This window comes from Rhizobium sp. ZX09 (genome assembly GCF_017357485.1).
GTDB lineage: Bacteria > Pseudomonadota > Alphaproteobacteria > Rhizobiales > Rhizobiaceae > Agrobacterium > Agrobacterium pusense.
In genome coordinates this window covers 2,740,001-2,797,671 of the sequence record NZ_CP031363.1, presented here as the reverse complement: position 1 = coordinate 2,797,671, position 57,671 = coordinate 2,740,001, and the positions used below count along the sequence as shown (strand labels likewise).

The 57,671-nt window shown below is 58.6% G+C and carries 46 protein-coding genes, 1 tRNA gene, 2 rRNA genes, 1 other RNA gene, 1 pseudogene and 1 riboswitch (1 of these 52 cut by a window edge); of the genes and pseudogenes, 25 read left to right on the top strand and 26 right to left on the bottom strand.

The window, feature by feature from the left end; all coding sequences use genetic code 11:
* Together BTN45_RS13635 and polA are read right to left on the bottom strand one after the other, a co-directional pair.
* A protein-coding gene (locus tag BTN45_RS13635) for a DUF1868 domain-containing protein (protein ID WP_207588285.1) crosses the window boundary here: on the bottom strand, nt 1-124 show its beginning. Its footprint begins 596 nt before the window's first position; only the first 124 of its 720 coding nucleotides appear in the window; it begins with the start codon at nt 122-124; its stop codon lies off the left edge, out of view.
* A gap of 75 nt (nt 125-199) precedes the next feature.
* A complete protein-coding gene (gene polA / locus BTN45_RS13630) occupies nt 200-3,196 on the bottom strand; it encodes a DNA polymerase I (RefSeq protein WP_207588283.1) in 2,997 nt (998 codons plus the stop codon).
* 416 nt (nt 3,197-3,612) lie between these two features.
* Here polA and BTN45_RS13625 point away from each other — a divergent pair, with 416 nt between their 5' ends.
* Complete coding sequence (locus BTN45_RS13625; protein WP_022555354.1) at nt 3,613-4,047, top strand: MarR family transcriptional regulator; 435 nt, start codon at nt 3,613-3,615, stop codon at nt 4,045-4,047.
* A gap of 164 nt (nt 4,048-4,211) precedes the next feature.
* Nucleotides 4,212-5,603 carry a dipeptidase gene (locus BTN45_RS13620; protein WP_207588281.1) on the top strand — a complete coding sequence of 464 codons (1,392 nt, stop codon included), beginning with the start codon at nt 4,212-4,214 and terminating at the stop codon, nt 5,601-5,603.
* A 386-nt stretch (nt 5,604-5,989) separates the two neighbouring features.
* Here the strand turns inward: BTN45_RS13620 and BTN45_RS13615 are convergent, their stop codons facing one another.
* Nucleotides 5,990-6,199 (bottom strand): cold shock domain-containing protein, encoded by a 210-nt coding sequence (locus tag BTN45_RS13615; protein WP_003492998.1) that lies wholly within the window; start codon nt 6,197-6,199, stop codon nt 5,990-5,992.
* A 471-nt stretch (nt 6,200-6,670) separates the two neighbouring features.
* On the opposite strand from BTN45_RS13615, the gene BTN45_RS13610 reads away from it, so the two are divergent.
* From BTN45_RS13610 to BTN45_RS13600, 3 genes are all read left to right on the top strand, one after another.
* Complete coding sequence (locus BTN45_RS13610) at nt 6,671-7,129, top strand: YbaK/EbsC family protein (RefSeq protein ID WP_207588279.1); 459 nt, start codon at nt 6,671-6,673, stop codon at nt 7,127-7,129.
* A 143-nt stretch (nt 7,130-7,272) separates the two neighbouring features.
* Nucleotides 7,273-9,582 carry a transglycosylase domain-containing protein gene (locus BTN45_RS13605; protein WP_207588278.1) on the top strand — a complete coding sequence of 770 codons (2,310 nt, stop codon included), beginning with the start codon at nt 7,273-7,275 and terminating at the stop codon, nt 9,580-9,582.
* Nucleotides 9,583-9,869: 287 nt separating this feature from the next.
* Nucleotides 9,870-10,598 (top strand): sugar transferase, encoded by a 729-nt coding sequence (locus tag BTN45_RS13600; protein ID WP_072493781.1) that lies wholly within the window; start codon nt 9,870-9,872, stop codon nt 10,596-10,598.
* A 79-nt stretch (nt 10,599-10,677) separates the two neighbouring features.
* Here the strand turns inward: BTN45_RS13600 and BTN45_RS13595 are convergent, their stop codons facing one another.
* Nucleotides 10,678-11,253: a cytochrome c family protein gene (locus BTN45_RS13595; protein ID WP_142182101.1), complete on the bottom strand. Its 576-nt coding sequence runs from the start codon at nt 11,251-11,253 to the stop codon at nt 10,678-10,680.
* A 149-nt stretch (nt 11,254-11,402) separates the two neighbouring features.
* On the opposite strand from BTN45_RS13595, the gene BTN45_RS13590 reads away from it, so the two are divergent.
* Both BTN45_RS13590 and BTN45_RS13585 read left to right on the top strand, forming a co-directional pair.
* Nucleotides 11,403-12,158, top strand: a complete 756-nt coding sequence (locus BTN45_RS13590; RefSeq protein WP_004439098.1) for a 3-deoxy-manno-octulosonate cytidylyltransferase — start codon at nt 11,403-11,405, stop codon at nt 12,156-12,158.
* Between the two features lie 11 nt (nt 12,159-12,169).
* Nucleotides 12,170-13,033 carry a prephenate dehydratase gene (locus tag BTN45_RS13585; protein WP_004439096.1) on the top strand — a complete coding sequence of 288 codons (864 nt, stop codon included), beginning with the start codon at nt 12,170-12,172 and terminating at the stop codon, nt 13,031-13,033.
* Between the two features lie 15 nt (nt 13,034-13,048).
* Here the strand turns inward: BTN45_RS13585 and nudC are convergent, their stop codons facing one another.
* Both nudC and BTN45_RS13575 read right to left on the bottom strand, forming a co-directional pair.
* The gene (nudC, locus tag BTN45_RS13580; protein WP_207588277.1) at nt 13,049-14,011 is read right to left on the bottom strand and encodes an NAD(+) diphosphatase; all 963 of its coding nucleotides are present in this window, start codon (nt 14,009-14,011) and stop codon (nt 13,049-13,051) included.
* Complete coding sequence (locus BTN45_RS13575) at nt 14,011-14,439, bottom strand: HIT family protein (protein ID WP_006699828.1); 429 nt, start codon at nt 14,437-14,439, stop codon at nt 14,011-14,013. The genes nudC and BTN45_RS13575 overlap by 1 nt, the downstream gene beginning before the upstream one ends.
* A 65-nt stretch (nt 14,440-14,504) precedes the next feature.
* Here BTN45_RS13575 and ffs point away from each other — a divergent pair.
* From ffs to BTN45_RS13560, 3 genes are all read left to right on the top strand, one after another.
* An RNA gene (gene ffs / locus BTN45_RS13570) (signal recognition particle sRNA small type) lies at nt 14,505-14,601 on the top strand.
* Between the two features lie 78 nt (nt 14,602-14,679).
* A complete protein-coding gene (locus BTN45_RS13565; protein WP_207588271.1) occupies nt 14,680-16,554 on the top strand; it encodes a DNA polymerase III subunit gamma/tau in 1,875 nt (624 codons plus the stop codon).
* A gap of 24 nt (nt 16,555-16,578) precedes the next feature.
* Nucleotides 16,579-16,902 (top strand): YbaB/EbfC family nucleoid-associated protein, encoded by a 324-nt coding sequence (locus BTN45_RS13560; protein WP_004439084.1) that lies wholly within the window; start codon nt 16,579-16,581, stop codon nt 16,900-16,902.
* 61 nt (nt 16,903-16,963) lie between these two features.
* On the opposite strand, the gene BTN45_RS13555 is transcribed toward BTN45_RS13560, so the two are convergent.
* Nucleotides 16,964-17,599, bottom strand: a complete 636-nt coding sequence (locus BTN45_RS13555; RefSeq protein WP_207588267.1) for an MOSC domain-containing protein — start codon at nt 17,597-17,599, stop codon at nt 16,964-16,966.
* 37 nt (nt 17,600-17,636) lie between these two features.
* On the opposite strand from BTN45_RS13555, the gene recR reads away from it, so the two are divergent.
* Together recR and BTN45_RS13545 are read left to right on the top strand one after the other, a co-directional pair.
* Nucleotides 17,637-18,242: a recombination mediator RecR gene (recR, locus tag BTN45_RS13550; RefSeq protein ID WP_003507177.1), complete on the top strand. Its 606-nt coding sequence runs from the start codon at nt 17,637-17,639 to the stop codon at nt 18,240-18,242.
* 38 nt (nt 18,243-18,280) lie between these two features.
* A complete protein-coding gene (locus tag BTN45_RS13545) occupies nt 18,281-19,546 on the top strand; it encodes a lytic murein transglycosylase (protein ID WP_207588266.1) in 1,266 nt (421 codons plus the stop codon).
* Between the two features lie 162 nt (nt 19,547-19,708).
* On the opposite strand, the gene BTN45_RS13540 is transcribed toward BTN45_RS13545, so the two are convergent.
* Complete coding sequence (locus BTN45_RS13540; protein ID WP_004439071.1) at nt 19,709-21,337, bottom strand: MFS transporter; 1,629 nt, start codon at nt 21,335-21,337, stop codon at nt 19,709-19,711.
* Nucleotides 21,338-21,624: 287 nt separating this feature from the next.
* Here BTN45_RS13540 and rimP point away from each other — a divergent pair, with 287 nt between their 5' ends.
* The 9 genes from rimP to BTN45_RS13495 all read left to right on the top strand — a co-directional run bounded on the left by rimP (nt 21,625) and on the right by BTN45_RS13495 (nt 32,909).
* A complete protein-coding gene (rimP, locus tag BTN45_RS13535; protein WP_004439068.1) occupies nt 21,625-22,221 on the top strand; it encodes a ribosome maturation factor RimP in 597 nt (198 codons plus the stop codon).
* A gap of 63 nt (nt 22,222-22,284) precedes the next feature.
* Nucleotides 22,285-23,901: a transcription termination factor NusA gene (gene nusA, locus BTN45_RS13530; protein WP_003524306.1), complete on the top strand. Its 1,617-nt coding sequence runs from the start codon at nt 22,285-22,287 to the stop codon at nt 23,899-23,901.
* A complete protein-coding gene (locus BTN45_RS13525; protein WP_035206477.1) occupies nt 23,898-24,599 on the top strand; it encodes an RNA-binding protein in 702 nt (233 codons plus the stop codon). Before nusA ends, BTN45_RS13525 begins: the two co-directional genes overlap by 4 nt.
* A 102-nt stretch (nt 24,600-24,701) precedes the next feature.
* Nucleotides 24,702-27,437, top strand: coding sequence for a translation initiation factor IF-2 (gene infB / locus BTN45_RS13520; protein ID WP_004439058.1), 2,736 nt, complete (start codon nt 24,702-24,704; stop codon nt 27,435-27,437).
* 134 nt (nt 27,438-27,571) lie between these two features.
* Nucleotides 27,572-27,988, top strand: coding sequence for a 30S ribosome-binding factor RbfA (gene rbfA / locus BTN45_RS13515; protein ID WP_004439055.1), 417 nt, complete (start codon nt 27,572-27,574; stop codon nt 27,986-27,988).
* Nucleotides 27,989-27,991: 3 nt separating this feature from the next.
* Complete coding sequence (truB, locus tag BTN45_RS13510; protein ID WP_207588265.1) at nt 27,992-28,939, top strand: tRNA pseudouridine(55) synthase TruB; 948 nt, start codon at nt 27,992-27,994, stop codon at nt 28,937-28,939.
* A 181-nt stretch (nt 28,940-29,120) separates the two neighbouring features.
* Nucleotides 29,121-29,390, top strand: coding sequence for a 30S ribosomal protein S15 (gene rpsO, locus BTN45_RS13505; RefSeq protein ID WP_004439050.1), 270 nt, complete (start codon nt 29,121-29,123; stop codon nt 29,388-29,390).
* Between the two features lie 279 nt (nt 29,391-29,669).
* Entirely contained in the window at nt 29,670-31,817 is a 2,148-nt protein-coding gene (gene pnp / locus BTN45_RS13500) for a polyribonucleotide nucleotidyltransferase (protein WP_006699832.1), read from the top strand.
* A gap of 75 nt (nt 31,818-31,892) precedes the next feature.
* Nucleotides 31,893-32,909 (top strand): class I SAM-dependent methyltransferase, encoded by a 1,017-nt coding sequence (locus BTN45_RS13495; RefSeq protein ID WP_006699833.1) that lies wholly within the window; start codon nt 31,893-31,895, stop codon nt 32,907-32,909.
* A gap of 5 nt (nt 32,910-32,914) precedes the next feature.
* On the opposite strand, the gene BTN45_RS13490 is transcribed toward BTN45_RS13495, so the two are convergent.
* Nucleotides 32,915-33,859 (bottom strand): AEC family transporter, encoded by a 945-nt coding sequence (locus BTN45_RS13490; RefSeq protein WP_004439041.1) that lies wholly within the window; start codon nt 33,857-33,859, stop codon nt 32,915-32,917.
* 464 nt (nt 33,860-34,323) lie between these two features.
* On the opposite strand from BTN45_RS13490, the gene BTN45_RS13485 reads away from it, so the two are divergent.
* The gene (locus BTN45_RS13485) at nt 34,324-35,316 is read left to right on the top strand and encodes an adenosine kinase (protein ID WP_045533177.1); all 993 of its coding nucleotides are present in this window, start codon (nt 34,324-34,326) and stop codon (nt 35,314-35,316) included.
* On the opposite strand, the gene BTN45_RS13480 is transcribed toward BTN45_RS13485, so the two are convergent.
* A complete protein-coding gene (locus BTN45_RS13480; protein WP_034496360.1) occupies nt 35,309-35,842 on the bottom strand; it encodes an SH3 domain-containing protein in 534 nt (177 codons plus the stop codon). The two genes, BTN45_RS13485 and BTN45_RS13480, sit on opposite strands and share 8 nt — an antisense overlap.
* A gap of 180 nt (nt 35,843-36,022) precedes the next feature.
* Here BTN45_RS13480 and BTN45_RS13475 point away from each other — a divergent pair, with 180 nt between their 5' ends.
* Nucleotides 36,023-37,027, top strand: coding sequence for a D-glycerate dehydrogenase (locus BTN45_RS13475; RefSeq protein ID WP_004439034.1), 1,005 nt, complete (start codon nt 36,023-36,025; stop codon nt 37,025-37,027).
* Nucleotides 37,028-37,094: 67 nt separating this feature from the next.
* Here BTN45_RS13475 and BTN45_RS13470 read toward each other — a convergent pair whose 3' ends face one another.
* The 3 genes from BTN45_RS13470 to recF are packed head-to-tail and all read right to left on the bottom strand — an operon-like array spanning nt 37,095 to nt 39,485.
* A complete protein-coding gene (locus BTN45_RS13470) occupies nt 37,095-37,571 on the bottom strand; it encodes a GNAT family N-acetyltransferase (RefSeq protein WP_207588263.1) in 477 nt (158 codons plus the stop codon).
* The gene (locus tag BTN45_RS13465; protein WP_037089577.1) at nt 37,568-38,335 is read right to left on the bottom strand and encodes a molybdopterin-synthase adenylyltransferase MoeB; all 768 of its coding nucleotides are present in this window, start codon (nt 38,333-38,335) and stop codon (nt 37,568-37,570) included. The genes BTN45_RS13470 and BTN45_RS13465 overlap by 4 nt, the downstream gene beginning before the upstream one ends.
* A gap of 22 nt (nt 38,336-38,357) precedes the next feature.
* Entirely contained in the window at nt 38,358-39,485 is a 1,128-nt protein-coding gene (gene recF / locus BTN45_RS13460; RefSeq protein ID WP_006699836.1) for a DNA replication/repair protein RecF, read from the bottom strand.
* Between the two features lie 152 nt (nt 39,486-39,637).
* Here recF and BTN45_RS13455 point away from each other — a divergent pair, with 152 nt between their 5' ends.
* Entirely contained in the window at nt 39,638-40,750 is a 1,113-nt protein-coding gene (locus tag BTN45_RS13455; RefSeq protein ID WP_006699837.1) for an alpha/beta hydrolase, read from the top strand.
* A 25-nt stretch (nt 40,751-40,775) separates the two neighbouring features.
* On the opposite strand, the gene nrdF is transcribed toward BTN45_RS13455, so the two are convergent.
* The 9 genes and pseudogenes from nrdF to BTN45_RS13405 all read right to left on the bottom strand — a co-directional run bounded on the left by nrdF (nt 40,776) and on the right by BTN45_RS13405 (nt 50,133).
* Nucleotides 40,776-41,750, bottom strand: coding sequence for a class 1b ribonucleoside-diphosphate reductase subunit beta (nrdF, locus tag BTN45_RS13450; RefSeq protein ID WP_045533183.1), 975 nt, complete (start codon nt 41,748-41,750; stop codon nt 40,776-40,778).
* Between the two features lie 16 nt (nt 41,751-41,766).
* Nucleotides 41,767-43,791, bottom strand: coding sequence for an IS630 family transposase (locus BTN45_RS26650; RefSeq protein WP_281434738.1), 2,025 nt, complete (start codon nt 43,789-43,791; stop codon nt 41,767-41,769).
* A gap of 64 nt (nt 43,792-43,855) precedes the next feature.
* A pseudogene (locus BTN45_RS13435) lies at nt 43,856-45,115 on the bottom strand (ribonucleotide reductase N-terminal alpha domain-containing protein); the annotation flags it as partial.
* On the bottom strand, nt 45,103-45,501 hold the full coding sequence (gene nrdI / locus BTN45_RS13430; RefSeq protein ID WP_004439016.1) for a class Ib ribonucleoside-diphosphate reductase assembly flavoprotein NrdI: 399 nt from the start codon (nt 45,499-45,501) through the stop codon (nt 45,103-45,105). The gene nrdI and the pseudogene BTN45_RS13435, both read right to left, overlap by 13 nt.
* An 11-nt stretch (nt 45,502-45,512) precedes the next feature.
* Nucleotides 45,513-45,743, bottom strand: coding sequence for a glutaredoxin-like protein NrdH (gene nrdH, locus BTN45_RS13425; protein WP_207588262.1), 231 nt, complete (start codon nt 45,741-45,743; stop codon nt 45,513-45,515).
* Nucleotides 45,744-46,038: 295 nt separating this feature from the next.
* Nucleotides 46,039-46,263, bottom strand: a riboswitch (cobalamin riboswitch).
* Nucleotides 46,264-46,395: 132 nt separating this feature from the next.
* Nucleotides 46,396-47,025, bottom strand: coding sequence for a nucleoside triphosphate hydrolase (locus BTN45_RS13420; RefSeq protein ID WP_207588261.1), 630 nt, complete (start codon nt 47,023-47,025; stop codon nt 46,396-46,398).
* Nucleotides 47,022-47,804 carry an ATP-binding cassette domain-containing protein gene (locus BTN45_RS13415; RefSeq protein WP_004439010.1) on the bottom strand — a complete coding sequence of 261 codons (783 nt, stop codon included), beginning with the start codon at nt 47,802-47,804 and terminating at the stop codon, nt 47,022-47,024. The genes BTN45_RS13420 and BTN45_RS13415 overlap by 4 nt, the downstream gene beginning before the upstream one ends.
* Nucleotides 47,804-48,886 carry an ABC transporter permease gene (locus BTN45_RS13410; protein ID WP_004439008.1) on the bottom strand — a complete coding sequence of 361 codons (1,083 nt, stop codon included), beginning with the start codon at nt 48,884-48,886 and terminating at the stop codon, nt 47,804-47,806. Before BTN45_RS13410 ends, BTN45_RS13415 begins: the two co-directional genes overlap by 1 nt.
* Before the next feature lie 224 nt (nt 48,887-49,110).
* A complete protein-coding gene (locus BTN45_RS13405; RefSeq protein WP_004439006.1) occupies nt 49,111-50,133 on the bottom strand; it encodes a sugar ABC transporter substrate-binding protein in 1,023 nt (340 codons plus the stop codon).
* 264 nt (nt 50,134-50,397) lie between these two features.
* Here BTN45_RS13405 and BTN45_RS13400 point away from each other — a divergent pair, with 264 nt between their 5' ends.
* Nucleotides 50,398-51,630 carry an ROK family transcriptional regulator gene (locus BTN45_RS13400; RefSeq protein WP_004439004.1) on the top strand — a complete coding sequence of 411 codons (1,233 nt, stop codon included), beginning with the start codon at nt 50,398-50,400 and terminating at the stop codon, nt 51,628-51,630.
* Between the two features lie 50 nt (nt 51,631-51,680).
* On the opposite strand, the gene recQ is transcribed toward BTN45_RS13400, so the two are convergent.
* The 4 genes from recQ to BTN45_RS13380 form a co-directional block, all read right to left on the bottom strand.
* On the bottom strand, nt 51,681-53,489 hold the full coding sequence (recQ, locus tag BTN45_RS13395; RefSeq protein WP_207589741.1) for a DNA helicase RecQ: 1,809 nt from the start codon (nt 53,487-53,489) through the stop codon (nt 51,681-51,683).
* Nucleotides 53,490-53,889: 400 nt separating this feature from the next.
* A tRNA-Met gene (locus tag BTN45_RS13390) sits at nt 53,890-53,966 on the bottom strand.
* Nucleotides 53,967-54,185: 219 nt separating this feature from the next.
* Nucleotides 54,186-54,300: ribosomal RNA gene (gene rrf / locus BTN45_RS13385) — 5S ribosomal RNA — on the bottom strand.
* A 265-nt stretch (nt 54,301-54,565) separates the two neighbouring features.
* A 23S ribosomal RNA gene (locus BTN45_RS13380) occupies nt 54,566-57,365 on the bottom strand.
* Between the last annotated feature and the right edge of the window lie 306 nt (nt 57,366-57,671).

Below are 57,671 nucleotides of genomic sequence, written 5' to 3'. Positions count from 1 at the left end.
TATTGCCCGGCTCAGGCAGAAACTCACCATTCTCATTAAAGCGGCTGCCGAGATGGCGCGGCGGCTGATCATGACAGGCAGCAGAAATATAGCCGAGATCTTTCGAGACGAGCGGGGCGTGCATGGGAAACTCCTCGTGAAGCGTTTCCTCTAATCCGTGCACGCGACATAGCAATGACATGGACCGGCCAAAAGCCGGTCAATGCGCCTCGTCCCAGTTGTCAGCCGCGCGGGCATCCACCTGCAATGGCACCTTCATGGAAATTGCCGGCATGGCCGCATTTTCCATGACCGAGACGACGACGGGCAGAGTTTTCTCGATTTCCGCTTCATCGACCTCGAAGATGAGTTCGTCATGCACCTGCAACAGCATGCGGGCGGAAAGGTTTTCAGCCTCCAGCGCCGGTTCGATACGGACCATGGCGCGCCGTATGATATCCGCCGCGGAGCCCTGGATCGGCGCGTTAATGGCGGCGCGCTCGTTGAAGGCCTTCACGGAAGGGTTGGACGAGCGGATTTCCGGATAATGGGCGCGGCGGCCAAAAATCGTCTCGACATAACCGTTCTCACGGGCGAAAGCCTTTGTCGCCTCCATGTAGTCGCGGATGCCGGGAAAACGCTCAAAATATTTCTTGATATATTCGCCGGCTTCAGAACGGGTGATACCGAGCTGGTTGGCGAGACCGAAAGCCGAAATACCGTAGATAATGCCGAAATTGATGGCCTTGGCGCGGCGGCGCACTTCCGAGGGCATGCCTTCGACAGGCACGCCAAACATTTCCGAAGCCGTCATGGCATGAATGTCGATGCCGTTTTCGAAGGCGTTGCGAAGCTGCGGAATATCGGCGACATGGGCCAGCACGCGCAGTTCGATCTGGCTGTAGTCGGCGGAAAGAAGCTTGTGGCCGGGCGTGGAGATGAAAGCCGTGCGGATCTTTCGCCCTTCCGCCGTGCGAACGGGGATGTTCTGAAGGTTCGGTTCCGAGGACGACAGACGGCCTGTTGTGGTGGAGGCCAGCGCATAGGATGTATGCACGCGTTTCGTCTCAGGGTGGATATATCCCGGCAGTGCATCCGTATAGGTGGATTTCAGCTTCGTCAGCTGCCGCCAGTCGACGATCTTGCGGGGCAGTTCAATACCTTCAGCCGCCAAATCCTCCAGCACCTGCGCCGAGGTCGACCATTGGCCGGTCTTGGTCTTGGAGCCGCCCGGCAGGCCCATCTTGCCGAACAGGATGTCGCCGAGCTGCTTTGGCGAGCCGATGTTGAAACGCTCGCCGGCCAGCTCGTAGATTTCCTCTTCAAACGCTGCCGCCTTCTGGGCGAGTTCGCCGGAAAGACGTGAGAGGATTTGCCGGTCGACAGTGATGCCACGCTCCTCCATATGCGCCAGAACAGGCACAAGCGGACGTTCCAGCCGCTCGTAAACCTTGGTCAGCCGTTCTGAAACAAGCCGCGGCTTCAGCGCCATCCACAGCCGCAAGGTGACGTCAGCGTCCTCCGCTGCATATGCCGTCGCCTTGTCGATGTCGACAAAATCGAAGGTAACGCTCGACTTGCCCGATCCCGCCACGTCCTTATAGGGGATCGGCGTATGGCCGAGCCAACGTTCGGACAGCGAATCCATGCCGTGCGTCGCTTTGCCAGCCTCAAGCACATAGGAGATCAGCATCGTATCGTCGAAACTCTGCATGACGACGCCATGGCGTTTCATGAGCAGATAGTCATATTTGAGATTTTGCGCGACCTTCAGCACGGCCTCGTCTTCAAGCAGGTCCTTGAGACGGACCAGTGCTTCGTCAAACGGCACCTGGCCTTCGGCGAGCCTGATACCATCGCTGAATAGATCGCCGCCTGAGCCAGTCTTGTGCGTCAAGGGAATGTAGGCGGCGCGTATATCGCTGCCCGAGGCATCCTTGCCATTATCGGCGATTGCCAGCGAAAACCCGACGAGTTCCGCCTGCATCGGATCAAGCGAGGTCGTTTCCGTATCGAAGGCGACGACCCCCGTTTCCCGCGCCGCCGCAACCCAGAGGTCCAGCGTCGCAAGATCCCTGATCGTCGTGTAGGCGCTCGTGTCGATCTTGGCGGCGGCAAAAAGCGTCTGGCGGGCGGTGGCAAGATCAGCCGGCGCGCTGCCCTCCCCGGCACCTTTCCGCGCCGGGATAGCGGGCGAAACCGCAGTCCCTGTTACGCCAGCAGCCGCTTCGCCCGCAGCTGGAGTGGCCGGCGCATCGAGATCGGGACCATGGGCGTCAGCGCCCCACTGAACCGGCACATTGGCGGCCTCAATGGCGGAAGCATCGGTCTCTGTCGCTTCGGCAACCCGCCGCGTCAGCGTGGTGAATTCCATCGCCTTCAGGAAGGCAATGAGTTTCGGGCCGTTCTGAGGTTCCAGCACCAGTGCTTCAAGCGGCTGATCCAGCGGCACGTCGGTCCTCAGGGCCACGAGCTGTCTGGAAATACGAGCAAGTTCCGCATTGGCGATGATATTTTCCCGACGCTTCTGCTGCTTGATCTCACCTGCCCGGGCGAGCAGCGTATCAAGATCGCCGTATTCTTCCAGCAATTGCGCGGCCGTTTTTGGACCAATGCCGGGGATGCCCGGAACATTGTCGGTCGAATCGCCGGTCATGGCCTGCAGGTCGATCATCTTTTCGGGACCCACGCCCCATTTCTCTATGACATCGGGGATGCCGATCTGCTTGTCCTTCATCGCATCGTACATGTGGACATTGGCAGTGACGAGCTGCATCAGATCCTTGTCGGAGGAGATGATGGTGACATCGGCCCCAATGGCCTCCGCCTGCCGGGCATACGTGGCGATGATATCGTCCGCCTCGAAGCCTTCCGTCTCGATGCAGGGAAGGTTGAAGGCGCGCGTCGCCTCCCGTATCAGCCCGAATTGCGGCACCAGATCTTCCGGCGGCGCCGTGCGATTGGCTTTATAGAGATCATAAAGCTCATTTCGGAATGTCTTTGACGAATAATCGAAAATTACCGCAAAATGCGTGGGCGTCACGCCGACATCGGTGTTGCGCGCATCCTTCAGGAGCTTCCACAACATGTTGCAGAAGCCGGAAACGGCGTTGACCGGCAGCCCGTCCGACTTGCGGTTCAGCGGCGGGATGGCATGGAAGGCCCGGAAAATGAAACCGGACCCGTCAACGAGGAAGAGATGATCGCCTTTTTTCATGGGTAGCATGGATAGCGCGGGGGCGTTTTAACGTCTACCGAAACTTCGCGGAACACACGGTAAAGAGCCGGAACCGAGGCGGTGAAAAAAGCGCGTCGCATTTCACCCGAACGTTACCGATTTGTAATCCATCTTTCCCTTGAAAAGCCGCATTTGCAGACACATTTCTTAGAGGACGGCGCCTGATCACGCCGTAGTCTGATAGCTGGCTCGTCCCCCGCCGCGTCAGACCGGACAAAGGCCTTTCCCCCTCTCCGGGCCTTTGTCCTCCAATATGACCGCCATGGCCGTCCCCTCCAGGCCATGGCGGTTTTATTTTGCGCCTGTTACCGGCTGGCAAAAACATATCGTGCGATATATATCGCACTATTGAATTGCCGGCGCCGTCTGGCCAAAACTGTCTGAGGGACGGAGGAATGGGATTTTCCCGGGATGAATCGGCCATCTATCTCGCCGCCAAAATGGCGCGGGAGTTCACTATGGCGCTGCAGAAAAGAGCCGCCGCATTGGGCTTCTCTCCCGGCCAATTCCCCATTCTCATCGAGCTCTGGCATGAAGAAGGGCTGACGCAAAGGCAGTTGCTCGACAGAATCGATGTCGAACAGGCAACGCTTGCTAACACGCTCTCACGCATGGAGCGCGACGGGCTGATCGTGCGAAAGACGCATCCCGGTGACCGCCGCGCCCAGATCATCGAATTGACGCAGCGCGGCAGGGACCTGGAAGCGAATGCCATTGCCGCTTCTGAGGCCACCGAAGACATGTTGCTTGCGGATTTCCGGCGTTTTGAACGCCAGCTTCTGCTGGAATATATGCGCCGCGCCATCGAGAGCGCAAAAAAAGCAAAATAGCGCTTCCAACTCGAAACCGCTTCGCAGTTTTCCTGAACTGCTCTATCGTTCCCGCGGCCGCGCGTTTGCCGATTCACGACACGCCGGCCCTTGTTTCCCGCGATGCGCGATGCCCGGATGTTTCGTCTTATCGCCGGGTCACGACAGACATGACAGGATCAGCGATGACAGACGTTTCCCCCATTCTTTCCACTGCCGATGACAATCTCACCTCCAGCCTCGAGCGACTGTTCGAACTCGTCCGCATTCCGTCGATTTCCACGGACCCCGCTTACAAGGCGGAGTGCCGCAAGGCGGCGGAATGGCTTGTGAGAACGCTTTCAGCGCTCGGCTTTACCGCCTCCGTTCGCGATACAGCCGGTCACCCCATGGTGGTGGCGCATCACGATGCGGCCACCGAAGACGCCCCACATGTGCTTTTCTACGGCCATTATGATGTACAGCCGGTCGATCCGCTCGATCTCTGGGAAAACGATCCTTTCGAACCCGCCGTCAAGGATATCGGCGCAGGCCGTCAGGTGATTACAGGACGCGGTACGGCGGATGACAAGGGCCAGCTGATGACGTTCGTGGAGGCCTGCCGCGCCTACAAGGCCGTGAATGGCGGCCTGCCGGTGCGCGTCACCATTCTTTTTGAAGGTGAAGAAGAATCCGGTTCGCCCTCGCTGAAGCCGTTCCTTGAAGCGAATGCGCAAGAGCTGAAGGCGGATTATGCGCTGGTCTGCGATACCGGCATGTGGGACCGGGATACGCCCGCCATTGCCGCGGCGCTGCGTGGTCTGGTCGGCGAAGAAATCGTCATCACCGCCGCCGATCGCGATCTGCATTCGGGTCTTTTCGGTGGTGCCGCCGCAAACCCCATCCACATCCTGACCGACATTCTCGCTGGCCTGCATGACGAGACCGGCCGCGTGACGCTCGACGGCTTCTATGACGGCGTGGAAGAAACGCCCGCCAATATCAAGGCTGCCTGGGAAACGCTGGGCCGCAGCGCAGAAACCTTCCTCGGTGAAGTGGGCCTTTCGGTTCCCTCGGGTGAAAAGGGCCGCTCCGTGCTGGAACAGACCTGGGCGCGGCCGACAGCGGAGGTCAACGGCATCATAGGCGGGTACACCGGTGATGGTTTCAAGACCGTTATCGCAGCAAAAGCTTCCGCCAAGGTATCGTTCCGCCTTGTCGGCGAACAGAACCCCGCCGCCATTCGCAAAAACTTCCGGGCCTATGTACGCTCGAAAATTCCGGCTGATTGCTCCGTGGAATTCCATGAGCATGGCGCATCGCCGGCGATCCAGCTTTCATACGATTCACCCGTCCTGACCAAGGCGAAGAACGCCCTTTCGGAAGAGTGGCCAAAGCCGGCCGTCGTGATCGGCATGGGCGGCTCTATCCCGATCGTGGGCGATTTCCAGAAGATGCTCGGCATGGATTCGCTGCTCGTCGGTTTCGGCTTGACGGACGATCGCATTCATTCGCCGAATGAAAAATACGACCTGCAGTCCTTCCACAAGGGCATTCGCTCCTGGATCCGCATTCTCGACGCACTGGCCGCGAAATAAAAAAGAGGAGGCGCCACTGGTCGGGCGCCTCCGCTCACTCCAAAAACAAAAAGGCCGGGCAAGCCCGACCTTTCCATCCGTTTTCCGTCAATGCCAGTACATCCGTGGTCAAAGCGGTTCAACGGTCTGATGTTTCAGAGCGCGTCGATTTCCGACGCTGCTTTCATAATCAGGATCATCTGTTTTGGTTAATCTTTGGTTAACGCAACAACAGCGGCATCTTAAGACGCCCCTGACAGTTTTCATCTGAAACACTGTTGAACCTTATATCGGTATACGTACCGCCGTTTTCAAGACCCCGCCCGCCGGACTTCATTCCAAAGAAAAAGGCCGGAAAAATCCGGCCTTTCAGTTCATGCAAGAAACCCTTTCGGGCCTGTTGCGTATCAGGCAGCGACGAGGTTGCCTGCGGACATCTTGCCGGAGCGGCGGTCCTGCATCAGCTCGTAAGAAAGCTTCTGGCCGTCGTTGAGGGCGGTCAGACCTGCGCGCTCAACAGCCGAGATGTGAACGAATACGTCCTGCGAACCGTCGTCCGGCTGAATGAAGCCGTAGCCCTTGGTTGCGTTGAACCACTTTACTGTACCAGTCGCCATAACGATTTCCTTCCGTTGGCAATTGTATTTGCGCTGCGAGCAGCGCGGTCTTGGGGTCGAATTTGAAGGAAAAGATCGTCGTGAGCGTCTGGAAAGACGCCGAAGCTCTGGTCGTCAAACAAATATCGATGGCGAAGTACCTAGGTTGGAAGGGGCTGAAAGTCAAGTTTCTTTGAACGAAACTATCGCATCAGGGGTCCGCCAGGGCTCGAAAAAGGGAAGCGCCAAATAGCAAAAACCCGGCGCGGGAGGAGGTGCGCCGGGTTCTTGAAACTGACTGACAATTGGGAGGAGGAGTATTGTCAGTCCAATCGGGCGACGCTGGGAGGAGGAGTGCGTCGCTTCGATGTTTTGAACATACAGGATCGCCGCTCAAAAAACAGACATTCTATCGCAGCGCAGCATTGCGATTATTGCATAGCTACTGCGTGACATCTTGAACAACCATTTCTAACCGCCTAACAAATACGCATGTCTATTCAATCCGTCAGAGCATTTTTTGCCGAAAAATCACCCGAGGTGACGATCATTGAAACGGAAGCCAGTTCGGCAACCGTTGCGCTCGCCGCTGAAGCACATGGCGTCGAGCCAGACCAGATCGCCAAGACGATCTGCCTGAAGGCGGGTGAAGCCATCCTGCTGGTTGTCACCGCAGGTACGAAACGCCTCGACAACAGGAAATTCCGTGATCATTTCGGAACGAAACCGCGCATGCTGGGGGCGGACGAGGTGGTTGCGGTGACCAGCCATCCTGTCGGCGGCGTGTGCCCCTTCGGCTTGCCGTCACCTTTGCCGGTGTTTTGCGACATATCGCTGAAAGATTATCTTGAAGTGGTTCCGGCAGCCGGCGCCACCAATGCAGCGGTGCGGATTTCTCCCCATGTGATGGCCGAACTGACTAAAGCAGAATGGGTCGACGTCTGCCAATGACGCCGATTTGATCCGGCCTGGGCTTAACCCCGCCTTAAATTGCCGCATTTAAACTCTTCATCCTGGATTATGGATCGCGCAGGCATAGACGCCTGAGGCCGACAAGGCACAGGCGGTCCCCCAAAAGGAGCGATTTCGGCTGGATGGCAGGCAAGGGTAGATCACGCGAACGGGTAGAACCCTCCTTCGGGGATTTCCACGAGTCCGGTGACGATCTGCGTCTTGACGAAAGCGAGCGCATCAGCGGCACTGCAAAACAGTCGCCGAAGAAACCGAAACAGGCTTCACGCCGACCCAAGACGAAAAACGAAAAGCGCGCCCGCGGCACAGGTCGGGGGGCGACGGGTTTCATCCGGTCCCTCGTCTATTGGTGCATCGTGCTGGGCATTTGGGGCGGTATCGGGATTGCCGGACTTGTGCTTTATTATGGCGCGCGCATGCCGAGTGCCAGCAGCTGGTCCATTCCAGAACGTCCGCCGAATGTGAAGATCGTTTCCGTGAATGGCAGCGTGCTTGCAAACCGCGGCACGACCGGCGGCGAGGCGCTCGCGCTGGAAGACATGTCGCCCTATATTCCACAGGCTGTGATGGCGATTGAGGACCGGCGGTTTTATTCCCATTTCGGGGTCGATCCGCTTGGTCTCGGACGTGCCATCGTCACGAATGTGCTGACGGGGCGAACCGTGCAGGGCGGCTCGACACTGACGCAACAGCTGGCGAAAAACCTTTTCCTTTCGCCGGACAGGACCCTCGAACGCAAGGTTCAGGAAGTGCTGCTGTCGTTTTGGCTGGAGCACAAGTTCACCAAGGATCAGATCCTGGCGATGTACCTCAATCGCGTCTATTTCGGATCCAACGCCTATGGCGTCGAGGCGGCCTCGCGGCGCTACTTCAACAAATCCGCTCGCGACGTCAATCTGGGCGAAGCGGCGATGCTCGCCGGGCTTCTCAAAGCGCCCTCGCGCCTTTCGCCGGCACGGGACCCACAGGCAGCGGAAGAACGGGCGCAGGTCGTGCTGCAATCCATGCGCGACGTCGGTTTCATTACCGATGATGAGATCAAGACCGCCATGTCGCAGCCGCCGACCAAAGCGAAACGCTTCTGGTCCGGTGCCGAACATTATGCCGCCGACATGGTGCTGGAAGAGGTGCGCGGCCTGGTTGGCGAGGTCAAGCAGGATATCGTCGTCGATACGACAATCGATCCCGATCTCGAGCGCGATGCCGAAAAGGCGCTGACCCACGTGCTGCAGGGCGACGGCAAAAAACAGGGCGCCTCCCAGGCGGCACTGGTTTCCATCGATGGTACGGGCGCGATCAGGGCCGTGGTGGGCGGCGCGGATTATGCCGAAAGCCAGTTTAACCGCGCTGCCAAGGCAAAACGGCAACCCGGCTCGGCATTCAAGCCCTTCGTCTACGTCGCCGCCCTCGAATCCGGGCTCACGCCCTATACCATTCGTAATGACGGGCCTGTTCGTATCGGCAACTGGACCCCGGAAAATTATGAGAAGAAATTTCGCGGCGAAGTGACACTGGCCACGGCGCTGGCCAACTCCCTGAACACCATCGCCGCCCAGCTGGTGATGGAGGTCGGTCCCGAGCGGGTGACACAGGTGGCGCATCGCATGGGCATCGAATCGGAGCTGCAGAACAATGCCTCCATCGCGCTCGGCACTTCGGAAGTGTCGCTGATGGAACTGACAGCTTCTTATGCTCCCTTCATGAATGGCGGCTATAAAGCCACGCCGCACATCGTGAAGCGTATCACCGATGCCGATGGCAAGGTGCTTTATGAAAACAAATATGACAATCCGCCACGGGTGCTGAGCGAAGAAATTGCCGCCACGATGAACGGCATGCTGTCGCGCGTCATCACCGAAGGTACCGGCAAGGCCGCGCGCCTGCAGGGCTGGCAGGCAGCGGGGAAATCCGGCACCACTCAGTCTTTCCGCGATGCGCTCTTTGTTGGCTATACGAGCAATCTGACGACCGGCGTCTGGTTTGGAAACGACGACGGCACCTCCATGAAAAAGGTCACGGGCGGCGGCCTTCCTGCAAGGGCGTGGAAAGAGTTCATGACCGCGGCTCATTCCGGTCTTTCGCCTTCGCCCCTCTTCGGTCTTGGTGCAGGCGGCGTGCCGCCGCTCATGGATATGCAGCAACCGGCGCCGGAGAATGCGCCCTCCTCCATTGGCGACATCATTTCCAACGCGCTGGGCGGCGGAACGACTGATAACCGCGCCTATCCCGCGGCGCCGGCATCACCCACACCGAATCAGCCAGATGGGCAGCCGGGAGGGCTGACGCCGCCGGCTAATATTCCTTCGCGGGATATCGAACCCCGTTATTCCGCCGGCAACGGCCCTGTGCCGCCGGCCGATATTGGCGGTGAAGCGCCTGACGCGTCGGGACCGAAACAAACCACCCTGCTCGACATTCTGATGGGTCGCTGACAGGTTTTTAAATCGTCGCCAAGTCCCGGCAACGAAGGACGAAGCGACCGAGGTCCGCGTCCTCACCCCTTTTGTTTCACGCTTTCGGTGGCCGAACCGGCCGCCGCCCCATCCACGGCGGCGAATCGGCGCCTGAAGCGCAACACCTGCGTGCATACGTTAACTTTAGATTGATATTTGCCTAGACACGGCTACATTTCGGATGACTTTTTAGGGTAAATGAATTATTAATCGTTCATATAAATTAAATTTCTTCTATCAAAATAAGTTTTTCAGGATCCTATATTATGTTGGGTACTAAAGGCTCATCCCATGCCGTTTTTTTCGGCGATCCCTATTCCTCGGCCATCACTTTCGAGACACCGGAAACGCAGCCCTGCATTTTTGAGAAACGGGTATCTCCACTACAACGCGGCCAGTTCGCGCTCAAAAGAACGATGGACATTGCGGGGGCGTCCATCGCCCTCGTCGCACTGGCTCCCGTCCTGCTGACGGTGGCAGCGCTCGTCAAGCTCGACAGCCGCGGGCCGGTCCTGTTCTCGCAGGTCCGCTGGGGCATGAATGGACGGAAGATTCGCGTCTATAAATTTCGCTCAATGAGAACAGACATGTGCGACGCTACCGGCGTGGCGCAAACAGTGAAGGATGACCCGAGAATAACCCGCATCGGCGCCATTCTCCGGCGCACGAATATTGATGAGCTGCCACAGCTCATCAATGTGCTCAAGGGTGACATGTCGCTGGTCGGACCGCGCTGCCATGCCATCGGCATGCTGGCGGCCGGCCGTCTCTACGAGGAGCTGGTTCCGCACTATCACCTGCGGCACCGGATGCGGCCAGGCATCACGGGACTTGCCCAGATGCGGGGCCTGCGCGGGCCGACGGATCGCAGCGACAAGGCAAGGGCACGCATCGTATCCGATCTTTATTATGTCGAAAACTTTTCGGTCTGGCTGGATGTCAGGATCATGGTCGGAACGGTGATTTCCGAGTTGCGGGGCGGCAAGGGCTTCTGATCTTCGAGAGGCAAGGCAAGATTGCGAAAAGAAAAGCCCGGCATCTCTGCCGGGCTTTTCTCATGAACTGTCGTCACCTTCAATTTGTCGGCGCGGGAGCTGCAGCCGGGTCCGGCAGCGGCGCCGGGTTCGCAGACAGCGTGCGGAGATAGGCAATAAGATCTGCTCTTTCCGTTTCTTTCTTCACACCCGCAAAGCCCATGGCCGTGCCTGGAACGTGCTTTTTCGGGGCTTCAAGAAAATAGTTGAGATGATCGTAATCCCAGTGCTCGGCTCCACCCTTGGAGAAATCCTTCATCGCTGCGGAGTAGCTGAAACCTTCGTGGCTGGCGATCGGCCGGTTGACGACATCGAAGAGATTGGGGCCGACCTTGTTTGCACCACCACTCTCTCCGGTATGACAGCTCGTACATTTCTTGAAGACCGCTTCGCCCTTGGCGGCGTCCGCGCTGGCGAGCAACTGTGCGATCGGGGTGGCCTCAGCCGCCGCTTCTCCGCCGCCCGTTCCGCCGCTGCTTTCTTCCGCGACGATGGCGTAACCTTCCTTTTCGGGCGCGGGCGCATGGAAAATGCCCTCGGACGCAATCGACACCGACATCAGGACGAATACTGTACCCAGAAACGCCCCAACGCCCATATTAACATAAGAATTCATCTAAACGCGCTCCCTCGCATCCGCTCGATATAACGGGCATCTTGAAATTGCTCGAAAGCTATGGCTTTTGCACAGCCTGCGCAACTTGAATAATGCTCCCCACACCGTGACGTTTTGACACTTTTCGGGCGGGATTTGAAGGGTGTCGGATGAATAATCGGGATTTCGAGAAAGCTGTCGTCCTCATACCGGCGCGAATGGCCTCCACGCGCCTGCCCGGCAAGCCGCTTGCCGACATTGGTGGCAAGCCGATGATCGTGCAGGTTGCGCAGCGGGCACGTGAGGCCGGCGCGGAGCGAATCGTCGTCGCGGTCGATGACGAACAGGTATTTTCGGCGGTTCAAAATGCCGGTTTCGACGTGATGATGACGCGTGACGACCATCAATCCGGTTCGGATCGCATTTTCGAAGCGCTGCAGAAGGCCGACCCCTATGGCAAGGCGGAATATGTTATCAATGTTCAGGGCGACCTTCCAACCATCGAGGCGGAAACTATACGCGCCTCGTTGCGCCCGCTGGAGAACGCCGCCGTCGACATTGCGACACTGACGGTCGAAATCACCGACGAGGAAGAAAAAACCAATCCGAACGTAGTGAAAGTTGTGGGCAGCCCACTTTCCGAAACACGTCTGCGCGCGCTTTATTTCACCCGCACCACCGCGCCTTACGGCGAGGGGCCGCTTTATCATCATATCGGGCTCTACACCTATCGCCGTGCTGCGCTCGAGACATTCGTGAGTCTACCGCCCTCACCGCTGGAAAAGCGCGAGCGGCTGGAGCAGCTGCGTGCTCTCGAAGCGGGCATGCGCATTGATGCCGAGATCGTCCGCTCCGTACCGCTCGGTGTCGATACACCGCACGATCTCGAAAAAGCCCGCAAAATTCTTGCAAGCAGAACCCTTTAACGGACAGTCCCATGAGCTTGATCACCAATCGCATTGCCTTTCAGGGCGAATTCGGCGCGAACTCCGACATGGCCTGCCGCGACATGTTTCCGAACATGGAACCATTGCCGTGTCCGACATTCGAGGATGCGTTCAACGCCATTGAAAACGGCGAAGCCGATCTCGGCATGATCCCGATCGAAAACACTCTGGCCGGCCGCGTGGCGGATATTCATCACCTGCTGCCGGAATCGCGCCTGCATATCATCGGCGAATATTTCATGCCGATCCGCTTTCAGCTGATGGTGATGCCGGGCGTGAAAAAGGACGAAATCCGCACCGTCCACAGCCACATCCACGCACTTGGCCAGTGCCGCAAGATCATTCGTTCCAACGGCTGGAAACCCGTCATCGCCGGCGATACGGCAGGATCGGCAAGGCTCGTTTCCGAAACGGGCGACCGCAGCATGGCGGCGCTTGCGCCGCGTCTTGCCGCCAGCCTTTACGGTCTCGATATTCTCGCCGAGAATGTCGAGGATTCGGAAAACAACGTCACGCGCTTCGTCGTGCTTTCCCGCGATGAAAACTGGGCCAAGCGCCAGTCGAGCGAAGAAATCGTCGTCACGACCTTCGTTTTCAACGTCCGCAACATTCCCGCGGCACTCTACAAGGCCATGGGTGGCTTTGCGACGAACGGTATCAATATGACGAAGCTCGAAAGCTACCAGCTCGGCGGCAAATTCGTGGCGACGCAATTTTATGCCGACATTGAAGGCCATCCCGATGACGAACCCGTGCGGCATGCGCTGGACGAGCTGCGCTTCTTCTCTGAAAAAGTCCGCATTCTCGGCGTCTACAAGGGCCATGCGATGCGCGGCAAGCTCAACCAGAGCTGAGCCTGCCGCGATCTCCTACTTCGGCCATTCCACCCAGTCGCGCATCAGGCGATGCGCGATGGCTCCCATGGGCGGCGCAGAAAGACCTTCGCCCGCCGGGGCCTCCAACATCTTTGCCACCTCTTCCCGCGTGAACCAGCGGCAATCCTCAAGCTCGACCTCATCGCGTGCGATCTCAAAAGACAACGCCTCGGCATAACAGCCGATCATCAGCGTATGCGGCATCGGCCAAGGCTGGGAGGCGTGATAACGGACGCGGCCGATTTCGACACCGGATTCCTCGTGCGTTTCACGGCGAACAGCCTGTTCGATGGTCTCGCCCGGCTCCACAAAACCGGCGAGGCACGAATACATGCCCGGCGCAAAATGCGCTCCGCGGCCAAGCAGGCACAGATCGCGCTCGATGTCGATCGTCATCATGATCACGACGGGATCGGTGCGTGGAAAGATAGTGTGGCTGCAGTCGGCGCAGATGCGCTTGTAGCCGCCGATTCGCAGCTCCATGGCTCCACCGCATTTCCCGCAAAAGCGGTTGTCGGCGTTCCAATGTGTGAGGCTGACGGCCTGGGCGACCTCACTCAGCAATTCCTCTTCCAGCAGGTGATCGCGATAAAGCGTGCGGGCATCGGCAAGTTTGTAGTGGCTCGCCAGCTGGTCTTCGGCCACGGCAACCGGAACGGCGATTCGCGGTTCGCCCGTCTCCCGATATCCAAGCAGGACGGCATTGTCGAAATCCGGCTGCAATTCGGCCAGCTCATAGGCGGAAAACAGGGGGTCGATGACCTGCTCGTCATGCTTCAGGACAAGCCGGTTGCCGGAAAAGGCAAAAATATGGGTGCCGTCTATTTTCAGCGCATCGGCAACGCATTCCTCCGTCCGCTTTTCCGCGAAACGGTCGAGGGCATTTTTGGAAAAAGCCGTCAGCAGACTTGCTTCGGGATGGGGGGCAGTGGTTTCAAAAATTTTCATGGAAATCATCAGAGTGCGCCGGAGATTTTTTTCATCAAAGTTTCCTTTTCGCCCGCGGCATAAGGCACGGGCGTCCCGTGACCCCAGATGGGGCCGGGCCAGCAGGTGTCGCCTTCATTGCGGGCGATAATATGGACATGCAGTTGCCGGACGATGTTGCCCAGAGCGCCCACATTGATCTTGGTGGCCGCGGTAATTTCTTTCAAGGCGGACGCGACAAGATTGGTCTCGAATGTCAGCACGGCCTGATCAAGCGGAGTAAGATCGAACAGCTCGCTGACGCCCTCTCGCTGCGGCACCAGCACCAGCCATGGCCAGCGGCTGTCATTTTGCAAACGCAGTTCACATAGCCCCAAACGCGTCACGAGCACGCTATCGCGCGCCAGTCTTTCGTCCAGCTGGAATGTCTCCAAGGTGTCCTCCATGTTTGTTTTCATTGTGATAGCAGTTTTTTGAATGCTTGGCTTGCATTTGCTGTCGATATTGCCGATATGTGGCCCCGGGAGGTTGGTGGTGGACGAGCCACTCGCCAACCGGGTCAGGTCCGGAAGGAAGCAGCCCTAACGAGCCCGGCACGGGTCGCCGTGCCAGCCTCCCACCTTTTAAAAGACGTGCTCAGCTTTCGCCGGGCCAGTTCAGCGCCCCAAGACAAACTGGCAAAACAAACTGGCGAGGCGATGAACGACAGCGTACCCACCACATCAAGCGAATCCCAGGTCGGGACCGGCTATCGGGTACTGGCGCGCAAATATCGCCCGAAGGATTTTTCCGATCTGATGGTCGGACAGGAGCCGATGGTCCGCACGCTGACAAACGCGTTCGAGACCGGACGTATTGCGCAGGCCTATATGCTGACCGGCGTCCGCGGCGTGGGCAAAACGACCACGGCCCGCATTCTCGCCCGAGCGCTGAATTACAAAACCGACACCATCGACAAGCCGACCATCGATCTGCGCATTCCCGGTGAACATTGTCAGGCGATCATGGAAGGTCGCCATGTCGACGTGATCGAGATGGACGCCGCCTCCCATACCGGCATCGACGATATTCGCGAAATCATCGAACAGGTGCGTTATCGCCCTGTCTCGGCGCGTTACAAGGTCTATATCATCGACGAAGTGCACATGCTGTCGACGCAGGCTTTCAACGGCCTGCTCAAGACGCTGGAAGAGCCGCCGGAGCATGTGAAGTTCATCTTCGCCACAACGGAAATCCGCAAGGTTCCCATCACGGTTCTGTCACGATGCCAGCGTTTCGACCTGCGCCGCATCAGTGCCGCCGATCTCGTCGGCCTTTTTACCGCCATCGCTGGCAAGGAAGGTTTCGAAGCCGAACCGCAGGCGCTTTCGATGATCGCCCGCGCGGCGGAAGGGTCTGCCCGTGACGGCCTGTCGCTGCTCGATCAGGCAATCGCACATGGCGGTGGCCGGGTGGAAGCTGAAGCGGTACGCGGCATGCTCGGTCTTGCCGACCGGGCCCGCATCGTCGATCTCTTCCAGCACGTCGTCAAAGGCGATGTCGCGGCCGCTCTGTCGGAATTCAACGGTCAATATGAGGCGGGCGCGAACCCGGTTGTGGTCCTTAACGATCTCGCCGATTTCACCCATCTCGTGACCCGCATGAAATATGTGCCGGATGCAGCGGAAGATCCCTCGCTTTCTGAAATAGAGCGCGTGCGCGGTGCGGAATTTGCCGACACGATTGCGGTCACCGCGCTTTCGCGCATCTGGCAGATGTTGCTGAAGGGCATACCGGAAACGGAAAACGCCTCGCGCCCGGCCGGTGCTGCCGAAATGGTTCTCATCCGGCTGGCGCACGCTGCCAATCTTCCCGCACCCGAAGATGCTGCCCGGCGCTTGCTGGAGCTTTCGAACGGTGACGGGGGTTACGCCAATGGCGGACCTTCCGGCGGCGGCAATGGCGGCGGTGCGCGCGCCTATTCGTCAGCACAGACCGTGGCCGCGGGACGACCTGTCGATCTTCCCACCCAGCGCCAGGCAACGCCACAGACCTCCGCCATACTGCGCGCCATTCCAGATAGCCGCCCGCAGGAGATGCAGGTCGCAGCACCGAAAACGGAGGAGCGGCCGGAGCCGAAAGTTCCCGTCAATTCCGTGCAGGATATTGCCGATCTGTGTCAGAAGAACCGCGATCCCGTCATGCGGGCGAAAGTGCGCAACTTTGTACGGCTGGTACGGCTGGAGCCTGGCCGGCTCGATATGCGCCTCGGGGAAGGTGCCCCCGGCTCCCTGCCCGGCGAACTTGGCGTCAAGCTCAAGGAATGGACCGGCATCCACTGGATCATCAGCCTCAGCAAGGAGCAGGGGGAACCGACCCTTGTCGAGGCTGAGGGCAACGCACGGGACGCGCGTCTTGTCGATGCACGCCAGGACCCTGATGTGGCTGCCATCCTGGCGCAGTTTCCCGGCGCAAAAATTACCGACGTGCGCATCCGCGCCGCCGCACAGGATGAGGCTGAAGAGATCGCGCCGCCATCGGTTGCCGAATCGAGCGAAGGCGACATCCTTCCCGGCGACGACATCGAGTTTTAAACAAAAAGAACAGGAGATTGGCACATGCGTGACATCATGGGCATGATGGGCAAGGTCAAGGAAATGCAGGCCAAGATGGAGAAGGTGCAGGAAGAAATCGCTGCGCTCGAAATCGAGGGGCGTGCTGGCGGCGGTCTGGTAACCGTCATTCTGAACGGCAAGGGTGAAATGCGCGGCCTGAAAATCGATCCCTCGCTGTTGAAGGAAGACGAGGTGGAAATCCTTGAGGACCTGATCGTCGCAGCGCATAAGGACGCCAAGCAGAAAGGCGAAGCGCAGGCGCAGGAAAAGATGGCTGGGCTGACCGCCGGCCTGCCGCTGCCGCCCGGCATGAAGCTGCCGTTCTGATATAACCGATCTAAAGAGAGGGCGAAGCGCATGGAGCGGACGCCCTCGTCCCATCACGGCTTCAAGCTTCCAGCATCGCGCGAAACCGGCTCGCCAGCGGCGTTTCCAGAAAGGCCCGGCGTTCGGCTGCGTTGAGCTGCATGGGGCGAAAGCGCTGCAGAATGGTCGGTATTGGCAGCTTTAATCCCTGATAGGGTTTGAATACGATATCCTCCCCGGCAGCCAACATGCCCCCTTTCAGCACCCGGCAGTAGAACCCCGGTTGGCCCGCCTGACGGAAACGCGGTGCGAAATCGGGATCGCCGATGCGAACCGACAGGGTGGCGCAGGGAATGCGGGTGGCGGTCACTTCCAGCTCAACGTCATTTGCCGAGAACCTGTCGCCAACGTGGAGTTTTGCGCTGTCGACACCATCAAGAACGAGGTTCTCACCAAAAAACCCGGGCTCGACCGCAAAGCCCAGAGAGCGCGACCAGAAGTCGAGATCGGCGGAGCCCATGACGTAAATCGCCTGATCCGGCCCGCCGTGATGTTTGCGATTGCAGACGGCGTCACTGACGATGCCTTCCGCATCGACCATGACGGGACCCTGCACGGCATGTTTGAAGATGCCCGTCTTCATGGTCTTTCCCGGCAGCCTTTTCGCCTCGCCCCGGCACACCGCCCTGATTTTCATGGACAACCCTTTGCGCTTCATGATTCCCGTTTCCTAATTTATGCAGTAGAAAGCGCTCATGGCAAAACGAGTCACCGGCCCCGAAATCGAAAAACTGATCCAGCTTCTGGCAAAAGTGCCGGGGCTTGGGCCCCGCTCGGCGCGGCGGGCAGCACTGCATCTCATCAAGAAGAAGGAACAGCTTCTGGGGCCGCTGGGCCATGCCATGGGCGAGGCCTATGACAAGGTGAAGATCTGCTCCTGCTGCGGCAACGTCGATACGATAGACCCCTGCACCGTCTGCGCCGACGACCGGCGCGACCAGTCGGTCATCATCGTGGTGGAAGATGTGTCTGATCTCTGGGCGCTGGAACGGACAGGTGCGATGAACACTGCCTATCACGTGTTGGGGGGCACTCTGTCGCCGCTCGACGGGGTCGGGCCGGAGGACCTGAACATCAAGGGCCTGATCGACCGCGTGAGCGCCGGCGGCATTCGCGAGCTCATCATCGCCGTCAATGCGACGGTGGAAGGGCAGGCAACCGCCCATTACATCACCGACCGCCTCTCCGGTCTCGACATCAAGATCACCCGGCTTGCGCATGGCGTGCCGGTGGGCGGTGAGCTCGATTATCTCGACGAGGGCACTTTGACGGCGGCACTTCGGGCGCGAACGACAATCTGAAGTCCCCCTCCCTCCCCGTCATTCAAAGAGGAGACCGAATGCGAAACCGTTTTGCCCCGAAGGCACTGGCTGCCCTTCTTTCCGTTTTTTCAGCAACGACGGCGTTGGCGCAATCGGCACCGACAGGAGCAGCAGCAGCCCGATATGATGCCGAATTTAATGCCTGGCTGAAAAAGGAAATCTGGCCGGAAGCGCGCAAGGCCGGCATTTCGCAAAGGACGCTTGAGGCCACGCTCAGCGGTCTCTCCATCAGCTGGAACCTGCCCGATCTCGTCATTCCCGGCCAGAAGCCGCCAAAGGAGCAGAGCCAGAGCCAGGCGGAATTTTCCTCGCCCGGCGCCTATTTCTCGGAAAAGCGGCTGCAGGGTCTTGCCGCCACCGGGCGTTCGCTTGCTTCCACCCACGCGGCGACGCTGCGCCGGATAGAGGCGAAATACGGTGTGCCGGGTGATATCGTCGTTGCGATCTGGGGCCGCGAATCCGGTTTCGGCCGAGCCAAGCTGCCGCATTCCGTCGTCGATGTGCTGGCCACAAAAGCCTATATGTCTACCCGCAAGGAGATGTTTCGCGCCGAGTTGATCGATGCGCTGAAGATCGTCGAGAGTGGCGATATCGCGGCCTCTCGCATGATGGGCTCCTGGGCCGGTGCGCTCGGCCAGCCGCAGTTCATGCCGTCGAGCTATCTGAAGTATGCCGTGGACTTTGATGGCGACGGCCACCGTGACATCTGGAACTCCGTGCCGGACGCGTTGGCATCCATAGCTAACTATCTTTCTCAGCGCGGCTGGCAACGCAATCGCGACTGGGGTTTCGAAGTCTCGATCCCCGCCAATGTTTCCTGCGCGCAGGAAGGGCCTGATCTCGCACGACCTGTGGCGAATTGGGCGAAAATGGGCATCACACGCATTTCCGGAAAAGCCTTCCCGGCCAATGACCTCTCTGCCGATGGCATGATGCTGGTCCCGGCTGGGCGGCATGGGCCGGAATTCGTGGTGACGCCGAATTTCTACGTCATCAAGGAATATAATAATTCCGATCTCTATGCGCTCTTCATCGGCAATCTCGCTGACCGCATCGCCCACGGCGCGGGGCCGTTCCAGGGGGAATGGGGCAATGTCGGATCGATGCTGCGCTCGGATGTTTTAGCGATGCAGAAGGCGTTGGTCGCCAAGGGCTACGATGTCGGCAAGGCAGATGGCCTCGCCGGTTTCAAGACGCGCCGCTCGCTTGGGGACTGGCAGTCGAAAAACGGGCTCGCTCCAACCTGCTTTCCCGATGCGACGTTGAAGGCGAAGCTGAAGTAGCGTTGCTGGCAGCGTGTGAAAACTCTCCTCCGTCATGCTCGGGCCTGTCCCGAGCATCTGCAACCGATTGATTTAATGATAGGTGTTTGGATCCTCGGGACAGGCCAGAGGATGACGGGGAGTGAGTGGGAAGGGCATCGCCACTCACTTATCCATCGTCTCTCAATGCTGATCGGTATGAGGCTTGTGAAAGATATCGTCGGTCGGCGGGATGGTCTGACGTTCGATCATCCGGTGCACCCGTGGCCGCGTCTTGCCGCGGTGAAGCTCCAGCAGCCGGTCCCAGGCCTCTGCATCTGCCTGGGTGCGGCGGTGATTATGGCGGACATATTCCACCCAGGTCGGCACGTGGTAGCTTTCCGTCCAGATGTCGGGGTTTTCGAGATCCCGCATCAGGTTCCAGTTGCGCGCGCCGTCACGAATGCGAATGCGGCGGCGCTCGGCCATCAGCGGCAGGAATTCGCCGAGATCCTCGTCATGGATTTCATAATCGATGAGAATGGCGATGGGCCCGCTGCGCGGCTTGATGTCCAGTCTTAGCGGCGGCTCCACGAAACGGTTGAGCGGATCGAGATTGAGCGAGGCGAAGGCTGGCATCGCGAGCTTGAGGCCGACGACGACACCGAGCAGCATCAGTGCGCAGGAACAGAGCAGCGAATAGGAAATGCCGTAATCTTCCGCCAGCTCACCCCACAGCCAGCTGCCGACCGCAATGCCGCCGAAGGTGAGCGTCTGGTAAAGCGAGAGCGCCCTGCCAACCACCCATCGCGGGGTGGAGAGCTGGACAATGGTATTGAAGAGCGACAGTGCCAGCACCCAGCAGGCGCCGGCAACGGTCAGCACCAGTGACGTGATGATCGCGCTCGTGCTCACCGCCGTTACGCCGGCGCTGAAGGCGAAGCCTAGAAATGCGACGCGCACGATCCATTCGCTGGACAGCACCTCGCGCAATCTCGCGCTGATCAGCGCACCGCCAATCGCGCCGACGCCGAAGGCACCCAGCATGACGCCATAGGTCAGCGGGCCGCCCTCCACCAGGTCGCGGGCGACGATGGGCATCAAGGCGAGGATGGCGCTGGCTGAAAGGCCGAAAAGGAAGCCGCGCACCAGCACCTTGCCGATATTGGGTGACATCGCCACATAACGCATGCCGGCCGAAATGGCGGCCAGAAGCTGCTCCCGCGGCAGGGTCGAGGCATATTTGGGCGGCTGCCAGCGAAACAGGGCGTAGATCAGCGTGAAATAGCTCAGCGCATTCACGAAAAATGCGGCGGCCGCACCGGCAGCGGCGACGATGATACCGCCGATGGCCGGGCCGACACTGCGGGTAATATTGAAGCCGACACTGTTCAGCGTGACCGCGGCGGGCAAATCCTCGCGCGGCACCATTTCGCCGACGGAGGCCTGCCAGGACGGATTGTTGAGGGCCGTGCCACAGCCGATCATAAAGGTGAAGAAAAGCAGCAGCCAAGGCGTGAGCCAGCCGGACCAGGCAAAGACCGTCAGCAGCACGGAGGCCGTCAGCATCAGCAGCTGCGCCGAAATCATGATGCGGCGGCGGTCGAAACTATCGGCCAGCGCACCTGAAATCAGCGAGAACAGCATGATCGGCAAAGAGGTGGAGGCCTGCACCAGCGCGATCATGTTTTCCGAACTGGAGAGCGACGTCATCATCCATGCGGCGCCCACCGCCTGGATCAGTCCACCGAAATTCGAGGCAAGGCTCGCGATCCAGATTCGTCTGTAAGTCAAATGCCTTAAAGGCGCGAGTGGCGATTTACGGTCAGGCACGCTCTGTCCACTTGATGCAACTGCGATTTATCAAACGGCAACTATAGACAGTGCCGAAAATCATGCCAGCCTTTCCCGCACGGGAAGGGTGAAAATATGGCCGAGGGCGCACCGGAAGCGAGTCTACCCGCGAAAACCTTGCAATCCTGCACCGATGGGTCTATATGACCACTGAAATTCTTGATCGCTTGATGAAGAGTGGGGCCGCAAGGCTCCGCTCTTTTTCGTTAGGCGAACCGGAAACAGAGGGCTGAAAGCCCGGCGACAATCCAAAACCGGAAGGCCAGATGGCAGACACCGCACACGAACCGCGACTTATAACCGAAACCGGCATTGACCAGCGTATTGCCGAGATCATCGAACCCGTTCTGACGGGTATGGGCTATGTTCTGGTGCGCGTGCGGCTTTCCAATCAGAACGGCATGACGCTGCAGGTGATGGCGGAACGGGAAGACGGCACGATGACCGTTGAGGACTGTGAAGCCATTTCCATGGCCATTTCACCGGTTCTTGATGTGGAAGATCCGGTCGATAAAGCGTATCATCTTGAAGTTTCCTCGCCCGGCATCGACCGGCCGATGGTTCGCAAATCGGATTTCACCCGTTGGCAGGGCCATCTGGTGAAGGTCGAAACCTCCATTCTGGTCGAGAACCGCAAGCGGTTTCGCGGCAAGATCGTTGAGGTTGATGCTGACGGTTTCAAGCTGGAACGCGACCAGATCGCTTATGGCGAAGAGCCGACAGTCGTTATTCCGTTCACTGCGCTTTCCGATGCGAAGCTCATTCTGACGGACGACCTTATTCGTGATGCGCTGCGGGCAGACAAGGCGGCCAAGGCCGCTGCCGCAAACCAGAACGACGAAAACGAAGCAGACGAAGACTAATTCCAACGTAAAGCCCGGAAAACGGGCGATCCCCGCAATTATGCGACTTACGGAGATAAAAAAATGGCAGTGAGTGCTAACCGGCTTGAGCTTCTGCAGATCGCCGATGCTGTGGCGCGCGAAAAGGTCATCGACCGCGAAATCGTGCTTGCCGCAATGGCCGACGCTATCCAGAAAGCCGCCCGCTCGCGCTATGGTTCGGAAACCAACATCCGCGCTGATATCAACTCCAAGACCGGCGAAATCCGCCTGCAGCGTCTTCTGGAAGTTGTCGAAGCGGCTGAGGACTATTCGACCCAGATCCCGCTGGAGCTTGCCCGCGACCGCAACCCGGACGCCAAGCTCGGCGACTTCATTGCAGATCCGCTGCCGCCAATGGATTTCGGCCGTATCGCTGCCCAGTCCGCCAAGCAGGTCATCGTGCAGAAGGTGCGCGAGGCCGAGCGTGACCGCCAGTATGACGAGTTCAAGGACCGTATCGGCGAAATCGTCAACGGCACCGTCAAGCGCGTCGAATACGGCAACGTCATCGTCGATCTCGGCCGTGGCGAAGGCATTATCCGTCGTGACGAGATGATCCCGCGCGAAAACATGCGCTACGGCGATCGCGTACGCGCCTACGTCTACGACGTTCGCCGCGAACAGCGTGGCCCGCAGATTTTCCTGTCGCGTACCCATCCGCAGTTCATGGTGAAGCTCTTCACCATGGAAGTTCCGGAAATTTACGACGGCATCATCCAGATCAAATCGGTTGCCCGTGATCCTGGCTCACGCGCCAAGATCGCCGTCATCTCGAACGACAGCTCGATCGATCCGGTCGGCGCCTGCGTCGGTATGCGCGGTTCGCGCGTTCAGGCCGTCGTCGGCGAACTCCAGGGTGAGAAGATCGACATCATTCCATGGAGCCAGGAGCCGGCGTCGTTCATCGTCAATGCCCTGCAGCCGGCGGAAGTCGCCAAGGTCGTTCTGGATGAAGAATCCGAGCGTATCGAAGTGGTCGTTCCCGACGAGCAGCTGTCGCTCGCCATCGGCCGCCGCGGTCAGAACGTGCGTCTGGCATCGCAGCTGACCGGCTGGGATATCGACATCATGACCGAGCAGGAAGAATCCGAGCGCCGTCAGAAGGAATTCAACGAGCGTACGGCCCTGTTCATGGAAGCGCTCGACGTCGACGAAATGGTCGGCCAGGTTCTGGCTTCGGAAGGCTTCGCGCAGGTTGAAGAACTGGCTTATGTGGATCTCGACGAAATCTCCTCGATCGATGGCTTCGACGAAGACACCGCCGATGAAATCCAGACCCGCGCCCGCGAATATCTGGAACGCCTGGAAGCCGAAATGGACGCCAAGCGCAAGGAACTCGGCGTTTCCGACGAATTGCGCCAGATCGACGGCCTGACCTCGCAGATGATGGTTGCGCTCGGCGAAGACGGCATCAAGACCATCGAAGACTTTGCCGGCTGCGCAGCGGACGATCTCGTTGGCTGGAGCGAGCGCAAGGACGGCGAGACGAAGAAGTTCGAAGGCATCTTCTCCAAGCTCGATGTTTCGCGCGTCGAGGCCGAGAACATGGTGGTGCAGGCTCGCCTTCTGGCAGGCTGGATCACCGCCGAAGAGCTCGCTTCCGAACAGGAAGCCGATGCGGAAGCTGCCGAGGAGGCGGATACCGCCGAGCAGGAATGACATCGCAGGCGCATGAGCCGGACGAGCTGCCCGAGACTGACGATGACGGGCGGATCAAAGGCGACGTCAATGGACGTATGTGCATTGTGACACGGCAGAGCGGATCGCCAGATGAGCTGATCCGCTTCGTCGCAGGCCCGGACGGCAACGTCGTTCCGGACCTGAAACGCCAATTGCCGGGACGCGGCTGCTGGGTGACACCCGAGCGCGCCCTGATCGAGAAAGCCATCGCGAAGAAGCTCTTCGCGCGGGCTCTGAAACGTGACGTCAAGGCCGGGCCTGAGCTTCTCGCTCTTCTCGACCGTCTGATGGCCCAGCATGTGGCTGGCATGATGAACATGGCGCGCAAGGCGGGCCAGTTCATCAGCGGCGCGACGAAGGTCGATGCTGCCGTCCGGTCCGGGAACGCGATCGCCGTGTTTCACGCGACCGACGCTGCGGCCGATGGCGTCAGAAAACTGGACCAGGCCCGCAAGGCCTGGGCACTCGGCAGCGATGCCGGCAATGAAATTCCGTCCTTCCGGCTCTTTAGCGAAGCCGAAATGGACGAGTTGATGGGCCAGAATGCTTTTATCCATGCCTGCGCGCTTGCAGGGCAGGCGGGTGAGGGTGTAGTGAAGCGCGCAACGATGCTTGAGCAGTACCGCAATGGCGGTCGGGCTCATGCGGAACGCGACGCTGCCCGGACAGAACAATGACGCGGTTGCCCGATATGAACGGTCGCCGCGTTCCGATGCAGCAATTGAACGACGAGACCTGATGAACGTCATCCGGTTCTCGTCCGAAGGAACGGGAACGGAATGACCGACAACAACGACGACAAGACACTCAACGCGCCTGCCAAGAAGACTCTTACCCTGAAGCCGGGCGGGATGAATCAGGGCACCGTGCGGCAGGATATGGGTCGAGGTCGCACCAACGCGGTTGTCGTGGAAACACGCAAGCGCCGCCCCATGCGTCCCGAAGACGAGAAGCAGGTACATTCGGCTGCGGCCCCCGCTCCGAAGCCGGCGGCTCCCGCCGCAGCAGCACCGCGTCCACAGGCTCCGCAGCCACGCATCCACCAGCCCAGCAACCAGCAGCAGCGTCCGGGTTCTTCCCCTTCGCAGCAGCAGCGTCCCGGCTCGTCTGCGCCCCAGCAGCGCCAGCCGGAGCGTCCGCGCGGCAATGTTCTGCATGACCTTTCCGCCGGTGAAATGGAAGCCCGTCGCCGCGCACTGATGGAAGCGCAGGCCCGTGACGTCATTGAAGCCAAGCAGCGCGCCGAAGAAGAGGCTCGCCGCAAGGTGGAAGAAGAACGCCGCATTGCCGCGGAAAAGGAAGAGGCCGCCCGCCGCGCCGCCGAGGAGGCTGAAGCAGCAAAGCTCGCGGCAAGCCAGCCGGCCGCGGAAGCGAAATCCGAACCGGCCGCTGAGAAGCCGGTTTCTGCCGCTCAGCCGGCGCCGCGCGCCGAGGCTCGTCCTCAGCCCGCCGCTGCCCCTGCCCGCCCGGCCACCGAAACCGCCGCTCCGCGCGGTCGCCGCACTGACGGCGACGAGGAGGACGATCGCGGTGCACGCCGTGGTAACCTGCCAGTCCGTGGCAAGGTTGCAGCGCCGGCGCCGGCCAAGCCGGCTGCACGCCTGAAGACAGAAGAAGAACGCCGCCGTGGCAAGCTGACCGTTACCTCGTCCAACCTGGATGAAGACGGTACGCCACGTGGCCGCTCCATGGCATCCATGCGCCGCCGGCAGGAAAAGTTCCGCCGCAGCCAGATGCAGGAGACCCGCGAAAAGGTAATGCGCGAAGTGATCCTGCCGGAAACCATCACCATTCAGGAACTGTCGCAGCGCATGTCGGAACGTGCCGTCGACGTCATCAAGTTCCTGATGAAGGAAGGCCAGATGATGAAGCCGGGTGACGTGATCGACGCCGATCTGGCGGAACTGATTGCGGTCGAATTCGGCCACACAGTCAAGCGCGTTTCCGAATCCGACGTGGAAGAAGGCATCTTCAACCAGGCGGACGACGAAGGCGAAATGCTGCCGCGTCCGCCCGTCGTGACGATCATGGGTCACGTCGACCACGGCAAGACCTCGCTTCTCGACGCCATCCGTCAGGCGAACGTTGTTGCCGGCGAAGCCGGTGGCATCACCCAGCATATCGGCGCCTACCAGGTCGAGAAGAACGGTCAGAAGATCACCTTCATCGACACCCCCGGCCACGCCGCCTTCACCGCCATGCGTGCCCGTGGTGCGCAGGCGACGGATATCGCCGTTCTGGTGGTTGCCGCAGACGACAGCGTGATGCCGCAGACGATCGAGTCCATCAACCACGCCAAGGCGGCGGGTGTTCCGATCGTCGTTGCGATCAACAAGATCGACAAGCATGAGGCCAACCCTGAAAAGGTTCGCCAGCAGCTTCTGCAGCACGAAGTCTTCGTGGAATCGATGGGTGGTGAAGTTCTTGATGTCGAAGTTTCGGCCAAGAACAAGCTCAACCTCGACAAGCTGCTTGAAGCGATCCTGCTGCAGGCCGAAATCCTTGACCTCAAGGCGGACCCGAACCGCACGGCGGAAGGTACGGTCATCGAAGCCGAGCTCGACCGCGGCCGCGGCGCCGTTGCCACGGTTCTGGTTCAGAAGGGCACGCTGAAGCCCGGCCAGATCATCGTTGCCGGTGATCAGTGGGGCCGTGTGCGCGCGCTCGTTAACGACAAGGGCGAACATGTCAAGGAAGCCGGTCCGGCCATGCCGGTCGAGATTCTCGGTCTTTCCGGCACGCCGTCGGCGGGTGACCGTTTCGCGGTTGTCGAAAACGAAAGCCGTGCTCGCGAAATCTCCGAGTACCGCCAGCGTCTGGCACGCGACAAGGCTGTCGCACGTCAGACCGGCCAGCGCGGTTCGCTGGAACAGATGATGAGCCAGTTGCAAACGTCGGGAATGAAGGAATTCCCGCTGGTCATCAAGGCAGACGTGCAGGGCTCGGTCGAAGCCATTATCGCTTCGCTCGACAAGCTCGGCACCGACGAAGTCCGCGCTCGTATCGTTCATTCGGGTGCTGGTGCCATCACGGAATCGGATATCTCGCTTGCCGAGGCCTCCAACGCCGCAATCATCGGCTTCAACGTTCGCGCCAATGCACAGGCACGCACGGCTTCCGAACGCGCCGGTATCGAGATCCGCTACTACAACATCATCTACGATCTGGTGGATGACGTGAAGGCGGCGATGTCGGGTCTGCTTTCGCCGGAACGTCGCGAGACCTTCCTCGGCAATGCCGAAATCCTCGAGGTGTTCAACATCACCAAGGTCGGCAAGGTCGCGGGTTGCCGTGTCGTCGAAGGCAAGGTGGAACGTGGTGCGGGTGTTCGTCTGGTTCGCGACAACGTCGTCATCCACGAAGGCAAGCTCAAGACTCTCAAGCGCTTCAAGGACGAAGTCAACGAAGTGCCTGTTGGTCAGGAATGCGGCATGGCCTTCGAAAACTACGAAGACATCCGCGCCGGCGACACCATCGAGTGCTTCCGCGTCGAACACATCACGAGAACGCTCTAAAGCATTTCCAGGAAAAGTGGACCCCCGGTTTTCCGTCCAGAAATGCGATAGAACAAAGAGCGTTCTCGCCGCAAAACAGGACTTTACTGTCGGGCGCCGGCTTACCGGCGCTCGCTCCGTTTGAGGCATAACCCATGGCAAAAGCTACATCATCGGCCCCTTCCCAACGCATGCTGCGCGTCGGCGAACAGGTGCGCGCCGCCCTGACCCAGATTCTCCAGCGCGGGGAAGTCCGCGACGATCTGATCGAAAGCACCGTCATTTCCATTTCGGAAGTGCGCATGTCTCCCGATCTCAAGATCGCGACAGCTTACGTGACGCCGCTCGGCGTTGCCGACCACACCGATATCATCACGGCACTCAACCGCCATGCCAAGTTCATGCGCGGCCGCCTCGGCCCGCAGCTCCGGCAGATGAAATACATGCCGGAACTGCGTTTCCGCGACGATACGAGTTTCGACAATTATCAGAAGATCGACGCGCTTCTACGCTCGCCCGAAGTGCAGCGCGATCTTGGACCTTCAAACGAAAAAGACGACGAACAGAACTGAAGCATGTCCAAACCACGCAAACAGCAGAACCGCAAACCCAAGGGCCGTCCGATTTCCGGTTGGCTGATCCTCGACAAGCCGCTCGATTTCGGCTCTACCGAGGCCGTCTCCAAGATCAAGTGGCTGTTCAATGCCCAGAAGGCAGGCCATGCGGGCACGCTTGATCCGCTGGCCTCCGGCATGTTGCCGATCGCGCTTGGTGACGCCACCAAGACCGTGCCTTACGTCATGGACGGCCGGAAAATCTACGAATTCACAGTGACCTGGGGCGAGCAGCGCACGACCGACGATCTGGAAGGCGAAGTGGTCGAATCTTCCGATCAGCGCCCGGACGAGCAGGCGATCCGCGATCTTCTGCCCAATTATACCGGCGTGATCATGCAGACCCCGCCGCAATTCTCCGCTATCAAGATCGCCGGTGAACGCGCTTATGATTTGGCACGTGACGGCGAGACCGTGGAAATTCCCGCACGCGAGGTGGAAATCCATCGCTTGACGTTGCTGGCCTGCCCGGATGCCGATACGGCCCATTTCGAAGTGGAATGTGGCAAAGGCACCTATGTGCGGGCGCTTGCGCGTGACATGGGCCGCGATCTCGGCTGTTTCGGCCATATCTCGGAACTGCGCCGCACCATGGTCGCTCCATTCGGCGAAGACATGATGGTGCCGCTCGAAACGCTCACCGCGCTGGAAGCCGTTGAAGACCGCGACGAGCGGCTGGAAGCGCTGGACGCCTATCTGATCGACACGGCCGAAGCGCTTTCCGCCCTTCCCCGCCTTATTATCAATGACGACCAGGCGCACCGGCTGAAGATGGGCAACCCTATCCTGCTGCGCGGGCGCGATGCGCCGGCCAGCCATCCGGAAGCCTACGCTACGGCAAATGGCAAGCTGGTCGCCATTGGCGAAATCGGCGAAGGCGAGTTTCGCCCGAAGAGGGTTTTCGGCTGAGTCGGACCGTCACGCGTTTGCTGACGCGTGGCGGAGCGCTGTCAATCGCCTCTTTCCATTGCACCCGGAATAGTTTATAGGCAGCGCCAGCTTGGGCTTTGCCTTCGCTTTTCATGGCCAGAGCTGGACGACATCCCGGCTCTAGGCGTCCCGTTTTCCTTAAAACTGAAAGGATCGTCCGATGTCGATTACTGCAGAGCGTAAAGCCGCCCTCATCAAGGAATATGCAACGAAGGAAGGCGACACCGGTTCGCCGGAAGTTCAGGTCGCAATCCTTACCGAGCGGATCAACAACCTGACCGGTCACTTCAAGGATCACAAGAAGGACAACCACTCGCGTCGTGGCCTTCTGACCCTGGTTTCGAGCCGTCGTTCGCTTCTCGACTATCTGAAGAAGAAGGACGAAGCCCGTTACACCAAGCTGATCGGTGCTCTCGGCATTCGCCGCTAATAAGGTTTCCGGCGGGTTTCTCAATGATGCCCGCCGGTTTTTAATTCCGGCCCTTCAGGCCGCATGATTTTCCGGGCGTTTGCCGCAGATGTGGCCCCCGGGCGATAAGGGTGAACCGGATGGGCCGGTGCCGCCTTTTTCAACCGCAGACCTGTCATGGGGCAGGATTGCCGGATGCTTGCCTGCCCAAGCCTCCCGCTGTCTTGCCCGTGATTGAGTCACAGCGCTGCCACGGCCGGTCACGATGACCGAGCGGGCAGCCACAACCAAGGACAAGATATGTTCAATCAACACTCCGTGGAAATCGAATGGGCAGGCCGCCCGCTGAAGCTCGAGACCGGCAAGGTTGCCCGTCAGGCTGATGGCGCCGTCATCGCAACCTACGGCGAGACCATGGTTCTCGCGACTGTGGTTTCCGCTAAGTCTCCGAAGCCGGGTCAGGATTTCTTCCCGCTCACCGTCAACTATCAGGAAAAGACCTACGCAGCCGGCAAGATCCCCGGTGGTTACTTCAAGCGTGAAGGCCGTCCGAGCGAAAACGAAACGCTGGTCTCGCGCCTGATCGACCGCCCGATCCGTCCGCTCTTCCCTGAAGGTTACAAGAACGACACCCAGGTTGTCGTCACCGTTATCCAGCACGACCTGGAAAACAATCCTGACATCCTCTCCATGATCGCCACATCCGCGGCGCTCACGCTTTCCGGCGTTCCCTTCATGGGCCCGGTCGGCGGCGCGCGCGTTGGCTACATCAACGGCGAATATGTTCTGAACCCGCATCTCGACGAGATGGATGAGTCGGTTCTGGACCTGGTTGTTGCCGGCACGCAGGACGCCGTCCTGATGGTGGAATCGGAAGCCAAGGAACTCAACGAAGACGTCATGCTCGGCGCGGTCATGTTCGGTCACCGCGGTTTCCAGCCCGTTATCGATGCGATCATCAAGCTCGCCGAAGTTGCCGCCAAGGAACCGCGCGAATTCGAACCGGAAGATTTTTCCGCTCTCGAAAACGAGATGCTGGCACTCGCCGAAGCTGAACTGCGCGACGCTTACAAGATCACCGAAAAGGCCGCCCGTTACGCCGCCGTCGACGCCGTCAAGGCTAAGGTGAAGGCGCACTTCCTGCCGGAAGAAGGCGAAGCCAAGTACACGCCGGAAGAAATCGGCGCTGTCTTCAAGCACCTTCAGGCCAAGATTGTTCGCTGGAACGTTCTCGACACCAAGAGCCGCATCGACGGCCGCGACCTGTCGACCGTTCGCCCGATCGTTTCCGAAGTCGGCATTCTGCCGCGCACGCACGGTTCGGCGCTCTTCACCCGCGGTGAAACCCAGGCGATCGTTGTTGCGACCCTCGGCACCGGCGAAGACGAGCAGTATGTCGACAGCCTCACCGGCATGTACAAGGAACGCTTCCTGCTGCATTACAACTTCCCGCCCTACTCGGTCGGTGAAACAGGCCGCATGGGCTCTCCGGGCCGTCGTGAAATCGGCCACGGCAAGCTCGCATGGCGCGCTATCCGTCCGATGCTGCCGACCGCCGAACAGTTCCCCTACACGCTGCGCGTCGTTTCCGAAATCACCGAATCCAACGGCTCCTCGTCGATGGCAACGGTCTGCGGCACCTCGCTTGCACTGATGGACGCAGGCGTTCCGCTTGCCAAGCCGGTTGCCGGTATCGCCATGGGCCTCATCCTTGAAGGCGACCGTTTCGCGGTTCTCTCCGACATCCTCGGTGACGAAGACCACCTCGGCGACATGGACTTCAAGGTCGCAGGTACGGCTGACGGCATCACCTCGCTGCAGATGGACATCAAGATCGCCGGTATCACCGAAGAGATCATGAAGATCGCTCTGGAGCAGGCACAGGGTGGCCGCAAGCACATTCTCGGCGAAATGGCCAACGCCATCACCGAGAGCCGCGGTCAGCTCGGCGAATTTGCGCCGCGCATCGAAGTGATGAACATCCCGGTCGACAAGATCCGTGAAGTCATCGGCTCCGGCGGCAAGGTCATTCGCGAAATCGTCGAAAAGACCGGCGCGAAGATCAACATCGAAGACGACGGCACCGTCAAGATCGCTTCTTCTTCCGGCAAGGAAATCGAAGCGGCCCGCAAGTGGATCCACTCCATCGTTGCGGAACCGGAAGTCGGCGCCATCTATGAAGGCACGGTTGTCAAGACCGCCGACTTCGGCGCTTTCGTCAACTTCTTCGGCGCCCGTGACGGCCTCGTCCACATCTCGCAGCTCGCTTCCGAGCGTGTTGCCAAGACCTCGGACGTCGTCAAGGAAGGCGACAAGGTCTGGGTCAAGCTGATGGGCTTTGACGAGCGTGGCAAGGTTCGCCTGTCCATGAAGGTTGTCGACCAGGAAAGCGGCAAGGAAATCGTTGCCGACAAGAAGAAGGAAGACGGTGAAGCCGCTGCCGAATAAGGCCGCGCCACCAGATCCTGTCGAGGCGCGGGTTTTGCCCGCGCCTTTTTTCTATTCTACCGTGAGGATGCTCCCATGAGCCGTGACGCCGTAAAAACCCTTTTCCATCCCTTTGCCTCTGACATGCTTGCCATGCCGAAAGACGGCGAACGCGTTCTTTTTCTGGGAGCGGAGGCGGGTCCGCGGCTCGACGGTTTCGACGCGGAGATCGTCGCGGTTCAGCATCTTCGGCCGCTCTATCGCGCTCTTGAAGCTCAGGGTGCAAAGGTCACTCCGGATATTTCGGGCGAAGATTACGATGCGGCGCTGCTGCTTTGCGGCAAACACCGCGGCGAAAACGAAAACCGTGTCGCTGAAGCGCTTTCCCGGGTGAAGGCCGGCGGCCTGATCGTCGCAGCCGGATCGAAGGAAGACGGTATTCTGACGCTGCGTAAGACGCTGACAAAGCTCGGCATCGAGGTGGACTCGACGCCGAAATATCACGGCGTCGCCCTGTGGTTCAAACGGCCGGACGATATCTCTGCCGTCGTGTCGAAACTTGCTCAGAAGCCCGTGACGGTGGAAGGCCGCTTCACTGCCCTGCCCGGCATGTTCTCGCATGACCGCGTGGATGATGGTTCGGAACTGCTCGCATCGCGCCTGCCGACCGATTTCGACGGCAATGCTGCCGATTTCGGCGCCGGCTGGGGTTATCTCTCCATCATGCTGGCGGAAAAATCGCCGCGCACGGCCCGTATCGATCTGTTCGAAGCGGATTGGAATGCGCTCGAATTCGCCAAGACCAATCTTCTCGAAAACAACCCTCGCCTAACGGCGCGTTTCTTCTGGCAGGATCTGGCAAACGAGCCGCCGAAGGAGAAATACGACCTCATCATCATGAACCCGCCTTTCCATTCAAGTGGACAGGCGGCGGAGCCAGCGCTGGGTCAGGCCTTCATCAAGGCCGCGGCCGGGGCGCTGCGCAGCGGTGGCAAGTTGCTGATGGTCGCCAATCGCGGCCTGCCCTATGAGCCGGTGTTGGCAGCAGAATTCCGCACCAGCACGGAAGTATGCCGAAATGCCCGCTTCAAGATTCTGAGCGCCCAGAAGTAAGAAAATCAGCTCAATAGCCAGGCCCATAGCGACACGGAAAGGACACCGGTCGCCGTGGATATGCTGATGGTTGAGGCCGCAACGCTGTGGCCGATGCCGAAACGGTTGGCGATGAGCCAGGCATTCACGCCCGTTGGCACCGACGAGGTGAGGACAAGCGCCGCCGTCCATTCACGGCTTAGCCCAAGTACGTGGCCCATGGCCCAGACACAGGCTGGCAGGAGCAGCAGTTTAAAAAACGTCATGGTGACGGCAATGCCCATATTGCCGCGGATGGTGTATTTCGTCAGCGCCATGCCCAGCGAAATCAGGGCTGCGGGTCCTGCCATGGAGGCGATCTGATCCACCACTGTTTTCAGGACAGGCGTCAGCGCCAGACCGGAAACATTGGTCGAAAGCCCTATGACGAGGCCAATCACAAGAGGATTGGTGACGAGATTTCTGCCGACCTGCTTGAAGACCGCGGCCGTGCTGCGCTTTTCTCCACCGATTGCCTTGTGCGTTGCATTTTCCATCAGGATCGTGCCGGCGATCATCATGACCGGCAGGTGGATGGCGAGCAGGATGGAAAGGGCAACCAGCCCTTCGTCGCCCACGGAGCGACCGACAAGAGGCAGGCCAATAAAAATATTATTCGCAAAGGCCGAGGAGATGCCGGCAATGACGGCGATGCGGACATCCTGCTTGAACACATGGCGGGTGACGATATGCCCGACTGTCCAGGTGACGGCCACGCCAGCAAAATAAGTGAGCCAGAGCCGGAACGGCGAGGCACCGTGGAAATTCGCTTCCGCAAGGGTGCGGAAAATCAAGGTCGGCACGGCGATCTTGAAGACGAAGTCGCTCAAGATCTCTCCTGCGTCTGCCCGGAAGAGGCCAGCTCTCACGGTCAACCAGCCGATCAGGATGAGAATGAAAATCGGGGCGACATTCGCGGCAACGGCAGACATGGAGGGAAAGCTTTCGCGGCTTTTGCGGGAGGATACTCCGCTTTAGAGCCTTTTCGGCCGGAATGGAATCGCGAAAACGCTTCATGTTCCGGTTTTAATCGCGGCATGGAAGGCTGGGCAGCCTTCGCACCACGTCTACCGGGCGGGCGTCCGGCCCATGCGATGGTGACGTCTGCCTAAAAGAAAAAGCGGGGTCTCCCCCGCCTTTTATGTCCGTTATATGCCGCCAGTACATCCGTGGCGGAGATAACGGTTGAGCCAGAAGACCTCATGTCTTCCACTTCGGTACGCATTCACACACCTCTGCTCTGGTCGCAGAGATAGCTTAACCATATTACAGGCAAATGACGCGTTTTCTTCTTTCGCGCAGAACCGCATATTTCCGCTTTAGGCTTTTCTTGCAGCCAGAAATGTTTAAGACCTTTGAAAAAAGACGCACACGCCGTGCGAACCGGATAGGGCCAATGACGAAATTTGACGTACTGACTGTCGGCAATGCCATCGTCGACATCATTTCCCGCTGCGATGACCGCTTTCTCAACGACAATGCCATTACCAAAGGGGCGATGAACCTCATAGACGCAGAACGGGCAGAGCTGCTTTATTCGCTGATGGGGCCGGCTCTCGAAGCCTCCGGCGGCAGCGCTGGCAATACGGCGGCGGGTGTGGCGAATTTCGGCGGCAAGGCTGCCTATTTCGGCAAGGTGGCGGAAGACCAGCTCGGCGAAATCTTCCAGCACGACATCCGCGCTCAGGGCGTTTATTTCGAAACCAAGCCGCAAGGCACCTTTCCGCCAACGGCCCGTTCGATGATCTTCGTGACCGAAGATGGCGAGCGTTCGATGAACACCTATCTCGGCGCCTGCGTCGATCTGGGCCCTGAGGATGTGGAAGATGACGTGGTGGCGCAGACCAAGGTCACCTATTTCGAGGGTTATCTGTGGGATCCGCCGCGCGCCAAGGATGCGATCCGCGAATGCGCCCGCATTGCGCATGAAAACGGCCGCGAAGTTTCCATGACGCTTTCCGACAGTTTCTGCGTCGGCCGTTACCGTGAGGAGTTTCTCGATCTGATGCGCTCCGGCACAGTGGATATCGTTTTCGCCAACAAGCAGGAAGCGCTTTCCCTTTATGAAACCGACGACTTCGAGCTTGCGCTGACCAGGATCGCCGCCGACTGCAAGATCGCGGCGGTGACGATGAGCGAAGAAGGCGCGGTTATCATGCGCGGCACGGAACGCGTGAAGGTGGATGCCTATCCGGTGCATGACGTGGTCGACACGACGGGTGCGGGCGATCTTTTCGCCGCCGGCTTCCTGTTCGGTTATACGCAGGACCGGTCGCTCGAAGATTGCGGCAAGCTTGGCTGCCTTGCGGCTGCCGCTGTCATTCAGCAGGTCGGGCCTCGTCCCATGTCATCGCTGAAGGCGCTTGGCGAGAAGCACGGCCTTATTTAAAGGCTTCACCCGGGTAAGCACCCCAGATTTCGCCCTGCGAAACCCAGCCCGAGGCCTGACCGGCCTCGGCGCGACACCAGTCCCCATTGCATTCGCCGATCCTGAAGACCACGCCCGGCTCAAGCCGTGCCACGACGGCTGCGCCGGACTGCGCCTCGCGACGCATGTTGACATAGACTTCCTTGCCCTTGCCGCGCATCCATGGGGCAGCGACGGCCGTGCGCTCACCGGAGAGAAGGGCCTGGTTGACCCAGCCTTCCGTCCCATCGGCATCACGGATGCGCCGCCAGTTTTCATATTCCTGGATGATCTCGACCGGCATCCCGGATTTCAGATACATCCATGACACGGCGTAATCCGTGCTCGGACCGATGCGCATGTTCACGCGTTTGGATTTCAGGCTCACGAAACGCGGCAGCGGCAGGCCGCTGGCGCCTTTCGCGGCGCCCTGCGCCATGGCGTCGGTTGCCGCACCGAGGAGGCCCAAAGACAATGCAATGCAAACAATAGAAACCACACTGCGCATGCCCATTTCCGTTTCCCGCCTTCTGCAAACCGGATGATATTTAAGGAGGCTCGTTTCCACGTGCCTCAAGCTTCAGCGAGTTTTGTTTGTCTTCGCCGGTGGGTCTGGTAGAAACGCCCTGATTGAAAGAAATTATCGCTCTTTCTGGTTAATGACTTCTGAACAAGGCAGCGGCAAACGATGACCCCCAAGAAGAGACCGACAGTCTATATCACCCGCAAATTGCCTGATGTCGTCGAAACCCGAATGCGCGAACTTTTCGACGCAGAACTCAATATCGATGACACCCCGCGCAGCGAGGAAGAACTGGTCGCCGCCATGCAGCGGGTGGACGTGCTGGTGCCAACGGTCACCGATCGCATTACCGCCCCGATGATCGAGCAGGCTGGACCGCAGCTGAAGCTGATCGCGAGTTTCTCCAACGGCATCGACCATGTGGATGTGGACGCCGCGGCCCGCAAGGGCATCACCGTGACGAACACGCCCAACGTACTGACCGAGGACAGCGCCGATATCACCATGGCGCTGGTGCTGGCCGTACCGCGCCGCATGATAGAGGGCACACGCGTGCTTGCCAATGGCGCGGATGAGTGGCTCGGCTGGTCACCAACCTGGATGCTGGGACGGCGCATTTCCGGCAAGCGTATCGGTATTGTCGGGATGGGCCGCATCGGCACCGCGGTGGCGCGGCGCGCCAAGGCTTTCGGGCTTTCCATTCACTATCACAACCGCAAACGCGTCAATCCGGCGACGGAGGCGGAGCTCGAAGCGACCTATTGGGACAGTCTCGACCAGATGCTGGCGCGGGTGGACATCGTTTCCGTCAACTGCCCTTCGACGCCCGCGACCTATCACCTGATTTCCGCCCGGCGGCTCGCGCTGATGCAGCCGACGAGCTACATCGTCAATACCGCGCGCGGCGACATCATCGATGAGGCAGCGATGATCCAGTGCCTGCGCGAGGGCAAGATCGCCGGCGCTGGACTGGATGTCTACGAGAACGAGCCCGCGGTGAACCCCAAGCTCATCAAGCTTGCCAAGGAAGGCAAGGTGGTGCTGCTTCCACATATGGGTTCAGCGACAATCGAAGGCCGCATCGAGATGGGTGACAAGGTCATCATCAATATACGCACGCTGTTCGATGGTCACCGCCCGCCGAACCGGGTGTTGCCCGGGCGAAACTGAGTTCTGAGACAGAGGCCCGAAGATCGGACCTCCCGGTTCTTGCCAATCGCGCCGGAGGGAAGTCGCTTCAGCCGAGGATCTTGGTCATCTCGATCGAGGTCGTGCGATCATATCCCGCATGGGCATTTTCTGCCGTCTTGACGAAACCCCAAGCCCCGAACTTTGCATGATTGGCGACAAGCTCAATCCGGGTTTCCAGCCGTAGCGCCGGCAGCGCCAGTTCACGGGCCAGGGCCTCGGCTTGCGCCAGCAACATTTTACCGATGCCCTTTCCCTGCGCTTTCGGGGAAACGCACAATTTGCCGACGTAAAGACAGGATGGCAGCTCCGGCCTGCAGAAAAGGCAGCCCAGCAGGTCATTCCCGTCCAAAACCACGAAAGCAATCTCCGCCCTTGCCTTTTCGGCAAGATTTTCAGGCGTCAAGCGATGGGCTGAAGATGGTGGGTCGATGACGCCATCCATGTAAGCGAAGGACGTCATGATAAGCGCCAGCAATTCATGCCAGCGGTCGAAGTCGTCGCCAATTCTTTTGATTTCCATCATGTTTTCTTTGTCCCTTGACGCCGCTTGTATCGCACTGTTTCGAAACGCGCCGACAGGGCGTCATAGAGGAGCAGACGGCCAATCAGCGGTTCGCCGGCACCGGTGATCAGCTTGATCGCCTCCATGGCCATCAGCGTGCCGATAACGCCCGTCAGCGCGCCGACAATCCCTGTTTCCGCACAATTCGGGATGAGCCCCTGCGGCGGCGGCTCGGGAAACAGGTCACGATAGCCGGGCAGCAACGTGCCTTCGGCATTTGTTTCATAGGGCTTCAGCACCGTCACAGAACCATCAAAACGGCCAACGGCGCCCGTCACCAGCGGCCTTTTTGCCGTTTCCGCCGCGTCCGCTGCGGAATATCGAGTGTCGAAATTGTCCGATCCGTCAATCAGGAGATCGAAAGATTGCAAATGATCATGCGCCCAGACCTGCGAAAAGCGGTCTTCGTACACGATTGTACGCACATGAGGGTTAAGGCGAGCAATGGCCTTTCGGGCACTTTCCGTCTTCTGCTCGCCAATCGTCCCGCTATCGTGGATCACCTGGCGCTGAAGGTTGGAGAGAGACACGACGTCATCGTCGATCATGCCGAGTGTGCCGACGCCGGCGGCGGCGAGATAATGAAGCACCGGCGCACCGAGACCACCCGCCCCGATGACCAGCACGCGCGCGGCCTTCAGCCGTTGCTGGCCTGCACCGCCGATTTCCGGCAGCAGGATATGGCGTTTGTAGCGTTCTATTTCTTCCGGGCTCAGCGGGTCCATGTCGCACTCCCTCTCTTTGCCTTCATGCGGTGATGCTCCCGTGGGATACATTGAAGAATTGTGCCCGCTCGCCAAGGGCGGAGAACATGGCCGCATCCGTTCCAGTCATGAAACTCTGTCCCCCCAGCGCGTGGATGAGATCGAACAATGCCGCCCGCCTGCCCTCGTCCAGATGAGCGGCAATCTCGTCCAGCAGCAGAACCGGTGCATAACCCGTCATGTTGGCGGTCAGCTGCGCATGCGCGAGCACCAGACCCACCAGCAGCGCCTTCTGCTCCCCCGTCGAACAGCGTTCGGCTTCCATGTCCTTTTCCGCATGCCGCACGAAGAGATCGACACGGTGCGGCCCATCAAGCGTGCGCCCGGCGGCAGCGTCCCGGTAGCGACCTTCACGCAGCATCAAGCCATATTCGTCTTCCAGATCGACGGCGGGACGGTTGAGGCCATCATCCATAAAGCCGGAAAGCGACAGCGTCGCTGAGGGGAAGGCCGCATCGCCCCTCCGCCCTTCGATCAAACTCCGGAGCAGGCCGAGCATCTCATAACGGGCAACCGCCATGGAGATGCCGAGTTCAGCCATCTGCTTTTCGATACCGTCCAGCCAGACCGGATCAAAACGGCCCTCGGAAAGCAGTCTGTTACGCCCACGCATGGCTTTGTCAAAATCGCTGGCGCGTCGACCATGGGCGGGATCAAGCGAAAGCACAAGTCGGTCAAGGAAACGCCGGCGGTCAGACGATGAGCCTGTAAAAAGGCCGTCCATGGCGGGGGTGAGCCACAGGACACGCAGATGGTCGGTCAATTCATCGACGGATTTGACTGCCGTGCCGTTCAGCCGCAGCCGGCGCGACACCACCTCGCCATCGCCTTCAATCCCCGTGCCGATCGCGACCTCGCCATCCATGCCATCGACATCTGCGAAAATAGAAAAGCCGGTGGCTTCCGCACCCACGCGCGTGACGTCGGACAGGACCGCGCGGCGAAGTCCGCGTCCGGGCGACAGAAACGACACCGCCTCCAGAAGGTTGGTCTTGCCGGACCCATTGTCGCCGGTCAGCACCACATGGCGGTCATCCAGGGAAAGCGACGCCACCGCGTAGTTGCGGAAGTCCGTGAGTTTCAGTCGGGAAAGCGAGACCTTGTTCGTCATGGTTACGGCCTAAAACGAAGCTGCCCCGATGGCAAGGCGGCTCTTGTCCATGTTTATTGCCTAGCGCCGAAACCATGCGAATTATTCAGTAGTGGCAACTTTTTTAGCGGGCGGTTATTTATAGCCGGTTCGTTATCACCGGTAACTCTTCCATGCGTCTCCTCCTGCCTCTTTTCATCATGCTCGGTCTTCTTTCCTCCTGCGCCGGACGGCCGGGAGCGGACGTGCTGCAAGCGGTCGACACCAGGGCGAAGGATGCCAAAATCGTGACCGCCTATGTGGCAAGCACGCGCGAAAAAAGCGAGGAGGCCCAAAAGGGCTTCAGTGCGCTCAGAGCGGCCGAACCGAATTATGCCCGCTTCGACATTTCGATACCGCCCACCCACAAGAGTGGAAAAATTGAGTGGTCGACCGGCAAACCCGACGCGAAGAAGGATTTTGTCGTCACGCAGGCGCAGATGTTGAGCAAGGCTCGTTTCAACGATGACCTCGGAGATATCACCCGCTCCGGCAAGCAGATTGCGCTTTTCGTGCATGGCTATAATTACAGCTATCAGGAAGCGCTTTTCCGGGCAGCGCAGATGGCAGCTGATGCCAATCTGGATGGTGTGCCGCTGGTATTCTCCTGGCCCTCGCAGGCGAATGTCGCCGGCTACGTTGCCGACAAGGAATCGGCGACCTACTCCCGTGACGCACTCGCCAATCTGCTGACAGACCTCACACGCCATTCTCCACGCAAGAACATTGTCGTTTTCGGCCATAGCATGGGCGGCTGGCTGGTCATGGAAGCGCTACGCCAATTGCGTTTCGAGGGGCGAAGCGACGTTATTGCCAAGCTGCAGGTGGTTCTTGCCGCGCCCGACATCGATGCCGATGTCTTCCGCAAACAGATCGAGGTGGTTGGCCGGCTCAACCCGCCGCTCACCGTTCTGGTTTCCAAGGACGACCGCGCCCTGAAAGCCTCCTCCATACTGGGCGCGGACGTCACGCGGATCGGCGCACTTGACGTCACGGATCCGAAGGTGCAGGACGCCGCCCTCAAGGAGGGCGTTCAGTTCGTGGATATTTCCAAGCTGAAGGCGTCGGACCCGCTCAACCACGACCGCTATGCTGCTTTGGCGTCACTCGTGCCGCAGCTGGAGGCAAGCCGCAACGGCAATGGACAAAACGGCATCGGCCGTGCGGGCGCTTTCGTGTTCGATGCTATCGGCGCGACCGTATCGAGCCCCTTCCGACTTGCCAGCCAGGTGGTGAACCCGCAGTAAAAATACTGCGGGTTACCCGAAGGTTTCAAAAGTCCCAGTCTTCGTCCTCGGTCGCGACCGCCTTGCCGATGACGTAGGACGAACCGGAGCCGGAGAAGAAGTCGTGGTTCTCATCTGCATTGGGCGAGAGCGCTGAAAGGATCGCCGGATTGACCCGGCAAGCCTCGGCGGGAAACAGTGCCTCGTAACCCAGATTCATCAGGGCCTTATTGGCGTTGTAGTGCAGGAACTGCTTGACGTCCTCGGTCAGGCCGACGCCGTCATAGAGGTCCTCGGTATATTTTGCCTCGTTATCGTAAAGCTCAAGAAGCAGGTCGAAGGCGAAATCCTTGATCTCCTGCCTTTCGTTTTCATTAAGGCGGTCTATCGTCCTTTGGAACTTGTAGCCGATATAATAGCCGTGCACGGCCTCGTCGCGGATGATCAGGCGGATCAGGTCCGCCGTGTTGGTAAGCTTGGCGCGGCTTGACCAGAACATCGGCAGGTAGAAGCCGGAATAGAACAGGAAGCTTTCCAGAAACACGCTGGCGATCTTTTTCTTCAGCGGATCGCCGCTGTCATATTCCCGCATGATCAGTGCGGATTTGCGCTGCAGGAACTCGTTTTCCTCCGACCAGCGATAGGCATCATCGACGTCAGGTGTCAGGCAGAGCGTCGAGAAGATCGATGAATAGGACCGGGCGTGCACCGCTTCCATGAATGAAATGTTTGAGAGAACCGCCTCCTCATGCGGTGTTGCCGAATCTGCCATCAGGCGCACCGCGCCGACGCCGTTCTGGATTGTGTCCAGCAATGTCAGGCCGGTGAAGACACGGATCGTCAGTTTCTGCTCCTCGGGCCTCAGTGTTCCCCAGGAGGGGATGTCGTTGGAAAGCGGCACCTTTTCCGGCAGCCAGAAATTCGAGGTCAGGCGGTTCCAGACTTCCAGGTCCTTGTCGTCCTCGATGCGGTTCCAGTTGACCGCGCGGATGCGGGACACAGGTTTTACGGCGATGTTCATTGTCTTGTCCCTCAAATCAGAGCGTGCAGGAAACGCAGCCCTGAACCTGCGTGCCTTCCAGCGCCATCTGGCGCAAACGGATGTAGTAGATGGTCTTGATGCCCTTCTTCCAGGCATAAATCTGTGCCCGGTTGATGTCGCGGGTCGTGGCCGTATCACGGAAGAACAGCGTCAGAGACAGGCCCTGATCGACATGCTGGGTGGCCGCCGCGTAGGTATCAATGATCTTTTCAGGGCCAATCTCATAGGCATCCTGGTAATACTCGAGATTGTCGTTCGAGAGATAAGAAGCCGGGTAATAAACTCGGCCGATCTTGCCCTCTTTACGGATTTCGATCTTCGAGACGATCGGATGAATGGAGGATGTGGAGTGGTTGATATAGGAGATCGAGCCTGTCGGCGGCACTGCCTGCAGGTTCTGGTTATAGAGGCCTGATGCCATGACCTCCTGCTTCAAGACCTTCCAGTCTTCCTGGGTCGGAATGGCGATACCGGCCTTTTCGAACAAGTCGCGGACCTTTTCCGTCGCGGGCAACCATTCCCGGTCGGTATATTTGTCGAAATATTCGCCCGAGGCATATTTGGAGTTTTCAAAGCCCTTGAAGCTCTGGCCTCTTTCCACCGCCAGCCGGTTGCTGGCGCGGATAGCGTGATACGTCACGGTGTAGAAATAGATATTGGTGAAATCTATGCCTTCCTCCGAGCCATAAAAGATGCGCTCGCGCGCCAGATAACCGTGCAGGTTCATCTGACCGAGCCCGATGGCATGGCTTTCGTCATTTCCCTTTTCAACAGACGGAACGGAGGAGATGTGGCTCATGTCCGACACCGCCGTCAGTGCCCTGATGGAGGTTTCAATGGTCTTCCCGAAATCGGCCGAATCCATTGCCGCGGCGATATTCAATGAACCGAGATTGCAGGAAATATCCTTGCCCATGTGACTATAGTCACCTGAATCTGAAGTTCGGCTCATTGTTTTCTGGCAGAATCGCTTGACCGAGGCGAGGATTTGGTCGGCGGACTTGACCCACTTGTATGGGGTGGGGTTCTCGTTGTGGGTTTCGATGAAGGCGTGGATGTCGGCTTCCAGTTCTGCGGTGGAACGATGTACGCCGCGCTGCAACTGCTTTCGCGTTAGCTCTGCAAACCACCGCTCGACCTGGTTGATCCAGGATGCTGAAGTTGGTGTGAAGTGAACATGCCAGTGTGGACGGCGAGCAAGCCAGGCCTTGATCCTCGGCGTCTTGTGGGTCGCATAGTTGTCCATCACTAGATGCACATCCGGTCCATTGGGCATTTCGGCGTCAATCCGCTTCAGGAAGTCGAGGAATTCGGTGGCCCGGTGACGCTTGTAGCAATGACCGATCACCGCACCAGTGGCAATGTCGAGCGCGGCGAACAGCGACGTTGTGCCATTGCGGACGTAGGTATGGGTGCGCCGTTCGGCGACACCCGGCGCCATGGGCAGAACGGGCTGCTCGCGATCCAATGCCTGGATTTGCGATTTCTCATCCACGCAAAGCACGACTGCCCGATCCGGCGGTGACATGTAAAGACCGACGATGTCTTGCACCTTGTCAACGAAGAGGGGATCGGAAGAAAGCTTGAATGTCTCGGCACGATGCGGCTGCAGACCAAATGCCGTCCATATCCGGCGGATGGTGGTGTGTGACAGCCCGCTGTCGGCAGCCATCGAACGAATGGACCAGTGCGTGGCATCCTTTGGAGTGGCATTCAATGTACGCTCGACGACCTCGGCAACCTGAGCATCAGAGACAGTTCGTGGCCGACCTGTCCGGTATTCGTCCGTCAGTCCTTCGATACCATCGTGTACGAACCGGCGGCGCCACTTGCCTACCGTGTGCTCGTGGACCCCGAGCCGCTCGGCTACATCCTTGCTCCGCAGACCCTGCGCGCACAGCAAGACCATTCGGCACCGATCCGACAAGGAGCGTGGCGCTTTATGCCGGCGCACCTGAGATTCGAGGAAATTTCTATCCTCGTCGCTCAGAACGACGAGGTCCGCCTGCCTGCCAACCATAAAACAAACTCCTGCTCTTGTGACAGAAGCTGAACAAAATGAGGCTTACTTTGGTTCCAGGTGAATAGGAGAGATCGGCGTTGAACGCGCTCGCTTCGCTGACCTGCAGGATTTCCGAGCAGAGATTGCTCATGCTGATGCGACCGGCAATCGGATTGGCGCGGTTCACCGTATCCTCAAACATGATGTAGGGATAACCGCTCTCGAACTGGATTTCGGCGATCACCTGGAAGAATTCGCGCGCCTTGATCTTCTTCTTGCGGATGCGGCTGTCGGCGACCATCTCGTGGTATTTTTCCGTCACCGAGATTTCGGTGAAGGGCACGCCGTAGACCCGCTCCACATCATAGGGAGAGAACAGATACATATCCTCGTTGTTACGGGCGAGCTCGAAGGTGATGTCGGGGATGACGACGCCGAGCGACAGGGTCTTGATGCGGATTTTTTCGTCGGCGTTTTCACGCTTGGTATCGAGGAAACGCATGATGTCGGGATGGTGGGCATGCAGATAGACAGCACCCGCACCCTGGCGGGCGCCGAGCTGGTTGGCATAGGAAAACGAATCTTCCAGTAGCTTCATCACGGGTATGACACCGGAGGACTGGTTTTCGATCTGTTTGATCGGCGCGCCAGCCTCGCGAATATTGGTCAGTGAAAGGGCAACGCCGCCGCCGCGCTTGGAGAGCTGCAGCGCCGAATTGATGGAGCGGCCGATGCTTTCCATATTGTCTTCCACGCGCAGCAGGAAACAGGAGACCAGCTCGCCGCGGCTCTTCTTGCCCGCGTTCAGGAACGTCGGGGTCGCTGGCTGGAAGCGGCCGGAAATGATCTCGTCGACCAGATTGCGCGCCAGCTGCTCATCACCGCGCGCAAGGGAAAGCGCCACCATGCAGACGCGATCCTCGTAACGCTCCAGATAACGTTTTCCGTCGAAGGTCTTCAGCGTGTAGGAGGTGTAATATTTGAACGCACCGAGGAAGGTCGGAAAGCGAAACTTCCGGGCATAGGCCTCGTCATAGAGGTCACGAACGAAATTGAAGGAATACTGGTCCAGCACCTCCTGTTCGTAGTAGCCCTCCGCTACCAGATAATCGAGCTTTTCCCTGAGGTTATGGAAAAACACCGTGTTCTGGTTGACGTGCTGGAGGAAATATTGACGGGCAGCAAGACGATCCTTGTCGAGCTGGATTTTTCCGTTCTCGTCATAAAGGTTCAACATCGCGTTCAGCGCGTGGTAGTCCAGGCCTGCATCGAGCGGCGTCTGGCTTGCGGCTGTTGGCTGTTTGGTGTCCTTGCGCAGCGCGTTAGCGGTCAGCGTGTCCAAAATCGTTCCAATCCATGTTTGACGTTGGCGACATCCTCCTCAGTGCCGAGAAGCTCGAAGCGATAGAGAAACGGCACCGCGCATTTGCGCGAGACGATGTCTCCGGCGGATGCGAAAGCTGCGCCAAAATTGGTGTTTCCCGCCGCGATGACGCCGCGAATGAGATTGCGGTTGGAGGGTTCGTTTAAAAACCGGATGACCGGCTTCGGCACGGCACCCTTGGTGCCGCCGCCGCCATAGGTGGGCGTGACGAGCACATAGGGTTCCGACACCTGAGGCACGTCATCCTCAGCGCCGAGCGGCAGGCGAAGCAACCGCCGCCCCAGTTTCAGAAGGAAACGATGGGTGTTTTCGGAACGACTGGAATAATAGACGATCAGACCCATCGCCTGCCGCCTCAGCCGATCGAGCCGATCGAGCCGATCATGTCCGGCCGGAACCCCGCCCAATGGCGTTCACCGGCAACCACCACCGGAACCTGCATGTAACCGAGACCACGGACATGATCGAGAGCGTCAGCATCTTCGGAAATATCGACGATCTCATAGGGAACGCCTATGCGGTCGAGTGCGCGATAGGTGGCGGTGCACTGGACGCAGGCGGGTTTGCTGTAAACGGTGATGGTCATAATTTCCCTTTCGAAGCTATTTTGGACGCGGCAAAGCGTTGCCGATTGCAATCGCAATCGGGCGGCGGTGGTTTTGTCATTCAGGTAGGGCGTGCTCTCTCGGAGTTTTCTCGGGAACTCCGACTGGTTCTCCTGGAACTGCTGAAAGCCGCAGAAAATCACTCCCTACGCAGATGAGCGTAGCAACTCAAAAATATGCACTGGCATGACTTCACCCCGAAGCTTGTTCTGGAGGGGGCAGAAAAAGGCGCACGCAAATCATCTGCGTCTACACCTTCCTCCGGACACCCCGCCCGTGGACGTTTGCGCTCAAGGCAGGTCTCCTGACTTGCGGGTCACAACATCTATTCCGGCCTTCCCGGAGCGCTCAGCTCCAGTGACTCAAATCGGAACGATGCTCGCCGCTTACAGTTGCGGGGGCAGTTTCGGCCTTGCTTCACCACGATGGCGTTACGCACCGAATTCCCGTCTTAGCTCCCAATCCTTGCGAATCGGAAGAACCTCGAACACCACATATAGTATATGAGGAAATTTTTTCGTCAATAAATAGACACACAAAAGCCCCGCCCTGTGGATCAAAAAGATTCAACACATGGCCAACAATGACTTAACGGCGGGCCGGACACACCGCGCGGGAGATGAAGATGTTAATCTATTCCCAGATATCGATGTGGATATCGGCAGGACGGGTGTTTTCGATCACCCTTTTTCCGTTGGGAAGATCGTTTGCGAAAAGCTTTGCGTGGATCTGAGCTGCATCGAGACCATAACCCAGCCATCTGTTTCGCAGCCTCTCTTCCAGCACCGCTACGGACGGACCCACGAAGATAGTGAGATCAAAGCTCCCGGAAAGGTTTGTCCAGGGCGCTTCTTTCAGCAGCAGATAATTGCCCTCGGCGAGGATGAAGCGTGTTTCCGGAGCAATCGCACGGGCAGACGCGATGGCGATTTCACGGGAGCGATCAAACACCGGGACAAGCACCTCCTGCCCGCCCTTGCGAACGGCGGAGACGATATCGAGGAAGCCACGCACATCGAATGTTTCCGGCGCACCCTTCCTTGGCAGCAGTCCTCGCTCTTCGAGGATGCCATTGTCCATATGGAAGCCGTCCATGGGCAGAATGGCGGCCGTTTCGCCCCGTGCGCGCAAGGCGCCGCAAAGAGCATCCGCCAACGTGGATTTGCCGGCCCCAGGGGGACCGGCAATCGCGACGATGAAACGGGAGTGGCCTTCTGCCCGCTGAAAAACCTCTTCGACGATCGTCTCAAGCTTCAGCGTCATGCGGCGAGCGTTTCCTTCGGTGCTTCCTTGGCACCGGTCATGAAGGCGACGGCATCCGACATGGAATAGTCCTTCGGGTTGATGACGCACAGGCGCTTGCCAAGCCGATGGATATGGATGCGGTCGGCAACCTCGAAAACATGCGGCATGTTATGCGAGATCAGAACGATCGGCAGGCCGCGGGAACGCACGTCGAGAATAAGTTCCAGGACACGGCGGCTTTCCTTGACCCCAAGCGCGGCAGTCGGTTCGTCGAGGATCACGACCTTGGAACCGAAGGCGGCTGCACGTGCCACCGCGACGCCCTGGCGCTGACCGCCCGAGAGGGTTTCCACCGCCTGATTGATGTTCTGGATCGTCATCAGGCCGAGTTCCGACAGTTTTTCGCGGGCGAATTTTTCCATGGCCGGACGATCCAGCGCGCGGAAGAGGCTGCCCTGTATGCCGGGCTTACGGATTTCCCGGCCAAGAAACATATTGTCGGCGATGGAAAGTGCAGGAGACAAGGCCAGGTTTTGATAGACGGTCTCAATACCCGCCTTGCGCGCCTCAATCGGCGAACGGAACTGCACAGGCTGGCCCTCCAGCCGGATTTCCCCCTCATCGGGCGTAACCGCGCCTGAAATCGCCTTGATGAGAGAGGATTTTCCGGCGCCGTTGTCGCCGATCACGGCCAGGATTTCGCCCGGGTAGAGATCGAAATCGGCGTGATCCAGGGCGGTCACACGGCCATAGCGCTTAACGAGATTGCGTGCTGTGAGAATGGGTTCTTTTGTCATCAGCCTGCTACCTTTCTGATCCACTGGTCGATTGCGACAGCCAAGATGATGAGGACGCCGATCAACAAATAGGTCCATTGCGGGTCTGTCCCAATAAGCCTGAGGCCGAGCGAAAAGACGCCGACGATCAGGGCGCCGAAGATCATGCCCATGATGGAGCCGCGTCCACCGAACAGTGACAGACCGCCGATAACCACCGCCGTGATGGATTCGATATTGGCGAATTGGCCAGCAGTCGGCGAAACCGACCCGATGCGGCCGATGAGAGCCCAACCGGCAAAGGCGCAGATGAGGCCTGACAGGGTGTAAACAGTGGTCAGCATACGTTTGACGTTGACACCGGCGAGCTCTGCGGCATCCGGATCGTCACCCACGGCATAAAGATGGCGGCCCCAGGCGGTGCGGTTCAGGACATACCAGAGCAGAGCAACAAGCAGAACCATGGCGATCACGCCGTAAGTGAAGACCGCATTGCCTATACGAAGATTGGCGCCGAAAAATTGCAGGATCGGTGCCTGCTGGGCAATATCCTGAGCCCGGATCGTCTCATTTGCGGAATAGAGGAAGTTGGTCGCGAGCACGATCTGCCACATGCCAAGCGTGACGATAAAAGGCGGCAGGCGCATGCGCGAAACCAGAACGCCGTTTATGAAGCCGCAAAATGCGCCAACGGCGAGACCACAGAGAATGGAGAGCTCCGCTGGCAGACCGTAACGGAAAGTGAACTGCCCCATGACGACCGAGGACAGAACCATGATCGCGCCGACCGAAAGGTCTATGCCCGCCGTCAGGATGACCAGCGACTGTGCCGCGCCGACGATGCCGACGATCGCGACCTGCTGCAGGATGAGGGTCAGCGAAAAGGCCGAGAAAAACTTGCCGCCAAGGAGCAGGCCGAAAATAATCAGCGACAGCACCAGAACGATAAGCGGCACGGCTGCCGGGCTGGAATGGAGAAAGTGCTGGAATTTTTCCAGCGCGCTCTTGTCGTGCGTATCGAAAGCGGCGACCTGCGTCGAACTTCCGGAGAGCACTTTTTCAAATTCATTATGCGGCTGAGCCCGCACCGGCTGATCGCTCATGGATTTTCCTCCCGATCGCTCCATCGCATCCGCCCTGACACCGAGGTCTATCTCCAAAGAGAGTGATGCGTAGATTTCAAAGTGTTGAAGCGGCCTTTGTCATCCCCGAAGGGCGCGCAACGCGCTCGTTTGTTCCTTTGTCCGATCCCCCGGATCGTGCCTGATATTCATTCTGGCCCAAGGGCGGGGGCACGAATGCCCCCGCGGGTTTCAACGGTGAGGCATCAGCCCCAGCATTTGTTGAGACCTTCCTTCGTATCGATCGAGTCGAGGCCCTTGACCGGCTTGTCGGTTACCAGCGTCACGCCGGTGTCGACAAAGTTCTTGCCTGCTGTCGGCTTCGGCTTTTCACCCGTGTCCGCAAACTTCTTGACGGCTTCGACGCCAAGCGCCGCCATCAGCAGCGGATATTGCTGCGAGGTCGCGCCGATAACGCCCTCCGCGACGTTCTTGACGCCCGGGCAACCACCATCGACGGAAACGATCAGCACGTCCTTTTCACGGCCGACGGCCTTCAGCGCCTCATAAGCGCCGGCAGCCGCAGGTTCGTTGATGGTGTGGACGACATTGATGGTCGGGTCCTTCTGCAGCAGATTCTCCATCGCCGCACGGCCGCCTTCCTCGTTACCATTGGTGACATCGTGGCCGACGATACGCGGGTCGTTCTCGTCACCGATCTTGTTGATGTCCTTCACATCAATGCCAAAGCCCTTCATGAAGCCCTGGTTGCGCAGCACATCCACAGTCGGCTGGGAAGGGGTGAGGTTGAGGAAGGCGATTTTTGCGTCCTTGGCCTTGTCGCCCAGCGTGCCGGCGGCCCACTTACCGATCAGCTCGCCAGCCAGAAGATTGTCGGTGGCAAAGGTGGAATCAGCGGCATCGACAGGCTCCAGAGGCGTGTCGAGGGCAATGACCAGAAGCCCCGCATCACGTGCCTTTTGCACGGCCGGAACGATGCCTTTGGTATCCGATGCTGTGATCAGAATACCTTTGGCGCCATCGGCGATGCAGGTCTCGATCGCTGCGACCTGGCTTTCGGAATCGCCGTCGATCTTGCCTGCGTAGGATTTCAGCGTCACACCAAGCTCCTTGGCCTTGGCAGTCGCGCCTTCCTTCATCTTGACGAAGAATGGATTGGTGTCGGTCTTGGTGATGAGGCAAACAGATGTGTCGGCGGCGGAAGCGGCGGAAGCGAAAGAAACGCCAAGCGCAAGCGCGCCCAGAAGAGCGGAAACAGTGGTCTTCATGAGATCCTCCCAATGGATATTTGAGCACCTATTCGGCTACCCGACGATCTCGTCTCCTCCGAGAACAATGATCGTTAGCTCCGATGGAACCACCAAAGGAAACGGCTGTCAATAAATAAATCCGATTGAATTATTAATTCTGTGTGGCATTCTGAGGCCCGGCATGGAGGAATATCGCCAATGACGTTTACGTTGCGATAGCAAGATTGCCATAAAGCCAGCTGTATCGGCCGCGGCAGATATGGAAGGCGGGAGGATGACATTATGAGACAATCTGTCGAGACGGCGCAGCAAGCGCCGCCCACTACCATGGATATGAGCGGTGGCGCCAACCAGATCGGTGTGCGCGCTTATAACGAGCGGCTTGTGCTCTCCCTCGTTCGCCGCCATGGCGGGTTGTCAAAAGCCGAAATTGCCAGACTTTGTGGTCTCTCCGCGCAGACCGTTTCGGTTATCATGCGCTCACTCGAAAAGGACGGACTTCTCATCCGCGGCGAAAGGCTGCGCGGCAGGGTCGGCCAACCATCGACCCCAATGCGCCTCAATCCCGACGCCGTGTTCTCCTTCGGTGTCAAGATCGGCCGGCGCAGCGTCGATCTGGTGTTGATGGATTTTGTCGGCCACATCAGGCTCAAGCTCCGCAGGACCTACCCCTATCCGCTGCCGGAATGGATATTACCCTTCGTGATCGAGGGTATGGCGGAACTGGAATCGAAGCTTTCCCCCGCAGAACGGCAGAAAATAGCCGGTGTGGGTATCGCCGCCCCGTTCGAACTATGGAACTGGGCGCAGGAGGTCGGGGCGCCGCAGATCGAGATGGAACGGTGGCGGGATGTCGATATTCGGGCGGGCATCGCCGAAAACGTCAGCTACCCGGTGTTCCTGCAGAATGACGCAACCAGCGCCTGCGGTGCTGAACTGGTATTTGGCGCCGGCCAGAACTATACCGATTTTCTCTACGTCTTTATCGGCTCCTTCATAGGCGGCGGCGTTGTCCTGAATTCAGCGCTGTTTTCCGGAAAGACAGGTACCGCAGGCGCAATCGGCCCACTGCCCGTCCAGGGGGAGGATGGTAATACCGTTCAGCTCCTCAAAATTGCATCCATCTTCGTTCTTGAGAACATGCTGCGCGAAAGGGGCATCGATCCGCGACCCCTCTGGTTCTCGCCCGACGAATGGATCGATTTTGGCGAACCGCTGGAAAGCTGGATCGGAAAAACTGCGGCAGCCTTGGCCCAGGCTGTCATCGCCGCAGCATCCATCATCGATTTTTCCAGCGTCATCATTGATGGCGGCTTTCCGGACTGGGTCAGGACGAGGATCGTCGCCGCCACCCGGGAAGCGCTCAAACGCCACGATCTTCAGGGCGTCACGCTGCCGGAGATCGTCGAAGGCGCCGTCGGCAGCCAGGCGCGTGCAATCGGTGGCGCCAGCCTGCCCTTGTTTTCTCGCTACCTCATCGATCAGAACGTTCTGTTTAAAGACACGACCGGTTGACCCGGCTCATGTGACTTATTCCGACGGGATTTGCTCTGGGTGTCGGCCGGTCAGTCGCTGGCGGCATGCTGCATGATCGCCTCAAGAAAGGCTGGACCGTAACGTTCCAGTTTGGTATCTCCCACGCCTGGAATCTGCGCCATATCCTTCACGGAGACAGGTTTTGCGGCGGCAAGCTCGATGAGCGTCTTATCGTGAAAAATCACATAAGGCGGAACGTTCTGTGCGCGGGCGATTTCCATGCGTTTTGCGCGCAGAACCTCGAAGAGGCCTCGGTCAGCCTCTGGCAGGGCGGCCGATGCGGCGTTTCGCGGCGTCTGCTGCCGGGCTGCACGGGGCGCAGATGGTATTCTCAGCATCAGCGACGCTTTTTCACGCAGGAACTGCCTCCCGTCGGCGGAAATGGACAATCCGCCATGTCCGGACAAATCGACATCAATCAGTCGCAACGCGACCAGCTGGCGAAGAATGGCGCGCCAGGTGCGATTGTCGTGCTCCTTACCGATGCCATAAGTGGTTATGCGATCATGCCCGAATCGGGAAATCCTTTCGTCTTCGAGGCCCAGCAGGACGCGGATGACATAGGCTTGTCCGAATCTTTCTCCGGTACGGTAAATACAGGAAAGCAGTTTTTGTGCGGCTATGGCGCCGTCGAACAGATCCGGCGGCTCCGCGCATGTATCGCAATTGCCGCACGGCTCGCATCTGTCGCCGAAATAGGAAAGCAATATCTGCCTGCGGCAGCTTGCCGTCTCCGCAAGACCGAGCAGCGCGTCCAGCTTTTGCCGCTCCATATGTTTGCGCTGATCCGCCGCGTCCGATTCCTCGATGAAACGATTACGCAACGCAATGTCTTCATAACCGTAGAGCATGAGCACGTCGGACGGGAGACCATCACGGCCTGCGCGGCCGGTCTCCTGATAATAGGCTTCAATGCTGCCGGGCAGATCAATATGGACGACAAAACGTACGTCCGGTTTGTCGATGCCCATGCCGAAGGCAACCGTCGCGACGATGATGACGGCTTCGCCGTGCTGGAAACGGGTCTGGTTCTCCTCCCGCGCGGCTTTGTCCATGCCAGCATGATAAGGCAGTGCGTCACGTCCTTCTTCGCGCAGCCAGGCGGTCGTTTCCTCGACCTTGCGTTTCGACAGGCAGTAAACGATGCCGCTTTGGTCTTCCCGGTCTTTCAGAAAACGTCTGAGCTGAGCGCGGGGATTATCCTTTTCCATGATCGCGTAGCGGATATTGGGACGATCGAAACCCGCGATGAAGGCATCGTCCGCTTTGATATCCAGATGGCCGAGGATTTCGGCGCGGGTAGGTTCGTCGGCTGTTGCCGTCAGCGCCATGCGCGGCGTATTCGGAAAACGCTCGATAAGCAGATCGAGTTGGCGATAGGGCGGACGGAAGTCGTGCCCCCATTGCGAAAGGCAGTGAGCCTCGTCGACAGCGATCAGCGACAGATCAATGGATTGAAGTGCCTCCAGAACCTCCGGTTTGAGAAGGGTTTCCGGCGCAGCATAGAGAATATCGACATTTCCGGAGCGCATGGCCTGCCAGAGCGTACGCCGCTCTTCTGGCGAAAGGTCGGAGTTGAGTGCCTCGGCCCGCACGCCGGCCTGCCGAAGCGCCGCCACTTGATCGACCATCAACGCGATCAGCGGCGAGACGATCAGCCCCATGCCTTTGCGGGCGAGCGCGGGAATCTGGTAACACAGTGACTTTCCGCCACCCGTCGGCATCAGCACGAAGGCGTTGTTTCCAGCCATGACATGCCGAATGATTTCCGCCTGTCGCCCACGGAAGCTGTCATAGCCGTAAACGGTCTTGAGGATTTGCAACGGATCGTCGTTCACGGCTTCTTCTTCTGTGTCTGGAGGATGGTGCATCATCGCCAGTTTCGGTTCCATGGCAATCCCGAATGTGGAATGGGCCACAGAGACAGAAGCTGCGTCAGGCGTTGGCGTACAGAAGCCGCTTGAGGCACGCCAACATCACAAGCCGTCCGGTCTGGCCTCCCCGGAGGGACCCCTGGAACGAGCGGCTTCCTGTATGGCTTCAGATTGCACGGCTTCGAATCACGGCGCATCCGAGACTTTGTGAAGCCGGGTTGTTTTCGGAGTGCTCGACTGTGTTTGGGTGCATCCACTTGCGCGGGTGCTCGGGGCCGGATTTGTGCTAGTGTTATGCTATGCCCAAAACGCAAGAAAGCCCTCTTTTGGGAGAGGGCTTTCGTGTTGGCTTTCTTCGTAATTTTGGTTGCGGGGGCAGGATTTGAACCTGCGGCCTTCAGGTTATGAGCCTGACGAGCTACCGGGCTGCTCCACCCCGCGTCCAGCGCATTCGGCAAGGCCGAATGTCGCGGTTACGTCGTTGCTTTAGCGACGACGGATCTTTGCCGGAGTAAATTGCGGAGCAATTTATCTCCTGTAAGGGACGCACTTGGCGTTTTCCTTAAGTTTTGTCTTAAACTGCAAAAGGCCGCTTTTGGCGGCCCTTTTTTTCGGCTGGGCCGAGGGATGTGATGAGAAGATTTTTGATGCGTTTTGCAGACCTGGCAGCGACCTACTCTCCCGCGTCTTGAGACGAAGTACCATTGGCGCTGGGGCGTTTCACGGCCGTGTTCGGAATGGGAACGGGTGCAGCCGCCCCGCGATAACCACCAGGTCGGCAAAACGCAACATTGTTCATGTTTTCACATGAACGTTGTTTTCGAGAAGCTGGGAAGCTTGCGCTTCGTTTTTAATTTACACGTCGTTTCTGTGACTTATCCGTATGTTGCCTTGCTCGAGGTCGAGCGTGGCGCCCATACAGGACGCTAGTCCGTCGCCAATCGTTTGGCGCGCCGTCTGCAGCGTAGTGGCCGAAGGCCACGTCAGCGTGAAGACAGAACAGATCATCAAGCTTCGCTTGATGAGCATGAACAATGGGAACGAAGAAGTCGATCGAGCTATTAGTAACGGTAAGCTTCACACATTGCTGTGCTTCCACACCCGTCCTATCAACGTGGTCGTCTTCCACGGCTCTGATAGGGAACACTCGTTTTCAGGTTGGTTTCCCGCTTAGATGCCTTCAGCGGTTATCCATTCCGTATATAGCTACTCTGCTATGCCCTTGGCAGGACAACAGATCCACCAGAGATACGTCCATCCCGGTCCTCTCGTACTAGGGACAGATCCTGTCAATATTCCTACACCCACGGCAGATAGGGACCGAACTGTCTCACGACGTTCTGAACCCAACTCACGTACCGCTTTAAATGGCGAACAGCCATACCCTTGGGACCTGCTCCAGCCCCAGGATGCGATGAGTCGACATCGAGGTGCCAAACAACCCCGTCGATATGGACTCTTGGGGGTCATCAGCCTGTTATCCCCGGCGTACCTTTTATCCGTTGAGCGATGGCCCTTCCACACGGGACCACCGGATCACTATGACCGACTTTCGTCTCTGCTCGACTTGTCAGTCTCGCAGTCAGGCTAGCTTATGCCATTGCACTCGACGACCGATTTCCGACCGGTCTGAGCTAACCATCGCGCGCCTCCGTTACTCTTTCGGAGGCGACCGCCCCAGTCAAACTACCCACCATACACTGTCCCGGATCCGGATAACGGACCGCGGTTAGACATCCACGAAGATAAGGGTGGTATTTCAAGGATGGCTCCACAGAAACTGGCGTCCCTGCTTCAAAGCCTACCACCTATCCTACACATGCCTTGGCGAATGCCAGTGTAAAGCTATAGTAAAGGTGCACGGGGTCTTTCCGTCTGACCGCAGGAACCCCGCATCTTCACGGGGAATTCAATTTCACTGAGTCTATGTTGGAGACAGCGGGGAAGTCGTTACGCCATTCGTGCAGGTCGGAACTTACCCGACAAGGAATTTCGCTACCTTAGGACCGTTATAGTTACGGCCGCCGTTTACTGGGGCTTCAGTTCAGAGCTTGCACCCCTCCCTTTAACCTTCCAGCACCGGGCAGGCGTCAGACCCTATACGTCGTATTGCTACTTCGCAGAGCCCTGTGTTTTTGATAAACAGTCGCTACCCCCTGGTCTGTGCCACCCCATCATACTTGCGTACAAAAGGGTCACGCTTCTTCCGAAGTTACGCGTGCAATTTGCCGAGTTCCTTCAACATAGTTCTCTCAAGCGCCTTGGTATACTCTACCTGACCACCTGTGTCGGTTTCGGGTACGGTCTATACGGTGGAGCTATTTCCTGGAACCTCTTCGCCGCCCAACCAATCCAATAAGGTTGAACAACACACGAGATCCGTCACTACCACCAGGCCCACGAATATTAACGTGGTTCCCATCGACTACGCGTGTCCGCCTCGTCTTAGGGGCCGGCTAACCCTGCTCAGATTAACTTTAAGCAGGAACCCTTGGTCTTTCGGCGAGGGAGTCTCTCACTCCCTTTATCGTTACTCATGTCAACATTCGCACTTCCGATATCTCCAGCAGCCCTCACGGGTCCGCCTTCACAGACTTACGGAACGCTCCGCTACCACTTGCACAAAGTGCAAATCCTCAGCTTCGGTGCATGGCTTTAGCCCCGTTACATTTTCGGCGCAAAGACCCTTATTTAGACCAGTGAGCTGTTACGCTTTCTTTAAATGATGGCTGCTTCTAAGCCAACATCCTGGTTGTTTTGGGATCCTCACATCCTTTCCCACTTAGCCATGACTTGGGGACCTTAGCTGGAGGTCAGGGTTGTTGCCCTTTTCACGACGGACGTTAGCACCCGCCGTGTGTCTGCCGACTAGTACTCCTCGGTATTCGGAGTTTGGTTAGGATCAGTAAGACGGTGAGTCCCCATAGCCCATCCAGTGCTCTACCCCCGAGGGTATTCGGTCGACGCTCTACCTAAATAGATTTCGCGGAGAACCAGCTATTTCCGAGTTTGATTGGCCTTTCACCCCTAGCCACAAGTCATCCCGAACTATTGCAACAGTTATGGGTTCGGCCCTCCAGTTGGTGTTACCCAACCTTCAGCCTGCTCATGGCTAGATCACTCGGTTTCGGGTCTAATGCAACTAACTCAATCGCCCTATTCAGACTCGCTTTCGCTGCGCCTACACCTACCGGCTTAAGCTTGCTAGTTACACTAAGTCGTTGACCCATTATACAAAAGGTACGCCGTCACCCTTGCGGGCTCCGACTGTTTGTAGGCATCCGGTTTCAGGTTCTATTTCACTCCCCTCGTCGGGGTGCTTTTCACCTTTCCCTCACGGTACTTGTTCGCTATCGGTCATGCACGAGTACTTAGGCTTGGAGAGTGGTCTCCCCATGTTCAGACAGGATTTCACGTGTCCCGCCCTACTCAAGGACAATGACTGTTCTACGCGTAAGGGGCTATCACCCTCTATGGCCGACCTTTCCAGATCGTTCCGCTTTATTCATCATTGCCACTGGCCTGGTCCGCGTTCGCTCGCCACTACTTGCGGAGTCTCGGTTGATGTCCTTTCCTGCAGGTACTTAGATGTTTCAGTTCCCTGCGTTCGCTTCTTACCCCTATGTATTCGAAAGTAAGATACCTTATCACAATGCTTGGAAACCCAGGCCGTTCGTTAAAACAGACTGGATTTTCCAAGCATTTAAGGTGGGTTGCCCCATTCGGAGATCCATGGATCAAAGCTTATTCGCAGCTCCCCACGGCTTTTCGCAGCGTATCACGTCCTTCTTCGCCTGTGCATGCCAAGGCATCCACCAAATGCCCTTAATTCACTTCTTCGTTCTCATTGTCTATGCTCATCATCAAGTCGTCATCCCGAAGGGATGAACGACAGATCAGGTTACCTTTTACAACCAGATCAGGTCACGATGACATCGACGTGTCGGTATGGTCTTCATTGAGGGCACGCCGGTGCACCTCGAAGCCATACCATTAAGACCAGCTTCTCGAGATATCATCCGGTGATGCGCGGTCAGGCAACATCAATCCAGCATTCCCGTCAGAGGAGCAAAAGCTCCAACAACAAAAATGCCTAGGACAAGCGATCCTTCCTACCTCCAACCCCTCCACCAATTCCGGCCGACT

Bases quoted from the DNA above. Each gene is read 5' to 3' on its own strand.
- pnp (WP_006699832.1), top strand. From the start codon at position 29,670: ATGTTCAATCAACACTCCGTGGAAATCGAATGGGCAGGCCGCCCGCTG.
- nudC (WP_207588277.1), bottom strand. From the start codon at position 14,011: ATGATTTCCATGAAAATTTTTGAAACCACTGCCCCCCATCCCGAAGCA.
- infB (WP_004439058.1), top strand. From the start codon at position 24,702: ATGACCGACAACAACGACGACAAGACACTCAACGCGCCTGCCAAGAAG.
- BTN45_RS13565 (WP_207588271.1), top strand. From the start codon at position 14,680: ATGAACGACAGCGTACCCACCACATCAAGCGAATCCCAGGTCGGGACC.
- BTN45_RS13400 (WP_004439004.1), top strand. From the start codon at position 50,398: ATGAGACAATCTGTCGAGACGGCGCAGCAAGCGCCGCCCACTACCATG.
- BTN45_RS13405 (WP_004439006.1), bottom strand. From the start codon at position 50,133: ATGAAGACCACTGTTTCCGCTCTTCTGGGCGCGCTTGCGCTTGGCGTT.
- BTN45_RS13525 (WP_035206477.1), top strand. From the start codon at position 23,898: ATGACATCGCAGGCGCATGAGCCGGACGAGCTGCCCGAGACTGACGAT.
- BTN45_RS13610 (WP_207588279.1), top strand. From the start codon at position 6,671: ATGTCTATTCAATCCGTCAGAGCATTTTTTGCCGAAAAATCACCCGAG.
- BTN45_RS13415 (WP_004439010.1), bottom strand. From the start codon at position 47,804: ATGACAAAAGAACCCATTCTCACAGCACGCAATCTCGTTAAGCGCTAT.
- BTN45_RS13615 (WP_003492998.1), bottom strand. From the start codon at position 6,199: ATGGCGACTGGTACAGTAAAGTGGTTCAACGCAACCAAGGGCTACGGC.
- BTN45_RS13545 (WP_207588266.1), top strand. From the start codon at position 18,281: ATGCGAAACCGTTTTGCCCCGAAGGCACTGGCTGCCCTTCTTTCCGTT.
- BTN45_RS13555 (WP_207588267.1), bottom strand. From the start codon at position 17,599: ATGAAGCGCAAAGGGTTGTCCATGAAAATCAGGGCGGTGTGCCGGGGC.
- BTN45_RS13470 (WP_207588263.1), bottom strand. From the start codon at position 37,571: ATGATGGAAATCAAAAGAATTGGCGACGACTTCGACCGCTGGCATGAA.
- rbfA (WP_004439055.1), top strand. From the start codon at position 27,572: ATGGCAAAAGCTACATCATCGGCCCCTTCCCAACGCATGCTGCGCGTC.
- truB (WP_207588265.1), top strand. From the start codon at position 27,992: ATGTCCAAACCACGCAAACAGCAGAACCGCAAACCCAAGGGCCGTCCG.
- BTN45_RS13495 (WP_006699833.1), top strand. From the start codon at position 31,893: ATGAGCCGTGACGCCGTAAAAACCCTTTTCCATCCCTTTGCCTCTGAC.
- BTN45_RS13625 (WP_022555354.1), top strand. From the start codon at position 3,613: ATGGGATTTTCCCGGGATGAATCGGCCATCTATCTCGCCGCCAAAATG.
- BTN45_RS26650 (WP_281434738.1), bottom strand. From the start codon at position 43,791: ATGGTTGGCAGGCAGGCGGACCTCGTCGTTCTGAGCGACGAGGATAGA.
- rimP (WP_004439068.1), top strand. From the start codon at position 21,625: ATGGCAGACACCGCACACGAACCGCGACTTATAACCGAAACCGGCATT.
- polA (WP_207588283.1), bottom strand. From the start codon at position 3,196: ATGAAAAAAGGCGATCATCTCTTCCTCGTTGACGGGTCCGGTTTCATT.
- BTN45_RS13465 (WP_037089577.1), bottom strand. From the start codon at position 38,335: ATGGACCCGCTGAGCCCGGAAGAAATAGAACGCTACAAACGCCATATC.
- BTN45_RS13595 (WP_142182101.1), bottom strand. From the start codon at position 11,253: ATGAATTCTTATGTTAATATGGGCGTTGGGGCGTTTCTGGGTACAGTA.
- BTN45_RS13420 (WP_207588261.1), bottom strand. From the start codon at position 47,025: ATGACGCTGAAGCTTGAGACGATCGTCGAAGAGGTTTTTCAGCGGGCA.
- nrdF (WP_045533183.1), bottom strand. From the start codon at position 41,750: ATGAACATCGCCGTAAAACCTGTGTCCCGCATCCGCGCGGTCAACTGG.
- BTN45_RS13575 (WP_006699828.1), bottom strand. From the start codon at position 14,439: ATGAAAACAAACATGGAGGACACCTTGGAGACATTCCAGCTGGACGAA.
- BTN45_RS13490 (WP_004439041.1), bottom strand. From the start codon at position 33,859: ATGTCTGCCGTTGCCGCGAATGTCGCCCCGATTTTCATTCTCATCCTG.
- BTN45_RS13600 (WP_072493781.1), top strand. From the start codon at position 9,870: ATGTTGGGTACTAAAGGCTCATCCCATGCCGTTTTTTTCGGCGATCCC.
- BTN45_RS13475 (WP_004439034.1), top strand. From the start codon at position 36,023: ATGACCCCCAAGAAGAGACCGACAGTCTATATCACCCGCAAATTGCCT.
- BTN45_RS13585 (WP_004439096.1), top strand. From the start codon at position 12,170: ATGAGCTTGATCACCAATCGCATTGCCTTTCAGGGCGAATTCGGCGCG.
- rpsO (WP_004439050.1), top strand. From the start codon at position 29,121: ATGTCGATTACTGCAGAGCGTAAAGCCGCCCTCATCAAGGAATATGCA.
- recR (WP_003507177.1), top strand. From the start codon at position 17,637: ATGGCAAAACGAGTCACCGGCCCCGAAATCGAAAAACTGATCCAGCTT.
- BTN45_RS13410 (WP_004439008.1), bottom strand. From the start codon at position 48,886: ATGAGCGATCAGCCGGTGCGGGCTCAGCCGCATAATGAATTTGAAAAA.
- BTN45_RS13605 (WP_207588278.1), top strand. From the start codon at position 7,273: ATGGCAGGCAAGGGTAGATCACGCGAACGGGTAGAACCCTCCTTCGGG.
- BTN45_RS13620 (WP_207588281.1), top strand. From the start codon at position 4,212: ATGACAGACGTTTCCCCCATTCTTTCCACTGCCGATGACAATCTCACC.
- nrdH (WP_207588262.1), bottom strand. From the start codon at position 45,743: ATGACCATCACCGTTTACAGCAAACCCGCCTGCGTCCAGTGCACCGCC.
- nrdI (WP_004439016.1), bottom strand. From the start codon at position 45,501: ATGGGTCTGATCGTCTATTATTCCAGTCGTTCCGAAAACACCCATCGT.
- BTN45_RS13480 (WP_034496360.1), bottom strand. From the start codon at position 35,842: ATGCGCAGTGTGGTTTCTATTGTTTGCATTGCATTGTCTTTGGGCCTC.
- BTN45_RS13560 (WP_004439084.1), top strand. From the start codon at position 16,579: ATGCGTGACATCATGGGCATGATGGGCAAGGTCAAGGAAATGCAGGCC.
- BTN45_RS13590 (WP_004439098.1), top strand. From the start codon at position 11,403: ATGAATAATCGGGATTTCGAGAAAGCTGTCGTCCTCATACCGGCGCGA.
- BTN45_RS13485 (WP_045533177.1), top strand. From the start codon at position 34,324: ATGACGAAATTTGACGTACTGACTGTCGGCAATGCCATCGTCGACATC.
- nusA (WP_003524306.1), top strand. From the start codon at position 22,285: ATGGCAGTGAGTGCTAACCGGCTTGAGCTTCTGCAGATCGCCGATGCT.
- BTN45_RS13455 (WP_006699837.1), top strand. From the start codon at position 39,638: ATGCGTCTCCTCCTGCCTCTTTTCATCATGCTCGGTCTTCTTTCCTCC.
- recF (WP_006699836.1), bottom strand. From the start codon at position 39,485: ATGACGAACAAGGTCTCGCTTTCCCGACTGAAACTCACGGACTTCCGC.